The 56,891-nt window shown below is 70.5% G+C and carries 52 protein-coding genes (2 of these 52 only partly in view); 13 read left to right on the forward strand and 39 right to left on the reverse strand.

The window, feature by feature from the left end:
• The 23 genes from nuoL to ACFQUV_RS21240 form a co-directional block, all read right to left on the reverse strand.
• Positions 1–173, reverse strand: partial view of an NADH-quinone oxidoreductase subunit L gene (nuoL, locus tag ACFQUV_RS21130; protein ID WP_129609243.1) — the 5' end (the start) only. It extends 1,927 nt beyond the left edge of the window; the window shows 173 of its 2,100 coding nt (coding positions 1–173); the start codon lies at positions 171–173; the stop codon falls past the left edge of the window.
• A gap of 8 nt (positions 174–181) precedes the next feature.
• Positions 182–490, reverse strand: a complete 309-nt coding sequence (gene nuoK / locus ACFQUV_RS21135) for an NADH-quinone oxidoreductase subunit NuoK (RefSeq protein WP_111383983.1) — start codon at positions 488–490, stop codon at positions 182–184.
• Positions 487–1,116, reverse strand: a complete 630-nt coding sequence (locus ACFQUV_RS21140) for an NADH-quinone oxidoreductase subunit J (protein ID WP_129609244.1) — start codon at positions 1,114–1,116, stop codon at positions 487–489. The genes nuoK and ACFQUV_RS21140 overlap by 4 nt, the downstream gene beginning before the upstream one ends.
• Before the next feature lie 121 nt (positions 1,117–1,237).
• Positions 1,238–1,726 (reverse strand): NADH-quinone oxidoreductase subunit NuoI, encoded by a 489-nt coding sequence (nuoI, locus tag ACFQUV_RS21145; protein WP_111383981.1) that lies wholly within the window; start codon positions 1,724–1,726, stop codon positions 1,238–1,240.
• Between the two features lie 10 nt (positions 1,727–1,736).
• Positions 1,737–2,762 (reverse strand): NADH-quinone oxidoreductase subunit NuoH, encoded by a 1,026-nt coding sequence (gene nuoH, locus ACFQUV_RS21150; RefSeq protein WP_111383980.1) that lies wholly within the window; start codon positions 2,760–2,762, stop codon positions 1,737–1,739.
• 5 nt (positions 2,763–2,767) lie between these two features.
• Positions 2,768–4,849 (reverse strand): NADH-quinone oxidoreductase subunit NuoG, encoded by a 2,082-nt coding sequence (gene nuoG / locus ACFQUV_RS21155; protein WP_129609245.1) that lies wholly within the window; start codon positions 4,847–4,849, stop codon positions 2,768–2,770.
• Between the two features lie 16 nt (positions 4,850–4,865).
• The gene (locus ACFQUV_RS21160) at positions 4,866–5,084 is read right to left on the reverse strand and encodes a hypothetical protein (protein WP_129609246.1); all 219 of its coding nucleotides are present in this window, start codon (positions 5,082–5,084) and stop codon (positions 4,866–4,868) included.
• A 42-nt stretch (positions 5,085–5,126) separates the two neighbouring features.
• Complete coding sequence (gene nuoF / locus ACFQUV_RS21165; protein ID WP_129609261.1) at positions 5,127–6,449, reverse strand: NADH-quinone oxidoreductase subunit NuoF; 1,323 nt, start codon at positions 6,447–6,449, stop codon at positions 5,127–5,129.
• Positions 6,449–7,219: an NADH-quinone oxidoreductase subunit NuoE gene (gene nuoE / locus ACFQUV_RS21170; RefSeq protein ID WP_129609247.1), complete on the reverse strand. Its 771-nt coding sequence runs from the start codon at positions 7,217–7,219 to the stop codon at positions 6,449–6,451. Before nuoE ends, nuoF begins: the two co-directional genes overlap by 1 nt.
• Positions 7,220–7,804: a Uma2 family endonuclease gene (locus ACFQUV_RS21175; protein ID WP_244601588.1), complete on the reverse strand. Its 585-nt coding sequence runs from the start codon at positions 7,802–7,804 to the stop codon at positions 7,220–7,222.
• Positions 7,801–8,991: an NADH-quinone oxidoreductase subunit D gene (locus ACFQUV_RS21180; RefSeq protein WP_111383975.1), complete on the reverse strand. Its 1,191-nt coding sequence runs from the start codon at positions 8,989–8,991 to the stop codon at positions 7,801–7,803. The genes ACFQUV_RS21175 and ACFQUV_RS21180 overlap by 4 nt, the downstream gene beginning before the upstream one ends.
• A gap of 109 nt (positions 8,992–9,100) precedes the next feature.
• A complete protein-coding gene (locus tag ACFQUV_RS21185; protein ID WP_129609248.1) occupies positions 9,101–9,532 on the reverse strand; it encodes a thioesterase family protein in 432 nt (143 codons plus the stop codon).
• Between the two features lie 15 nt (positions 9,533–9,547).
• A complete protein-coding gene (locus tag ACFQUV_RS21190) occupies positions 9,548–10,153 on the reverse strand; it encodes an NADH-quinone oxidoreductase subunit C (protein WP_111383973.1) in 606 nt (201 codons plus the stop codon).
• 13 nt (positions 10,154–10,166) lie between these two features.
• On the reverse strand, positions 10,167–10,742 hold the full coding sequence (locus ACFQUV_RS21195) for an NADH-quinone oxidoreductase subunit B family protein (RefSeq protein WP_111383972.1): 576 nt from the start codon (positions 10,740–10,742) through the stop codon (positions 10,167–10,169).
• Positions 10,733–11,098: an NADH-quinone oxidoreductase subunit A gene (locus ACFQUV_RS21200; protein ID WP_111383971.1), complete on the reverse strand. Its 366-nt coding sequence runs from the start codon at positions 11,096–11,098 to the stop codon at positions 10,733–10,735. Before ACFQUV_RS21200 ends, ACFQUV_RS21195 begins: the two co-directional genes overlap by 10 nt.
• 622 nt (positions 11,099–11,720) lie before the next feature.
• Positions 11,721–14,432, reverse strand: a complete 2,712-nt coding sequence (locus ACFQUV_RS21205) for a bifunctional acetate--CoA ligase family protein/GNAT family N-acetyltransferase (RefSeq protein ID WP_129609249.1) — start codon at positions 14,430–14,432, stop codon at positions 11,721–11,723.
• Between the two features lie 491 nt (positions 14,433–14,923).
• A complete protein-coding gene (ribD, locus tag ACFQUV_RS21210) occupies positions 14,924–16,069 on the reverse strand; it encodes a bifunctional diaminohydroxyphosphoribosylaminopyrimidine deaminase/5-amino-6-(5-phosphoribosylamino)uracil reductase RibD (protein WP_244601589.1) in 1,146 nt (381 codons plus the stop codon).
• Between the two features lie 94 nt (positions 16,070–16,163).
• On the reverse strand, positions 16,164–17,519 hold the full coding sequence (locus tag ACFQUV_RS21215; RefSeq protein ID WP_129609251.1) for a hypothetical protein: 1,356 nt from the start codon (positions 17,517–17,519) through the stop codon (positions 16,164–16,166).
• A gap of 38 nt (positions 17,520–17,557) precedes the next feature.
• A complete protein-coding gene (locus tag ACFQUV_RS21220; RefSeq protein WP_129609252.1) occupies positions 17,558–19,702 on the reverse strand; it encodes a glycosyltransferase family 41 protein in 2,145 nt (714 codons plus the stop codon).
• Between the two features lie 269 nt (positions 19,703–19,971).
• On the reverse strand, positions 19,972–20,454 hold the full coding sequence (gene nrdR, locus ACFQUV_RS21225) for a transcriptional regulator NrdR (protein ID WP_111383967.1): 483 nt from the start codon (positions 20,452–20,454) through the stop codon (positions 19,972–19,974).
• A 35-nt stretch (positions 20,455–20,489) separates the two neighbouring features.
• Entirely contained in the window at positions 20,490–21,794 is a 1,305-nt protein-coding gene (gene glyA, locus ACFQUV_RS21230) for a serine hydroxymethyltransferase (RefSeq protein WP_129609253.1), read from the reverse strand.
• Between the two features lie 220 nt (positions 21,795–22,014).
• The gene (locus ACFQUV_RS21235; protein WP_129609254.1) at positions 22,015–22,221 is read right to left on the reverse strand and encodes a DUF6898 family protein; all 207 of its coding nucleotides are present in this window, start codon (positions 22,219–22,221) and stop codon (positions 22,015–22,017) included.
• A 42-nt stretch (positions 22,222–22,263) separates the two neighbouring features.
• Entirely contained in the window at positions 22,264–23,565 is a 1,302-nt protein-coding gene (locus tag ACFQUV_RS21240; RefSeq protein ID WP_111383964.1) for a murein L,D-transpeptidase, read from the reverse strand.
• A 351-nt stretch (positions 23,566–23,916) separates the two neighbouring features.
• Here ACFQUV_RS21240 and ACFQUV_RS21245 point away from each other — a divergent pair, with 351 nt between their 5' ends.
• A complete protein-coding gene (locus ACFQUV_RS21245; RefSeq protein ID WP_129609255.1) occupies positions 23,917–24,285 on the forward strand; it encodes an argininosuccinate lyase in 369 nt (122 codons plus the stop codon).
• Between the two features lie 192 nt (positions 24,286–24,477).
• Here ACFQUV_RS21245 and ldtR read toward each other — a convergent pair whose 3' ends face one another.
• The 6 genes from ldtR to ACFQUV_RS21275 all read right to left on the reverse strand — a co-directional run bounded on the left by ldtR (position 24,478) and on the right by ACFQUV_RS21275 (position 30,056).
• Entirely contained in the window at positions 24,478–24,990 is a 513-nt protein-coding gene (gene ldtR, locus ACFQUV_RS21250) for a transcriptional regulator LdtR (protein ID WP_111383962.1), read from the reverse strand.
• Between the two features lie 397 nt (positions 24,991–25,387).
• Positions 25,388–26,302, reverse strand: a complete 915-nt coding sequence (locus tag ACFQUV_RS21255; RefSeq protein WP_129609256.1) for a DUF2147 domain-containing protein — start codon at positions 26,300–26,302, stop codon at positions 25,388–25,390.
• A gap of 152 nt (positions 26,303–26,454) precedes the next feature.
• A complete protein-coding gene (locus ACFQUV_RS21260; protein WP_129609257.1) occupies positions 26,455–27,495 on the reverse strand; it encodes a tripartite tricarboxylate transporter substrate binding protein in 1,041 nt (346 codons plus the stop codon).
• A 452-nt stretch (positions 27,496–27,947) separates the two neighbouring features.
• Positions 27,948–28,328 carry a hypothetical protein gene (locus ACFQUV_RS21265; RefSeq protein ID WP_129609258.1) on the reverse strand — a complete coding sequence of 127 codons (381 nt, stop codon included), beginning with the start codon at positions 28,326–28,328 and terminating at the stop codon, positions 27,948–27,950.
• A gap of 237 nt (positions 28,329–28,565) precedes the next feature.
• Positions 28,566–29,480: an SDR family NAD(P)-dependent oxidoreductase gene (locus ACFQUV_RS21270; protein WP_207211475.1), complete on the reverse strand. Its 915-nt coding sequence runs from the start codon at positions 29,478–29,480 to the stop codon at positions 28,566–28,568.
• 45 nt (positions 29,481–29,525) lie between these two features.
• A complete protein-coding gene (locus ACFQUV_RS21275; RefSeq protein ID WP_378395660.1) occupies positions 29,526–30,056 on the reverse strand; it encodes a hypothetical protein in 531 nt (176 codons plus the stop codon).
• Positions 30,057–30,317: 261 nt separating this feature from the next.
• Between ACFQUV_RS21275 and ACFQUV_RS21280 the strand changes: the two genes are divergently transcribed.
• Together ACFQUV_RS21280 and rimO are read left to right on the forward strand one after the other, a co-directional pair.
• Entirely contained in the window at positions 30,318–31,052 is a 735-nt protein-coding gene (locus tag ACFQUV_RS21280; RefSeq protein WP_129609634.1) for a TIGR02206 family membrane protein, read from the forward strand.
• A gap of 128 nt (positions 31,053–31,180) precedes the next feature.
• Positions 31,181–32,536 (forward strand): 30S ribosomal protein S12 methylthiotransferase RimO, encoded by a 1,356-nt coding sequence (gene rimO, locus ACFQUV_RS21285; RefSeq protein WP_129609633.1) that lies wholly within the window; start codon positions 31,181–31,183, stop codon positions 32,534–32,536.
• Here rimO and ACFQUV_RS21290 read toward each other — a convergent pair whose 3' ends face one another.
• Complete coding sequence (locus ACFQUV_RS21290) at positions 32,537–33,451, reverse strand: 2-dehydropantoate 2-reductase (RefSeq protein ID WP_129609632.1); 915 nt, start codon at positions 33,449–33,451, stop codon at positions 32,537–32,539. It abuts the gene before it with no gap.
• Positions 33,448–34,701: an adenosylmethionine--8-amino-7-oxononanoate transaminase gene (locus ACFQUV_RS21295; protein ID WP_129609631.1), complete on the reverse strand. Its 1,254-nt coding sequence runs from the start codon at positions 34,699–34,701 to the stop codon at positions 33,448–33,450. Before ACFQUV_RS21295 ends, ACFQUV_RS21290 begins: the two co-directional genes overlap by 4 nt.
• Positions 34,702–34,968: 267 nt before the next feature.
• On the opposite strand from ACFQUV_RS21295, the gene bioF reads away from it, so the two are divergent.
• The 3 genes from bioF to ACFQUV_RS21310 all read left to right on the forward strand — a co-directional run bounded on the left by bioF (position 34,969) and on the right by ACFQUV_RS21310 (position 37,873).
• Complete coding sequence (gene bioF / locus ACFQUV_RS21300; protein ID WP_129609630.1) at positions 34,969–36,129, forward strand: 8-amino-7-oxononanoate synthase; 1,161 nt, start codon at positions 34,969–34,971, stop codon at positions 36,127–36,129.
• Positions 36,126–36,824, forward strand: a complete 699-nt coding sequence (bioD, locus tag ACFQUV_RS21305) for a dethiobiotin synthase (RefSeq protein WP_129609629.1) — start codon at positions 36,126–36,128, stop codon at positions 36,822–36,824. The genes bioF and bioD overlap by 4 nt, the downstream gene beginning before the upstream one ends.
• A gap of 113 nt (positions 36,825–36,937) precedes the next feature.
• Positions 36,938–37,873: an FkbM family methyltransferase gene (locus tag ACFQUV_RS21310; RefSeq protein ID WP_165363985.1), complete on the forward strand. Its 936-nt coding sequence runs from the start codon at positions 36,938–36,940 to the stop codon at positions 37,871–37,873.
• Between the two features lie 169 nt (positions 37,874–38,042).
• On the opposite strand, the gene ACFQUV_RS21315 is transcribed toward ACFQUV_RS21310, so the two are convergent.
• From ACFQUV_RS21315 to ACFQUV_RS21330, 4 genes are all read right to left on the reverse strand, one after another.
• Positions 38,043–38,771: a CPBP family intramembrane glutamic endopeptidase gene (locus tag ACFQUV_RS21315; protein ID WP_129609627.1), complete on the reverse strand. Its 729-nt coding sequence runs from the start codon at positions 38,769–38,771 to the stop codon at positions 38,043–38,045.
• 17 nt (positions 38,772–38,788) lie between these two features.
• Positions 38,789–39,766, reverse strand: coding sequence for a quinone oxidoreductase (locus ACFQUV_RS21320; RefSeq protein WP_129609626.1), 978 nt, complete (start codon positions 39,764–39,766; stop codon positions 38,789–38,791).
• Positions 39,767–39,967: 201 nt separating this feature from the next.
• Entirely contained in the window at positions 39,968–40,717 is a 750-nt protein-coding gene (locus ACFQUV_RS21325; protein WP_111385276.1) for a TerC family protein, read from the reverse strand.
• 232 nt (positions 40,718–40,949) lie between these two features.
• On the reverse strand, positions 40,950–41,894 hold the full coding sequence (locus tag ACFQUV_RS21330) for a DUF2182 domain-containing protein (RefSeq protein ID WP_129609625.1): 945 nt from the start codon (positions 41,892–41,894) through the stop codon (positions 40,950–40,952).
• A 119-nt stretch (positions 41,895–42,013) separates the two neighbouring features.
• Here ACFQUV_RS21330 and ACFQUV_RS21335 point away from each other — a divergent pair, with 119 nt between their 5' ends.
• Positions 42,014–43,261 (forward strand): UbiH/UbiF family hydroxylase, encoded by a 1,248-nt coding sequence (locus tag ACFQUV_RS21335; protein WP_129609624.1) that lies wholly within the window; start codon positions 42,014–42,016, stop codon positions 43,259–43,261.
• 37 nt (positions 43,262–43,298) lie between these two features.
• Here the strand turns inward: ACFQUV_RS21335 and ACFQUV_RS21340 are convergent, their stop codons facing one another.
• Positions 43,299–44,258, reverse strand: coding sequence for an AEC family transporter (locus tag ACFQUV_RS21340; protein ID WP_129609623.1), 960 nt, complete (start codon positions 44,256–44,258; stop codon positions 43,299–43,301).
• A 225-nt stretch (positions 44,259–44,483) separates the two neighbouring features.
• Between ACFQUV_RS21340 and ACFQUV_RS21345 the strand changes: the two genes are divergently transcribed.
• Positions 44,484–45,527: a CoA ester lyase gene (locus ACFQUV_RS21345; protein WP_111385280.1), complete on the forward strand. Its 1,044-nt coding sequence runs from the start codon at positions 44,484–44,486 to the stop codon at positions 45,525–45,527.
• Positions 45,528–45,586: 59 nt separating this feature from the next.
• On the forward strand, positions 45,587–45,919 hold the full coding sequence (gene hspQ, locus ACFQUV_RS21350; protein WP_111385281.1) for a heat shock protein HspQ: 333 nt from the start codon (positions 45,587–45,589) through the stop codon (positions 45,917–45,919).
• 240 nt (positions 45,920–46,159) lie between these two features.
• Here the strand turns inward: hspQ and ACFQUV_RS21355 are convergent, their stop codons facing one another.
• On the reverse strand, positions 46,160–46,996 hold the full coding sequence (locus ACFQUV_RS21355) for an invasion associated locus B family protein (RefSeq protein WP_129609622.1): 837 nt from the start codon (positions 46,994–46,996) through the stop codon (positions 46,160–46,162).
• Positions 46,997–47,297: 301 nt separating this feature from the next.
• Here ACFQUV_RS21355 and ACFQUV_RS21360 point away from each other — a divergent pair, with 301 nt between their 5' ends.
• From ACFQUV_RS21360 to ACFQUV_RS21375, 4 genes are all read left to right on the forward strand, one after another.
• The gene (locus ACFQUV_RS21360; protein WP_371851715.1) at positions 47,298–49,175 is read left to right on the forward strand and encodes an extracellular solute-binding protein; all 1,878 of its coding nucleotides are present in this window, start codon (positions 47,298–47,300) and stop codon (positions 49,173–49,175) included.
• 67 nt (positions 49,176–49,242) lie between these two features.
• Entirely contained in the window at positions 49,243–50,856 is a 1,614-nt protein-coding gene (locus ACFQUV_RS21365; RefSeq protein WP_129609621.1) for an AMP-binding protein, read from the forward strand.
• Between the two features lie 76 nt (positions 50,857–50,932).
• The gene (locus tag ACFQUV_RS21370) at positions 50,933–52,201 is read left to right on the forward strand and encodes a GGDEF domain-containing protein (RefSeq protein ID WP_129609620.1); all 1,269 of its coding nucleotides are present in this window, start codon (positions 50,933–50,935) and stop codon (positions 52,199–52,201) included.
• Between the two features lie 84 nt (positions 52,202–52,285).
• Positions 52,286–53,002, forward strand: coding sequence for a DsbA family oxidoreductase (locus ACFQUV_RS21375; RefSeq protein WP_129609619.1), 717 nt, complete (start codon positions 52,286–52,288; stop codon positions 53,000–53,002).
• Positions 53,003–53,244: 242 nt separating this feature from the next.
• Here ACFQUV_RS21375 and ACFQUV_RS21380 read toward each other — a convergent pair whose 3' ends face one another.
• Positions 53,245–53,709 (reverse strand): YbaK/EbsC family protein, encoded by a 465-nt coding sequence (locus ACFQUV_RS21380; protein ID WP_129609618.1) that lies wholly within the window; start codon positions 53,707–53,709, stop codon positions 53,245–53,247.
• Between the two features lie 31 nt (positions 53,710–53,740).
• Positions 53,741–56,891 carry the 3' portion of a transcription-repair coupling factor gene (gene mfd / locus ACFQUV_RS21385; RefSeq protein WP_129609617.1) on the reverse strand. 383 nt of this gene lie beyond the right edge of the window, so only the last 3,151 of its 3,534 coding nucleotides appear in the window; the start codon falls outside the window, past its right edge; its stop codon occupies positions 53,741–53,743.

Genomic DNA, 56,891 nt, shown 5'->3' on the forward strand with positions numbered 1-56,891 from the left:
TCGCCGTGCGGTGACGGGGCACCGTGCCGGCTCTCGTCGACGGGTCCGTGCGTATGGTCCTCGGCGCCGGGCTCGGGATAGCCGCCCGGATGCTGCGCGCGGGCGCCGACGATGGCGATCGCGGCGGCGATCAGGAAGCCCAGCAGAGGCAGGAAGACGATGGCCTGGTACATCGCGCCGCTCAGCCCTTCATGATGTTGATGTCCTCGACCGCGATCGAGCCGCGATTGCGGAAGAACACGACCAGGATGGCGAGGCCGATCGCCGCCTCGGCGGCCGCGACCGTGAGGACGATCAGGGCGAACACCTGGCCGACGAGGTCGCCCAGATGGGTCGAGAACGCCACCATGTTGATGTTCACGGCGAGCAGGATCAGCTCCACCGACATCAGGATGATGATGACGTTCTTGCGGTTGAGGAAGATGCCGAAGATCCCGATGGTGAACAGGATCGCGGCGACCGAGAGATAATGGCCGAGCCCGATGGTCATCGCGATTCCCCCTGGACTTCGGCAACGCCCTGCCCCGGCCGCATGGTCTTCAGCTCGATGATGTCCTCCTTGCGGCGGGCGAGCTGGTCGGAGATCACCTGGCGGCGGACATTCGGCTTGTGGCGCAGCGTCAGCACGATGGCGCCGATCATCGCGACCAGCAGCACCAGACCGGCGGCCTGGAAGAAGTAGACGTAGCGGGTGTAGAGCACGCGGCCGAGCGCCTCGGCATTGCTCATGTCGGTCGGGATCGGCAGCGCCACGGTCTTCTGCACGCCGGGACCGATCGCCCAGGCGCCGACCACCAGCAAGAGCTCGACCAGCAGCACGAGGCCGACCAACCCGCCGACCGGCAGGTACTGCAAGGAGCCCCGGCGGAGCTGGACGAAGTCGACGTCCAGCATCATCACCACGAACAGGAACAGCACCGCCACGGCGCCGACATAGACGACCACCAGGATCAGCGCCAGGAACTCCGCCCCCATCAGCACGAACAGGCCCGAAGCGTTGACGAAGGCCAGGATGAGGAACAGCACCGAGTGCACCGGGTTGCGCGAGGCGATCACCATCAGGGCGGAGGCGACGCAGACGCCGGCGAACAGATAGAAGAACAGCGCGGGGATCATGAACACGCCTCCGGCGGGGCGGACGGAACGAGGCACGGCGCCTGCCAGCCTTCTCCCCGCGCGCGGAGAGAGGGCGAAAGGTGCGCGGTGGACGGGACCTGGACGGAGGCTGCCATCGCGATCACCGATACGGCGCGTCGATCGCCATCGACTGGGCGATCTCGCGCTCCCAGCGGTCGCCGTTCGCCAGCAGCCGCGCCTTGTCGTAGTACAGCTCCTCGCGCGTCTCGGTGGCGAACTCGAAGTTCGGCCCCTCGACGATGGCATCCACCGGGCACGCCTCCTGGCAGTAGCCGCAATAGATGCACTTCACCATGTCGATGTCGTAGCGGGTGGTGCGCCTTGTGCCGTCGTTGCGCCGCGGCCCCGCCTCGATGGTGATGGCCTGCGCCGGGCAGATCGCCTCGCACAGCTTGCAGGCGATGCAGCGCTCCTCGCCGTTCGGATAGCGGCGCAACGCATGCTCGCCGCGGAAGCGCGGCGAGATGGGGTTCTTCTCGAACGGATAGTCGATGGTCGGCTTCGGCTTGAAGAAGTACCGCATCGACAGGCCGATCGCCTGCACGAACTCCCACAGGAACAGAGATTTCGCGGCCTGGTCGAGCCTCATCGGGTCATCCTCACTTCGGCGCCAGCCCGGTGTACTGCAACACGCCCGCGACGATCACGACCATCACGAGCGAGATCGGCAGGAACACCTTCCAGCCGAGCCGCATGAGCTGGTCGTAGCGGTAGCGCGGCACGAACGCCTTCACCAAGGCGAACATGAAGAAGACGAACAGCACCTTGAGGGTGAACCAGATCACCCCCGGCACCCAGGTGAACGGCGGGAACGGGATCGGCGACAGCCATCCGCCCAGGAACAGGATGGTGCACATGGCGCACATGGTGGTGATCGCCACGTACTCGCCGAGCATGAACAGCACGTAGGGGGTCGAGCCGTATTCCACCATGAAGCCGGCGACCAGCTCCGACTCCGCCTCGACCAGGTCGAAGGGCGGCCGGTTGGTCTCGGCCAGCGCCGACACGAAGAAGATGATGAACATCGGGAACAGCGGCAGCCAGTACCAGCCGAGCAGCCCCCACGGGGTGTCCTGCGCCTTGACGATCGCCGACAGGTTGAGCGAGCCGACGCACAGCAGCACCGTGATGATGACGAAGCCGATCGAGACCTCGTAGGACACCATCTGGGCGGCCGAGCGCAGCGACGACAGGAAGGCGTATTTCGAGTTCGACGCCCAGCCGGCCATGATGATGCCGTAGACGCTGAGCGACGAGATGGCGAAGATGTAGAGGATGCCGACATTGATGTCGGCCACCGCCCAGCCCTCCGCCACCGGGATCACCGCCCAGGCCGACAGCGCCAGCACGCAGGTGACGATCGGCGCCAGGATGAACAGGCCCTTGTTGGCGCCGTCCGGGATGATCGGCTCCTTGAGGGCGAACTTCAGCATGTCGGCGAAGGATTGCAGCAGCCCCCACGGCCCCACCACGTTGGGGCCGCGGCGGATCTGCACGGCCGCCCAGATCTTGCGGTCGGCGTAGAGGATGTAGGCGATCGCCGTCATCAGGATCAGCAGCAGCGCGAGGCTCTGCACGACGATGATCAGGAGCGGCCAGAGATAGTCGTTCCACAGCTCGGCCATCGGGGTCACTCCGCGGCGCGCAGTGCGCCGGCGCCGTGGGCGAGTGCGGAGCACTCGGCCATCACGGCGGACGCACGGGCGATCGGGTTGGTCAGGTAGAAGTCGGTGACGAGCGGCGCGAAGGCCGCCTCCCCCACGGTGCCGCCGCGCGAGGCGAGGCGGTGGACATCGTCGGCGCTCGCCGGCTCGATGCGGTCGATGCGCTGGAGATGCGGATGCGCCTTGAACAGCATGGTGCGGAGCTGCGCCAGCGAGTCCCACGGCAGGCGGCGGCCGAGCACGTCGGAGAGCGCCCGCAGGATCGCCCAGTCCTCACGCGCATCCCCGGGCGGGAAGCCGGCGCGCAGGCCCATCTGGATCCGGCCTTCGGTGTTCACCCACAGGCCCGACTTCTCGGTGTAGGCGGCGCCGGGCAGGATCACGTCGGCCCGGTGGGCGCCGCGATCGCCGTGGGTGCCGATGTAGACCACGAAGGTCTCGGGCGCGACCTCGACCTCGTCGGCGCCGAGCAGCACCAGCACGTCGAGGGTGCCGAAACCGATCATCTCGGCGGTCTTCAGGCCGCCCTGCCCCGGCACGAAGCCGATGTCGAGGCCGCCGACCCGCGAGGCCGCCGTGTGCAGCACCGCGAAGCCGTTCCAGCCGTCCTCGACGCAGCCGAGCCCGACCGCCGCCTTGGCGGCGAGCGAGGCCACGGCGGCGCCGTCCGGGCGCGCGGTCGCGCCGCTGCCGAGCAGCAGCATGGGACGCTCGGCATTCTTCAGGATCGCCGCGAAATCGCCCGTGCCGGCCGCCAGCTCCGACAGCGTGTCCGGCCCGGCCCCGAGATACTGCACCGGATAGGTGAGATCGAGACGCGGCCCGATCAGTCCGATCGGGAACGGCCCGGCCCGCCAGCGCTTGCGGATGCGGGCGTTGAGCACCGCCGCCTCGCGGCGCGGATCGGCGCCGACGATCAGCAGCGCACCGGCCGTCTCGATACCCGCGATGGTGGGGTTGAACAGATAGGTGCCGCGGCCGAGCGCCGGATCGAGCGCCGAGCCGTCCTGACGGCAGTCGAGGTTCTTCGATCCGAGCCCGCCGAGCAGCTCCTTGAGGGCGAACATCTCCTCGACCGAGGCGAGATCACCCGCGATCGCGCCGATGCGGCCCGGCCCGGTGGTGTCGATCTTGGCGGCGATCGCCCGGAACGCCTCGCTCCACGAGGCCGGGCGCAGCCGGCCGTTCTCGCGCACATAGGGCTGGTCGAGCCGCTGCACCCGCAGACCGTCGACAACGTGGCGGGTCTTGTCGGAGATCCACTCCTCGTTCACGTCCTCGTTGAGACGCGGCAGGATGCGCATCACCTCGCGGCCGCGGGTGTCGACCCGGATCGCCGAGCCGACCGCGTCCATCACGTCGATCGACTGCGTCTTGGCGAGCTCCCAGGGCCGCGCCGTGAAGGCATAGGGCTTGGAGGTCAGCGCGCCGACCGGGCAGAGATCGACCACGTTGCCTTGCAGCTCCGAGGTCAGCGCCTGCTCCAGATAGGTGGTGATCTCCATGTCCTCGCCGCGCCCGATGGCGCCCAGCTCCGGCACGCCGGCCACCTCGGTGGCGAAGCGCACGCAGCGGGTGCACTGGATGCAGCGGTTCATCGAGGTCTTCACCAGCACGCCGAGATACTTGTCCTCGACGGCGCGCTTGTTCTCCTGGAAGCGCGAGGAATCGACCCCGTAGGCCATCGCCTGGTCTTGCAGGTCGCACTCGCCGCCCTGGTCGCAGATCGGGCAGTCGAGCGGATGGTTGATCAGCAGGAACTCCATCACGCCTTCGCGCGCCTTGCGCACCATCGGCGATTTGGTGCTCACCTGTGGCGGCTCGCCGTTCGGCCCCGGCCGGCAGTCGCGCACGCCCCAGGCGCAGCTCGCCACCGGCTTGGGCGAGCCCTTCAGCTCGACCAGACACATGCGGCAGTTGCCGGCGATCGACAGGCGCTCGTGGAAGCAGAAGCGCGGAATCTCGGCGCCCGCCTGTTCGCACGCCTGCAACAGCGTGAACTCCGGCGGGACGTCCACTTCGATGCCGTCGACGACGATCTTGGTCACGCTGGCCCCTTCGGATTCAAGAGCTGCTCGAGCTTGTCGAACAGCGCGTCGATGCGTTCTTCCTGCTCGGTCTGCCGGAATTGCGTTTCGGACGTCTGTCCAGCGAGTAGCGAGCGACCTTCGACATGTCCTCGAGACGCTTCTCCAAGTGGTCGAAGCGCCGCGTGTGATCCGCCAGGATCTGCGACTGCTCGTCCTGCTTCGCCCGAATCTGGCGGAGCAGCACCAAGGTCATGTCCTCGGGTTCCTGTGCCATCGCCGTGTTCCGTTCGCACGCCTACTCCGCCGCCACTGCCACGTCGGCCGGATCGCGCACGCCGAGATCGGCAGCGGCGCGCGCCGAGTACTCGTCGATGCGCCGTTCGATCTCGTGGCGGAAGTGGGTGATGAGGCCCTGGATCGGCCACGCCGCGGCATCACCGAGCGCGCAGATGGTGTGACCCTCCACCTGCTTCGACACCTCCAGCAGCATGTCGATCTCGTGCTTCTGGGCCCGCCCCTCCGCCATCCGGCTCACCACGCGCCACATCCACCCCGTGCCCTCGCGGCACGGCGTGCACTGGCCGCAGCTCTCATGGCGATAGAAGTAGGCGATGCGGGCGATCGCCCGGACGATGTCGGTCGACTTGTCCATGACGATCACGGCGGCGGTGCCGAGGCCCGACTTCAGCTTCATCAGCGAGTCGAAATCCATCGGCAGGTCGTCGCACAGCGAGGCCGGCAGGCAGCGCACCGACGAGCCGCCCGGGATGACGGCGAGCAGATTATCCCAGCCGCCCCGCACGCCGCCGGCATGCCGCTCGATCAGCTCGCGCAGCGGGATGCCCATCTCCTCCTCGACATTGCACGGCTTCTCGACGTGCCCGGAGATGCAGAACAGCTTGGTGCCGGTGTTGTTGGGCCGGCCGATCGACGAGAACCAGGCGGCGCCGCGGCGCAGGATGGTCGGCCCGACCGCGATGCTCTCGACATTGTTGACGGTGGTGGGGCAGCCGTAGAGCCCGACATTGGCCGGGAACGGCGGCTTGAGCCGCGGCATGCCCTTCTTGCCTTCCAGGCTTTCGAGCAGCGCCGTCTCCTCGCCGCAGATATAGGCGCCGGCGCCGTGATGGACGTAGAGATCGAAATCGAAGCCGTGGATGTTGTTCTTGCCGATCAGCCTGGCCTCGTAAGCCTGGTCGATGGCGGCCTGCAAGCGCTCGCGCTCGCGGATGAACTCGCCGCGCACATAGATGTAGCCGGCCTGCGCCCCCATCGCGAAGCCCGCCACCAGGCAGCCCTCGATCAGGAGATGCGGATCATGCCGCAGGATCTCGCGGTCCTTGCAGGTGCCGGGCTCCGACTCGTCGGCATTGACGACGAGGTAGCACGGTCGCCCGTCCGACTGCTTCGGCATGAACGACCATTTCAGGCCGGTCGGGAATCCGGCGCCGCCGCGGCCGCGCAAGCCCGATGCCTTGATCTCGTTGATGATGCCGTCGCGGCCCTTCTCCAGCAGCGCCTTGGTACCGTCCCAGGCGCCGCGTCGGCGTGCGCCCGCGAGGCCCCAATCGTGGTGGCCGTACAGATTGGTGAAGATGCGATCGCGATCGTGCAGCATCATTCCCGCCTGGTGGTTCTGCGGCCCCGGGCACCGACGCCGACCGGCGGCTTGGGCACCCCCTCTTCACGGACATTGGCGGCCTCGCCGGGCCGCTTGGCATCGGCATCGGCGAGTGCCGGCTCCTGTGTGGGCGCCGGTGCACCGACGTCCGGCCGACCATCACCGACATGGCCGGTGAGCGTGATCGGCCCGCCGACCGGCGCCGAGAACTGACGATCGATCTGCGGCCCGGTCTTCACCGGACGTCCCGCCGCCAGATCGTCGAGGAGCTTGGCGAAGTTCTCGGGCGTCAGGTCCTCGTAGTAGTCGTAGTTGATCTGGGCCATGGGGGCGTTGACGCAGGCGCCCAGGCACTCGACCTCGACCCACGAGAAGGTGCCGTCGGGGCTGACATGGTGCTCGTGACCGATCTTGTCGTGGCAGACCTTCTTGAGCGCGTCGGCGCCGCGCAGCACGCACGGCGTGGTGCCGCAGAGCTGGACGTGATGCTTCCCCACCGGCTCGAGGTTGAACATCGTATAGAAGGTGGCGACCTCAAGCACCCGGATGTAGGGCATCGAAAGCACGTCGGCGACATGCTCGATGGCCTTCTGGGGCACCCAGCCGCCGGCCTGCTCCTGCGCCCGCCACAGCAGCGGGATGACGGCCGACGCCTGCCGGCCCTCCGGATACTTGGCGATCTGGCCCTTGGCCCAATCGAGATTCTCGGCCGTGAAGGCGAACTCTTTCGGCTGCTTCTCGGCGGGAGCGAGACGACGGACGGCCATCTAGTGAATCTCCTTGGCGCCGAGGTCGGGCCCGAGCAGGGCCGCCACCGGAACGGTCAGGCCGGGCGGTTCGAGCACGACGTCGCCGTCGTGCAGGATACGGCTCTCGATGGTGCCGTCCTGCTTGCGCCGATGATGCACCACGACGCGCTTTCCCGAGAGGACGATCAGGTAGTGCTCGATGGTCGGGACCGCGAAATAGTCGACGAACTTGTCGTCGGCATCGACGCGCTCGCTCGACGGCGACGTCACCTCGACCACGATGATCGGCGCCGACACGAGCACCGCGTCGGGATCGACGGCAACGCCGCATTGGACGGAAGCATCGGGCTCACGCACCGTTCGGTCGTCGATGGCGATCCCCATGCCGTCGGTGAAAACCGTGCACGGCAAATCGGCCTCACGAACAGCCTGGCGAAGAGCGATCGCGACATCGAGCTTCACGAGATTGTGGCGGGCGCGTTCCGGCGACATCGGCACCACCTTCCCATCGACGAGTTCGTAACGCTCGGTCTCGGGCTGCCGCGCGCTCCACGTCAGGAACTCCGGCACCGTCATGGTGATCGATGGAAGCGGCGCGTTCATCGGTCGACCTCTCCGAACACCAGATCGAGTGAGCCGATGATGGCGGTCATGTCGGCCAGCATGTGCCCCTTGCTGATGAAGTCGATCGAGCTGAGATGGGCGAAGCCGGTCGCGCGGATCTTGCACTTGTACGGCTTGTTGGTGCCGTCCGACACGAGATAGACGCCGAGCTCGCCCTTCGGCGTCTCGGCCGCGGCGTAGACCTCGCCTTCCGGCACCCGGAAGCCCTCGGTGTAGAGCTTGAAGTGATGGATGAGCGCCTCCATGGAGCGCTTCATCTCGCCGCGCCGCGGCGGCGTCACCTTGTTGTCCTCGGCCAGCACCGGCCCCTGCCCGTCCGGGCGCCGCAGCTTGTCGATGCACTGGCGGATGATGCGGATCGACTGCCGCATCTCCTCCATGCGGACGAGGTAGCGGTCGTAGCAGTCGCTGTGCTTGCCGACGGGTATGTCGAACTCCATCTCGTCGTAGCACTCGTAGGGCTGCGAGCGACGCAGGTCCCAGGGCACGCCGGCGGCGCGCACCAGCGGTCCCGAATAGCCCCAGCCCCACAGGTCCTTCAGCGGCATCACGCCGATATCGACCATGCGTTGCTTGAAGATGCGGTTCCCGGTCAGCAGCGCGTCGAGGTCCTCGATCATTCCGAGACAGGGATCACAGAACGCCTCGATGTCGTCGATCAGCTTGGGCGGCACGTCCTGGTGCACGCCGCCCGGCCGGAAGTAGTTGGCGTGCATGCGGGCTCCCGAGGCGCGCTCGTAGAAGCCCATGATCTGCTCGCGGAACTCGAAGCCCCACAGCGGCGGCGTCAGCGCACCGATGTCGAGCGCGCCGGTGGTGATGTTGAGGATGTGGTTCTTGATGCGGGTCAGCTCGAGGAACAGGACGCGCAGCAGCTGGCCGCGGCGCGGCACCGTCACGCCGAGCAGCTTCTCGATCGCCATGCAGAAGACGTGCTCCTGGCTCATCGGCGACGAGTAGTCGAGGCGATCGAAATACGGGATCGCCTGCATGTAGGTCTTGTACTCGATCAGCTTCTCGGTGCCGCGATGCAAGAGCCCCACATGCGCATCGGCACGCTCGACCACCTCGCCGTCGAGATCGAGCAGCAGGCGGAGCACGCCGTGCGCGGACGGGTGCTGCGGCCCGAAATTGATGGTGAAGCTGCGGACGGACGTTTCGGCCATGGCTTATTCCGCTGCCTGTTCGAGGCGAGTATCGAGTTCGAGGCGAGTATCGAGTGGCGACTGGCGTTTGGCGCGTGACGGCTGCCGGCTGGTGCTCATGTCCGATCCTTCATCCCGCCACGCTGACGGCCGCCGCCTTCGCGCCCACCCGCGCATTGAACTTGTCCCAGGCGACCACCATCCGCTCGTGACGCCCCTCGCCGATCGGATCGACGCCGTCGTGCGCCCGCACCCGGAACGCCACCTTGCGGCCGTCGACAGCGACGCACTCGGCCTCCACCGCGACCGTGAAGCCGGGCGGGGTCGCCGCCGTGTGGCTCACGTCGATATGGACCCCGAGGCTACCCTCGCCGGCGTCGAGATGCGGCGCCAAGAGCTGCACGCAAGCCCACTCCATCAGCCCGACCATGAACCCGGTGGCGAACACCTGCGGCATCGCCTGGAACTCGGGCGCCTCCGGATAGAGGCACGGTACCGTCTTGGTCTCCGGCACCGTGAAGGAGAACCGATGGGTCAGCCCGGGCTCGAGGGTGGACTTCATGCCGCGCTCCGCCGCTCAGCCCGCCTTCGCCTTCTCGTCGCCGGGGAGCGCGTAGTCCGGCCCCTCCCAGGGCGACAGGAAGTCGAAGTTGCGGAACTCCTGGCCGAGCTGCACCTTCTCGTAGACGACACGCTTCTGCTCGTCGTCCCAGCGCACCTCAAGGAAGCCGGTGAGCGGGAAGTCCTTGCGCAGCGGGTGGCCCTCGAAGCCGTAGTCGGTGAGGATGCGGCGCAGGTCCGGATGCCCGGCGAACACCACGCCGTAGAGATCGAACACCTCGCGCTCGAACCAGTCGGCGCCCGGAAACACCGAGATGATCGAGGGCACCGGCGTCGCCTCGTCGGTCTCGATCTTGATGCGGATACGCCGGTTCTTGTACGGCGACAGCAGGTGATACACGACGTCGAAGCGCCGGCTGCGCTGCGGCCAGTCGACCGCCGTGACATCCACGAAGGCGACGAACTGAAACTCCGGATCGTCGCGCAGCCGGGTGGTGACCGCGACGATCTCGCGCGCCGCCGCCGTCACGGTCAGCTCGCCGACAGCCACCGTGTAGCCCGTCACCGCGCCCGGCAGGGCGCGCAGGATGGCCTGTCCGAGCTCGTCGAGCCTGTCGTCCATGGGGGGTCCTCGGCTAGCGTTCGATGGTGCCGGTGCGGCGGATCTTCTTCTGGAGCAGCAGCACGCCGTACAGCAGCGCCTCGGCGCTCGGCGGACAGCCGGGCACGTAGACGTCGACCGGCACGATGCGGTCACAGCCGCGCACCACCGAGTACGAGTAGTAGTAGTACCCGCCGCCGTTGGCGCACGACCCCATCGAGATGACGTAGCGCGGCTCCGGCATCTGGTCGTAGACCTTGCGCATGGCCGGCGCCATCTTGTTGGTCAGCGTGCCGGCGACGATCATCACGTCGGACTGTCGCGGCGAGGCGCGCGGCGCGAAGCCGAATCGCTCGAGGTCGTAGCGCGGCATGGCCGCGTGGATCATCTCGATGGCGCAGCAGGCCAGGCCGAACTGCATCCACATCAGCGAGCCGGTGCGCGCCCAGTTGATGATCTCGTCGGTCGCGGTGACGATGAAGCCCTTGTCGGCCAGCTCGTCGTTGACCCCGGCGAAGAACGGATCGTCGGCACCGACCGGCTTGCCGGTGCGCGGGTCGAGAACGCCGGTCGCGGCGGGCGCCACCAGGGTCCGATCGGTCAGTCCCATTCGAGGGCTCCCTTCTTCCATTCGTAGACGAAGCCGATGGTCAGGACGCCGAGGAAGACCATCATCGACCAGAAACCGAACGTGCCGATTTCGCCGAACGCCGCCGCCCAGGGAAAAAGGAAGGAGACCTCGAGATCGAAAATGATGAACAGGATGGAGATGAGATAGAATCGGACGTCGAATTTCATTCGGGCGTCGTCGAAGGCGTTGAACCCGCATTCGTAGGCCGACAGCTTCTCGGCATCGGGATTCTTGTAGGCCAGCAGGAACGGCGCCACCATCAGGCCGAGCACGATCACCAGCGACAGGCCGATGAACACCACGATCGGCAGGTAGTCGAGCAGCAAGGCGTTCATTCGAGACCCTCTGATCGCGACCGACGCGCCGTCGGGAGGGGGTCCCCGGCCGCCGACTGTTCTCGTATCCGGGGTTCCGGGACGATTCCGGTCGACCCTTCGGCCGACGGCTCCGCTCCCGGGTATCCCGCTGCGCCCGCGCCCGCCGTTAGGACCCCTCGTCGAGGCGGCCCCCGGCGGCGTCGCGAGACGCTTACCGCAGTGCCCCTACGGCCGCAAGCCGGCCGTTGCTACGGGAAACTGTAGCGGAGCCGCCATGCTCCACCGTGCGATGCAGCGAAATGCGATGCAGCGACCCGCGATGCAGCAAATCCCGGAGCGGCCGCGTCCCGTCGGACCGAGCGGGAGATAGGCATGCGAGGCCGCGCGCGCACCTCCCGGCGATGGCCGGGCGGCGCATGAGCCTCTGCCACCACCGCATGACGGGGCCGAGCCGGTATCGCGGTGCAGCGTCGGCCCGTCGGGGTCCTGATCAGCCGTGTGGTCTTCCGCGAATCAGCGCAGCCGCGCCCCAGCGACGTGACGGTCGGACGAGCGCCGCCACCTGGACGGCTGCAAACCCGGAGCAAAACGACAATGGGGCCGGCGGTGGCCGGCGGTGGGGCGAAGCACCGCCTCGGTGTCACTCGGCGGCACTCGCCACCTGTCCCTGGGCCTGGACATCGAGCACCACCTTGCACAGGCCGGGGTCGTCCGGGTCGTGCTCGATCCGGAAGCCGAGATCCGTGCACATGCGCAGCATCGTGGTGTTGTCGCGCAGAACCTGGCCCTCGACCTGCTGGAGGCCCTCGGCGCGGGCGTACTCGATCATGCGCCGCATCAGAATCCAGCCGAGCCCCCGCCCCTTGAGATCGGAGCGCACCAGCACGGCGTACTCGCCCTTCTCGTAATTGGCGTCGGAGTGGATGCGGACGCCGCCCAGCATCTGGCCGGTGCGCTCGTCGACCGCCACGAACACCATGGCCCGGGCGTAGTCGATCTGCGTCATGCGGGCGATGAAGGTGTGGCTGAACTCCTTGACCGGGGCAAAGAACCGCAGGCGCAGGTCGTTCTCGCTAACGTGCTTGAAGAAGTCGAGGTACAGCCCCTCGTCCTCCGGACGCACCGGCCGCAGCAGCACCCGCAGGTCCTCCCACGCCTCGATGCGGCTCTCCCACTCCTTCGGGTAGGGCCGCACCGCGAAGCGGCTGCGCTTCGCCTGCGCGACCGGCGCGATGGTGATCCGGGCATCGACCGCGATGACGCCGCTCTCGTCGGCCAGCACGGGATTGAGATCGATCTCGCGCAGCTCCGGCACGTCGGCGAGGAGCTGGGAGATCTTCACCAGCATCAGCTCCAGCGCCTGGCGGTCGGCCGGCGGCACGTTGCGATAGCCGCCGAGCAGCGGCGCCGCGCCGGTGCGATCGACCAGCTCGCGGGCGAGCTTCATGTCGAGCGGCGGCAGCGCCAGGGCGGTGTCGTTCAGCACCTCCACGGCGGTGCCGCCACGGCCGAACACGATGACCGGACCGAAGGTCGGATCGTCGGTCGCGCCGACGATCAGCTCGCGCGCCTTCGGGCGCACATACATCGGGTGGACGGTGACGCCGATCAACCGGGCGTCCGGCTGCGCTGCGCGCGCCCGCGCCAGGATGTCCTCGGTCTCGCGCCGCACCGCCTCCTCGCTGAGGACATTCAGGCGCACCCCGTCGATCTCGGACTTGTGAACGATGTCGGGGGACAGAATCTTGAGGACGACCGCCTGCCCCTTGGCGAGATACGGCCGGGCCGCCATCACGGCCTCGAAGCCGTTGCGGGCGAGCGTCGCCGGCGCGATCGGGATGCCGTAGGCGGTCAGCAGTCGCTCGATCTCCAGGGGGTCGAGCCATGTCTTGCCGTCGGCGATCGCATCCGCCACCACGCGGCGGGCCGTCTCGGTGTCGGAGACGAACTGGGTGGGAACGCTCGGCGGCGTCTCCATCAGCGAATCGTTGGCCTCGCGGAAGCGCACCAGGTGCATGAAGCCGCGGATCGCTTCGGATTCGGTCTCGTAATGCGGGATGCCGGCCTGGTCGAAGATGCGGGTCGCCTCGCCGCGATCGCCGACCCAGACGGTGAGCACCGGCTTGCGGCTCATGCTGCGCGCCCGCGCCCGCTGGATGGTCTCCACCACGGCGGCGGCCGACTCGGCCGGCGAGGCCAGCGCGGTCGGGCAGTTCATCACCAGCACGGCGTCGTTGTCGCGGTCAGCGAGGAGTTGCTCCAGCGCGGCCCGATAGCGCTTGGCGTCGGCGTCGCCGACGATGTCGACCGGGTTCGATCGCGACCAGCCGCGCGGCAGCACGGCGTCCAGCTCGGCGATGCGCTGCTCCGAGAGGGTCGCCAGCGTGCCGCCGACATCGACCAGACGGTCCACCGCCAGCACCCCGATGCCGCCGCCATTGGTGAGGATGGCGAGCCGCTTGCCCTCGAACGGGCTGAGATGGCCGAGCGTCTCGGCCGCCGCGAACAGCTCGTCGAGATCGAGCACGCGCAGCAGGCCGGCGCGGCGGAACGCCGCGTCGTACACCGCGTCGGTGCCGGCGAGCGCTCCGGTATGGGTCGCCGCCGCCCGGGCGCCGAGCGGGTTGCGGCCCGACTTGACCACGATCACCGGCTTGACGCGGGCGGCACCACGGGCCGCCGACATGAACTTGCGGGTGTCGGTGATCGACTCGACATACATCAGGATCGCGCGAGTCTTGCGGTCGAGCGCGAAGTAGTCGAGCAGATCGCCGAAGTCGACGTCGACCGCGTCCCCCATGGAGGCCACCGCCGAGAAGCCGATCGAGCGGCTGGACGCCCACTCGACGAGGCTCGATGCGATGGCGCCCGACTGCGAGATGAGGGCGAGGTCGCCGACCTTGGCGCCACGGGTGGCGAAGCTGGCATTGAGCCCGATGCTGGGGACCAGGAGGCCGAGGCAGTTCGGCCCGAGGACACGCAGGCCGTGCGGCCGGGCGGCCCGCGACACCGCCTCGGCCAGCGAGCCCGGCCCGTGCCCGAGCCCGGAGGTGATCACCACGGCGGCCGGCACGCCGCGGCCTGCTGCGTCGGCGATCAGGCCCGGCACCTCGGCGGGCGGCGCCGTGATCACCAGCAGGTCGGGCACCCCGTCGAGCTTGTCGAGGCCACTCACGGCCGGAACGCCGTCGATCTCGGTATAGCGGGGGTTGACGAGCTGGACCTTGCCCTTGAAGCCCCCCTCGCGGATGTTGCGCAGGACGATGCGCCCCAGCGACAGGTCGCGCGGGCTCGCCCCGGCGAGCGCCAGCGACTTGGGGGCGAAGAGCGACTGGAGTCGATAGGTGCTCATGCGTTCGCCTCGTTGGCGGGCGGCATGATCCGGTCATGCGCCCGGCTGCGGGGACTTGGGGTTTCGGCCGTCCGAGACCCCTTCGAAACGGCACCTCACCACCGCATATTTGCGGCGCAAAAACAATGTTGCAGCGCAAGATCGTGCGGAACGGACGGTGGAACGGAGACCGCGCGGAAGCATTGTTGCGGAGTGCGAAACAAGATCCACTCGTTCCGGCTCCGGTCGGGCCGATGAAGCAGCACGCGAGCAGAACAGCACCCGAGCAGAACAGCCGGGCGGCGGGTTGCCACCGCGGGACCACCGGGGAAGGACCGCTGCCGGCCGCATCCTCTAGACGTTCTTGTGTGATCGCATTTTCGACGGCGAACCGGCGTCCACTTCGCCGGAAAATGCTCTAGACCGACTCGTCGCGACGCCGCGTGCGCAGTTTCACGGAGCCTCCGGTGCGACATCCGGCCTCGCCGGGCCGGCATAGCCGTGATGGTCGCTCAGGGGCTCGGATCGGCGCCGTGGCGCTCGTAGCGCACCAGCCGATCGGGGCCGAGTATCTCACTGCCGTGCTGCACCAGGGCGGGCGACGCCGTGAGGGCGGCGAGCGGCAGGTCGGCGAGCGGATCGATGCCGTCCGCCCCGATGGTGACGGCGCCGTGGATCAGCACGGCGGTATCGACCAGATCGGCCCGCACCAGGCCCGCCGCGACCCGCGGACCGCCCTCCACCATCAACCGGGTGATGCCGCACCCAGCGAGCACCGCGAGCACCGCCGCGAGGTCGAGGCCGGGCGGCGTCGGCGCGGCCGGCACCCGCAGCACCTCGGCCCCGGCGGCGCGCAGCCGCGTCTCCGCGGTGCCCGGCGCATCGGTGCCGGCGAACACCCACAAGGGCACCTCGGCGGCGCTGCGCACCAGCCGCGACGTCGCGGGCAGCCGCAAGGCCGGGTCGAGCACCACCCGCACCGGCGACCGCGCCGCGAGGCCGGGCAGCCGGCAGGTCAGCAGCGGATCGTCGGCGAGCGCGGTGCCGATGCCGATCAGGATGGCGTCGTGCATGGCCCGCATCAGATGAACCCGGGCGTTGGCGGCCGCGGCCGTGATGGCGACCGGCCGGCGACCGGCGAGCGCCACCTTGCCGTCGGTCGAGAGTGCCAGCTTCAGGGTGACATGGGGGCGGCCGTCGCGCACCCGGCGGATGTGGCCCGCATGGGCGGCGGCCGCGTCGGCGGCGCCGACGCCGACATCGACCGCGATCCCAGCGGCGCGCAGGCGGGCGTGGCCCCGCCCCGCCACCCGCGGGTCCGCGTCCTCGATCGCGGCCACCACCCGGGCGATGCCGGCCGCCACCACGGCGTCGGCGCAGGGCGGCGTCTTGCCGTGATGCGAGCACGGCTCCAGCGTGACGTAGAGGGTCGCGCCGCGGGCGAGATCGCCGGCGCGACGCAGCGCCTCGGTCTCGGCATGCGGCCGGCCGCCCGGCTGCGTCCAGCCGCGCCCGACGATGCGCGGCCCCCCCTCCTCGGCACGCACCACCACGGCGCCGACCGCCGGGTTGGGCCAGGTGTTGCCGAGCCCGCGCCGCCCGAGGGCCAGCGCCAGCGCCATAAAGCGCTCATCAAGGGCAGGATCGGGTGCGGTCACGGGACGACGAGGGCGATCTGTTCGAGACCTATGCGGCGGCCGCCGCGGCGGCCCGCACCTTGCCGGCTGGCCGCCCCGACCGCAAGCCGCGGCCTCAGGCCGGCGGCATCGTCGCGCTGCCGCGCGCCCAGGCGGCCAGGCCCCGCACCACGATCACCAGCGGCACGACGGCGAGCAGATAGAGAGCCGGAAACACCGGCACCGCGTAGCGGGTGGCCGTGAAGAACGGGATGTGGGCCACCACCAGGAAGACCAGCAGCAGGCTCGCCAGCCGCACCACATGGCGGCGATCGGGCGGGCCGGCGAAGCGGACCAGCGGCGTCCACACCGCCACGGCCGCGAGGCCGGCGAGCAACAGAACGACCAGGTGTGCGGCCTCGTAGATGTCGTGCACGGCACGGAACACGAGATCGCTGCGGAACGGCGTTCGCTCCACCGCGTAGACGAACACGTCGCCGACGCCGTCGACATTCGACCATTGCAGCAGGAAGGCGGGCTTTTCCAGGAGATACCACGCGATCATCCCGGCCGGATCGGCGGCGATGCGGTCGCGGACCTGCGGCCAGGCAAGGCCGAGGCTCTTGCGCGCCGCCTCGAAGTTCGGGTCGGCGAAGCGGGGATACGGAAACGTCTTCGGATCGCCGTTGTAGCGATAGCCGCGATACGAGCCGTCCAGCACCGTGGTGGCGACGAGATCGGCATCACCGCTCCCGGCCGGCACCGACACGGCGTTGCGGATCAGCCACGGCGAGACCACGCCGGCGGCACCGAGGCTGATGAAGAGCATGGCCCACAGCACCTGCCGCCGCCCCAGAAAGGCGAGCCCAGCCACCGGCGCGAACGCGAGAAAAATCGGGCGGAACAAGGCGAGCAGCCCGATCAGCGCCCCGAGAGCGAGGAAGAACAGCATCCGCCGCCACGGGCCGCCACCCGGCACCCCGAGCGCCGCGACGACGAGCACCAGGGCGACCAGGAACGCCGCCGGCGTCTCGGTCAGCATGTAGACCGAGAAGGCGACGAGATGGGGCGATGCCGCGACCGCGAGCCCCACCGCCGTGGCGGCGGTGAGCGGCAGCACGGCGGCCGCGGCCGCGAAGGTCGCCATCGCGGTGCCGGCCCCGAGCGCCACATTCACGGCCTGGACGCGGCCCAGGATGCCGTCGTGATCGGGCCACATCGCCATGAAGGGCGCGATCATCAACGGCAGCCCGGGTGGACGGTAACCGTCCGGCACCACCGGGCGCGGCGGGTTCGCCAGGCTGCCGGGCGACCGGCTGTAGATGCCGAGATGCACCAGATTGTAGGCGCTCAGATAGTACTCGACCGCATCGGCGCGGATGGCGGGCCGCGCCGGCTCGGTCTCGGCGACCGTGGTGGCGCGGAACCAGCCGGCCACCAGGCCGATCACGATGGCCAGGCCCACCTTCACCAACCACCCCGGGCTGCGCATCGTCCTCCCCTCCCTCGGCCGTGCCGGCTCGCGCGGCGTCAGCATGGCGTGGTGGCAGTCACGGTGATGGTGCGCGGCGGCTCGCCGGCGCGATGCAGCGCCCACATCTCGTCGTAGGCGGCTTCGATGGCGCCGCGCAGCCGGTCGACGTCGAACGGTACGAGCTTGTGACGGTCTCCGGCGAGGCGTGCCCGGCACGCCGCGAGCCGCTCCGGATCGGTGGCGAGCCGCAGAGCCAATGCCTCGTAGTCGGCCAGGGACGCCGCAACCAGCTCCGGGAAGCCGGCCGAGATCAGCAGGCTCGCCGCCACCCGGCTCACGAAGGAGCGGCCCGGACAGGTGACCACCGGCAGCCCCGTCCACAGCGCGTCGCAGGCGGTCGTGTGGGCATTGACCGGCGTCGTGTCGAGAAACAGGTCGGCGAGCCGGTGACGGGCCAGATGAACCTCGGGCGGAACCCGCGCCGCGAACACCAGGCGGTCGGCCTCCACACCATGCGGCGCGGCCTCCCGGCGCAGGTTTTCGACCGCGGCCGGCGTATCGCCGAGCAACCACAGCACGCTACCCGGCACCGCCACCAAAAGACGCATCCAGACCTCGAACACCGGCCGGGTGATCTTGTAGGTGTTGTTGAGGCAGCAGAACACGAAGCCCTGCTCGGGCAGCCCGGCGGCCTGGCGCGACGGCGTGTCGGTCACCGATACCGCACCGGGATCGTAGGCCGCGTAGTATCCCGGCAGACGAACCAGCGCCTCGCTGTAGAACGGCTCGCAGCCGGGCGGCAGGATGATCTCGTCGGCGATCAGATAGTCGACGAAGTCGGCGCCGGACGTTCCCGGATAACCGAGATAGTTCACCTGCACGGGCGCCGGCCGGTGTGCCAGCACGCCGGGCCGCCCGCCGAGCGCGTGCCCGTTCAGGTCGACCAGAATGTCCACCTTTTGCGCATGGATCTGGCGGGCGATCGCCGCATCGGTCAGGCCGGCGGCGTCGACGAAGCTGTCGGCGGCGGCGCGGATGCGCTGACGCTCGGCGCTGCCGTCGTCGGCGCCGGTCGACATCGCGACCACCTCGAAGCGGGCACGGTCGTGTCGCTCCATCAGGCCGGCGATCAGCGGCACGGTGGCGTGGCGGCGGAAGTCGGCGGACAGGTAGGCGATCCGCAGCCGGTCGCGATCGGCACCGCCCGACGCCGCGGCCCGGGCGGTGGCGACGAGCGGCGCCGGTACCGGCGGCACGGTCGTGGCGATGGAGGCGCGGGCGCCGACGAGCTGGAGGGCCGGATCGTCGACGGCGGAGAGCAGCGTGAACGGCTGCACCATGACGCGACCCTGTCGCACCATGTCGGCGAGAGCGGCGGCGGCGCGCTCGGCGCGGGGGAAGTCGCAGATCGCCATGGCGGCCCAGGCCAGTGGGCTGGGAGCCAGCGGGTGGCCCGGCTCGATCGAAACCGCCCGCTCGTAGGACGCGATCGCCTCGGGAAACCGCTTGAGGTCGCTCAGCATGTGGCCGCGATTGACCAGCGCCAAAACCTGGCGTGGGTCGGCCGCCAGCACGCGGTCGAGCGCCGCCACCGCCTCGTCGAGCCGCCCCAGGGCCCGCAGAGCATTGGCGCGATTGATCGCCGGCAGCGGCCGCCCGGGAGCGAGCGCCAGCGCACGGTCGTAGCTCGATACCGCCTCGTCGAAGCGACCGACCGACGTCAGCAGATTACCGCGATTGTAGTGCGCATCGGCAAAGCCCGGCTCGAGCGCCACCGCGCGGTCGTAACTCGCCAGCGCCTCGTCGGGCCGGTTCAGCCGCGCCAGGCTGTGACCGCGATGGTTCCAGGCGACGGCGTAGCCGGGCGACAGGCGGATCGCCTCGTCATAGGCGGCGAGCGCCTCGGCATGCCGATCGGCGAGCACCAGCGCGTAGCCGAGATTGGTGCGCGCATCCGCCGAGCGCGGCGCCGCCCGGACCGCGCGTTCGAACAGGCCGATGGCGGCGGCGACGTCGCCCCGCTGCGCCGCCAGCACGCCGAGATGCTGGAGGGCGTCCGGCTGCTGCGGATCGCGATCGAGGGCGCGGCGAAGCAACCGCTCGGCCTCGGCGACGGCGCCGCACCGCAGATGCTCGACCGCCTCGGCGACCAGTGTGGCCGCCTTGCCCCGCTTTCCTTCGGAGGCCGACCCATTGCGCATGAAATCTCCGTCGACGTCGCCGCCAAACGCGGCCGACGCAGTATCCACACGGCAGCCGTCACCCGCCGATCACGATCGCGTCGGGTCCGGCTCGTCCCTGCTCTCGCCGGTAATCCCGGCCAGCATCTGCTCGAAGTCCTCGGCCTCGCGGAAATTGCGAAGCACCGAGGTGCACTACCCATCTGCAACACTGTCGCGGCGGCGCCGATCGGCCGTCACGGTCTCATCGACAATCTCGGCCGACCGTCACGCCGACCGTCACGCACCAATCAGGGCCGGGTCGGACCCGGCTCGTCCTCGTCCTCGCCGGCCAGCTCGGCCAGCGCCTGCTCGAAATCCTTGGCCTCGCGGAAATTGCGATAGACCGAGGCGAACCGCACATAGGCAACGTCGTCGAGATCGCGCAGATGCGCCATCACGGTCTCGCCGATGGTCTCGGCCGTCACCTCGTTCTCGCCGATGCTCTCCAGCTCGCGGACGATGCGCGAGATGGTCTGCTCGACCCGGTCGGGATCGACGTTGCGCTTGCGCAACGCGATCTCGATGGAGCGGGCGAGCTTGTCGCGATCGAACGGCACCCGGCGGCCGTTGCGCTTGATCACCGTCAGCTCGCGCAGCTGCACCCGCTCGAAGGTGGTGAAGCGGAAGCCGCAGGCGAGGCACAGGCGGCGCCGGCGAATGGCCGACGAATCCTCGGTCGGACGCGAGTCCTTGACCTGGGTGTCGAGGCTGCCACAGCTCGGACAGCGCATGCCGCGTCCCTCGCCCTCGCCCTTCCCCCCGTGGCTCAGCCCTGGTAGATCGGGAAGCGATCCACCAGCCGCTTGACCTTCTCGCGCACCGCGCCCTCGACCAGCGCGTCCTCGTCGCTGTTCTTCTGCGACAGCACGTCGAGCACCTCGGAGATCATCTCGCCGACCTCCTTGAACTCGGCGACGCCGAAGCCCCGCGTGGTGCCGGCCGGCGTGCCGAGCCGGACGCCCGAGGTCACCATCGGCTTCTCGGGATCGAACGGAATGCCGTTCTTGTTGCAGGTGATGTGGGCGCGCCCGAGCGCCGCCTCGGCGACCTTGCCGGTCAGCCGCTTCGGCCGCAAGTCGACCAGCATCAGATGCGTGTCGGTGCCGCCCGACACGATGGCGAAGCCGCGCTGCTCCAGGGTCGCGGCCAGCGCCCGCGCGTTCTCCACGATCGCCTTGGCGTAGAGCTTGAACGACGGCCGCAGCGCCTCGCCGAACGCCACCGCCTTGGCGGCGATGACGTGCATCAACGGGCCGCCCTGGGTGCCCGGGAAGACCGCCGAGTTGAACTTCTTGGCGAGCGCCTCGTCGTTCGACAGGATGATGCCGCCGCGCGGCCCGCGCAGCGTCTTGTGGGTGGTGGTGGTAACGACGTGGGCGTGCGGGAACGGGCTCGGATGCGCACCACCGGCGACCAGGCCGGCGAAGTGCGCCATGTCGACCATCAGATAGGCCCCGACCTCGTCGGCGATCTCGCGGAAGGCGGGGAAGTCGAACACCCGCGGATAGGCGGAGCCGCCGGCGACGATCACCTTCGGCTTGTTGGCGCGGGCGAGCTGACGGACCTCGTCCATGTCGACGCGGTGATCGTCGGGCCGCACCGTGTAGGGCACCACCTTGAACCACTTGCCCGAGATGTTGACGGGCGAGCCGTGGGTAAGATGGCCGCCAGCCGACAAGTTGAGGCCCATGAAGGTGTCGCCCGGATTCATCAGGGCGAAGAACACCGCGTTGTTGGCCTGCGCGCCGGAGTGCGGCTGCACATTGGCGAAGTTGCAACCGAACAGGCGGGTGACCCGATCGATGGCGAGCCGCTCCACCACGTCGACGTGCTGGCAGCCGCCGTAATAGCGCTTGCCCGGCAGACCCTCGGCGTACTTGTTGGTCAGCACTGACCCCTGCGCCTCCATCACGGCGCGGCTGACATAGTTCTCGGAGGCGATCAGCTCGATCTCGTCACGCTGACGGCCCAGCTCGGCGCGGATCGCCTCGGCGATGTCGGGGTCGCTGTCGCGGACGTTGGCGGAAAAGAACGATTCGGCCTCGACCGAGGCCGCGTGGGTCACCGACATGATGGTCTCCTGGCGCCACGGGAACGAGCGCGGCGCCGTGCGTCAGGGTGGTCAGGGGTTTGGGCCGTCGCCTTAGCACATTGACCGACCACCGCCAAGCTATTGGGCCGGAGTGCGCCGGAGGGGCTCTATATCTTGGGTTTCGAAGGTGTTCCGGTCACGAGCGACACGCGCCTCGTGCGGGCGGCACAACCGCGGCGCGCCCCCCGGCTCCGGCCGGTCAGGCGCCGCCGGTCCCTCCTTCGCGGGCGAGACGGCGTTCGAGCTTCTGGGCGGCGAGGCGCTGGAGCGCCGCGCGGGGCGCCGTCGTCGGCCCCATGATCGTGACCTCGATGCCGGTCGCGGCGTCGATCGCCACCACGCGGACGGCGCCGCCGACCGCGGTCAGCTCGAACAGGATCTCGCGGGATGCCTCCCGGTCCGGCATCGGCCCCTCCCCGGCACGGCGCCTGCGCGCCGGCGCTCCGCGTCAGCCGCGGGCCCCGGCGGTGCTCGCGGCGAGCCCGTCGCGCGAGTAGATGTCATCACGGAACTGGACGACACCGTCGGGCGTCGCCCAGGCCGTCACATAGACCCAGTAGAGCGGCACTGCGGTCGCCAGCCGCGCATCCTTGCGCTCGCCCGACTTGATCACCGCGTCGATCTCGGCGCGCGACCAGCCGGGCGTGTCGGAGAGCAGCCAGACCACCAGCTCGCGCACGTTCTGGACCCGCATGCAGCCCGACGAGTGGAAGCGGAAGTCCTCCCCGAACATGGTCTTGGACGGGGTGTCGTGCATGTACACGCCGTGCTGGCTGGGAAAGTTGATGCGCATCGAGCCGAGCGAGTTGAAATCGCCCGGGTCCTGCTTGAAGCGATAGCCGACCGCCTCGTTCGAGTGCCAGTTGATCTGCCCGGGCGGCACCTCGTTGCCGCGCGCGTCGAACACGCGGATGCGGTTCTTGGTCAGATAGTCCGGCTCCTCCTGCATGCGCGGGATCAGATCCTTGCGCACGATCGACGCCGGCACGGTCCAGTACGGGTTGAAGTTAACCTCGACAATGCGGGTCTGGAGATCCGGCGAGGCCCGGTCCGGCTTGCCGGCCACCGCGACGTGGCGCGACACCACCACGCCGTTCTCGATGGCTTCGATCTGGGCGGCCGGGATGTTGGCGACCACCAGCTTGGTGCCGAGATTGTTGCTCAGCGTGCGTAGTCGCACCACGTTGATGCGGAGCTGGGCGAGGCGCACCTGGGCCGGAACGTTGAGGGCCTTGAGGGTCTGCCGGCGCACCACGCCGTCGACCGTGAGGCCGTGGCGCGCCTGGAACCGCCGCACCGCCGCCTCGACATAGGAATCGTAGACGTCGCCCGAGCCCGCCACCACGGCGTCGAGATCGCCCGAGATGGCGAGGCGCTGACGCAGCAGCGGCACCGCCGGATGGCGATTGCCGAGCCGCAGCCGCTCGACCGTCGGCACCTCGGGCCAGCCGCCGCGGCCGACGATCTCCTCGTAGCGCGGGATCACCTGCTCGGTGGTCTGGGCGGTCGACGGGTCGAGCGTCGGCAGCGTCGCCTTCGGCATCAGGATGGTGCGCGAGGCCGAATCGAAGCCCTGGCCGAAGTTGCGGCCCTGGCTCTGCTGCATGAGCTGCTCCAGCACCTCGTCCTCGGCGCGGGCGGAGCCGAGCGCCGCGATGGTTGCGACCGTGGCGGCGAGGCCGCGGACGACCGCTCGCCGATCCAGCCCCGGCCGATCGCCCCCGCCACGCTCCCGTGCTGACCTGCTCATTCCCTGCTCCGCCGGCGCGCGCCGCCCTGCGACGGCCCTGCCCGCCCGGGTCCACCGCCATGCCCCGGCGTTCATTCCGATGATGGGCCGCGAATCCGTCGCGGCGACCTGTCGCCGCGACGGTGCGTTAAGGGCGGCAACCGGCGAATTTATGTCAAGGCTCCCGTGGCGGCCGCGGTCGCACGCCCGTCGAGACCTCGCCAACCGCGCGAGTGATGCCGGGCGGCGGCACACATTGACGGTATCTAGGGGTGTTCCTAATCTCGCCGCCGTGAGACCGCGCGAGGCCGGCCGCTGTCGTCGCGGCCTGGTGCGTGCTCGCCCCCCGGAACCGCACTGGAGCCCCCATTCATGAAGATGACTGCCTTGGCCGCCGCGGCCCTCGTCTCGATGGCCGCCACGACGGCGTTCGCCCAGGGAAGCCGCCAGGACTTCACCCTCGTCAACCGCACCGGCTACGACATCAGCGAGGTCTACGTCTCCCCGAGCAAGGAGGACGATTGGGAGGAGGACATTCTCGGCGACGACAGCCTGTCCGACGGCGACAGCGCCCGCATCACGTTCAAGCGCGCCGGAAAGACCTGCCTATGGGATCTCAAGGTCGTCTACAGCGACGACGATTCCTCGGCGGTCTGGCACGACATCAACCTGTGCCAGGTCGCACGGGTCACCATTCGGTACAACAGCAAGACCGACACCACCTCGGCGACGTTCGATTAGAGCATTGTCCGGCGAAGCGGACACCGGTTCGCCGTCGAAAATGCGATCATGCAAGGACTTCTGGAGCGGAACACGATCCAGTTGGATCGGATTCCGCTCCAGGCTCGTCCCCGAACGTGAAAAAACCCCGGTCCGCGGACGGACCGGGGCAGATCGGATCGCACAGGAGACCCGGCGCGACGGTTCGGGCGATCAGAGCCGATAGAGGATCTGGTCGGTCCAGAACCGCTCCAGCCGGTGCAGCGCCTTGTTGAGGGTGGCGAACTCCTCGGCGTTGACGCCGCCCACCTGCTCCACCGTGCGGACGTGCTTCTGGTAGAGCGCCTCGATGATGTTGCGGATCTCGCGACCCTTGTCGGTCAGCTTGATGCGCACCGAGCGGCGGTCGACCCGCGACCGCTGGTGGTCGAGAAAGCCCATCTCCACCAGCTTCTTCAGGTTGTAGGAGACGTTCGAGCCGAGATAGTAGCCGCGGGTGCGCAGCTCGCCCGCGGTCAGCTCCTTGTCGCCGATATTGTAGAGCAGCAGCGCCTGCACCGAGTTGATGTCGGCGCGGCCACGGCGGTCGAACTCGTCCTTGATGACGTCGAGAAGCCGGCGGTGCAGCCGCTCGACGAGCGTCAGCGATTCGAGATAGAGCGGCCGGATGTGGTCGAAGCGGACATCCCTCTCGGCGGGTTCCGCCGGCCTTGCGACTGCTTTCATGACGACGCCTATTGGTTGTTTGTACGACGAGGCCCTGTTTTCCTCGCTCGCCCCCATTACTAGGCGACACGCTCTAAAATCGGTTTAAGCAACAGAATAAAGAACCAGTTTATTTTCCGCGGTAAACCAAAGACTAAGGATGGAATCCGGAGGGAGTTTTTTACGCCGGGTTTACCGCTTTTCGGCCGGGCTGGGGACGGGCTCGGCGAAATGCCACGCCCCCCACCCGCGCGGGTGGACGGACGGAGCGCCACGCGGCAGAGAACGACGCGGCGGATAACCACGCGGCAGAGAAGACGTCTCGCCCGCCCGGCAGGCCGCCGCCGGACGCCCGGCACCGGCCGCAAAGGTTGCGCGACGTAGTTTCGCAACCTGCTTTGGCGGGCCTGCTCCGGCCTCAGTTCACCCGCGTCCAGGTCTGGCCGCCGCAGAACATGCCGCCGAAGGCGCAGCCCTGCACCCGCATCGTGTCCGGCCCCTTCATGGCGAGGGTCGAGTCGTAGATGCCGCCGCCCCCGTTGCGGGTATCCTTGATGCGGCCCGACCAGGTGTTGCCGGACGGCTTCATGTCGATCAGTACCTTTTCGCCGTTGCGGCCCGTCTTGGCATCGACCGCGTAACCGCACAGGTTGGAGCCGCACGGCTCGACCCGCACCATGCCTTCCTTCTTCTCGGTCATCCACAGGCCGACCGGCCCGGTCGGGGCGGCGGCGGGCGCCGGTGCCGGAGACGGCGGCAGCGCGGCGACGCGCGGCTCGGGCGCCGGAGCGACCGCCGGCGGCGTGGTCGCCACGGGAGCCGGATCGCTGCGTCCGGCCGTCACCGGCGGCGGTGCCGGAGGCGGCGGCGGAACGAGGTCGGCGGTCGGCGCCGTCACCGGGGCGGGCGTCACGGCCGGGCCGGTGGTGGGTGCCGTCGGGGCGGGCGCAGGAGTCGGCGCAGGACGCGCCGTCTGCGGCTGCGACGGACGGTTGCGCCACTGCGGCGCCGGCACCTCGCCGGTCTCGGTGTCGCCCTTGTCGTCGCGGCCGATGCCGAGGCCGCCCGGCAGCTTGCCGCGGGCGATCCCTTCGAGGTCCTTCCAGCCGATCGCCGGCAGCGGATACTCCTTAGCGTCGCGGGCGCCGGGCTCACGCCAGGAGACCGAGCCGCACAGCCGGTCGCGGCAGCTCTCGTCGATGTCGATGCGGAGCGTGCCGCCCTCGACCGGGATGGAGACCGACCCGGCTTCGGCGGCGGTACCGAGCAGCGCGATGGCGGCCGCGAGCCCAAACGTCCTCAGCGGGATCGTGCGCAGGAAATCGGTACGCATGGGGTCCTCCCGTCCAGGGGGCCGTCCCGGCCCATCGTCGGGATGATCATGTCAGCCGATCCGTGCGGCAACCGTGAGGCGGGTCACACAACTGGACGCTGAACTCCGGGGACGCCCAGGGTGACGCCCTGCCCGGCCGGCGACCGGCCGGCTCAGAGACCGCTGGCCGGCTGGGTGGGCCGCGTCGCCTGTGCGGGGGGCTGGACCTGCTCGACGCCGACGCCGGCGCGGCCGACCAGCTCGGCCCAGTGCGGCAGGTCGATGTCGAGGAACGCCGCGAAGGCGTCGGCCGGGGCGCGCACCGGCTCGGCCCCGCTGGCCAGCAGGTTCTCCTTGAACAGCCGGGAGTCGATCGCCCGCTTCACCGCGTTGGCGAGCTCGCCCTGAATCTCGGTCGGGATGCCACGCGGCGCCATCAGGCCGAACCACAGGCCGACATCGATGCCGGTGACGCCGGCCTCGGCGAGCGTCGGGATCTGGGGCGCCGCCGGGCTGCGCCGCGCCCCGACGATCGCCAGGGTGAGGATGCGCCGCTCCGCCTGGAGCCCGGCCACCGTCGGCAGCGGCGCGAACAGCACCGAGAGGCGCCCGGCGACGAGATCCGCGGCCGCATCATGCGAGCCCGCGTAGGACACATGCACCATGTCGACGCCGGTGGTCGCCTTGAACAGCTCGGCGGCGATCTGCGGTCCGGTGCCGACACCGGCGCTGCCGTAGTGCAGCACGCCCGGCCGCGCCTTGGCGAGCGCGATCAGCTCCGCCACCGAAGACACGCCGAGGCTGCGATTGACCACGAGGACGACCGGCGACCGCCCCAGCATGGCGATCGGCGCGAACGCCTGCGGGAATGCGAAGGGCTGCTCGGGCAGGATCGCCGCATGGGCCGACTGGGCGTTGCCGGCGAGGAAGAGCGTGTAGCCGTCGGGCTCGGCGCGGGCCGCGACCGCGGCCGCGTCGTTGCTGGCGCCGCCGACGATGTTGTCGATCAGGAAGCGCTGATTGAAGTACTCGGTCAGCTTGTCGGCATAGATGCGGGCGAGGACGTCGCTGGCGGAGCCGGCCGGGAAGCCGACCACGATGCGAACCGGGCGGGTCGGATAGATCTGGGCTTCACACTCCGTCACGACCGCGCCAACGAGGAGCGCGAGGGTGACCAGGACCATGGAGACCGCAGCCAAGGACCGGCGCAGCACGACTCCCTCCCGTGGCGGGCCCCTGCCTGGCAGGCCCCGCGGCGAGGCGCACGCCTCCGCCACGCATGTCCGGGGGTGAGAAGCAGACCCGCGAGAGGGCCTGCGACGTGCGGGAACGGCGCGTGTCGCCGTCTGGTGGTGAATCTAGTGGGTCCGCGAGAGTCTTGAATCGGGCGGATCACGTAGGGCGCATGCGTCCCGGCAGGCACTGACGCGCGTCCGTCGCCGGGCTCCGCGCTGGCTCCTTCACGGATCGTCAACCCGGACGTGCAGATCGAGTCGCGGGCCGCCGACCACGGCCGGCATGTCCCTCGGGTCCGCCCGCGGGCGGATGCCGGTCCCATCGCCACCCGAGCACCGGACAAAAGGAAAGCGGCCGGGAGGGCATTTCCCGGCCGCTCGTCACACTCCGCGGCAGCGTCGTGTGCCTTGCAAACGATAGGAGGGGCGGATCAGCCCCGGCGCTCGGCCGTCCAGGTGCCGGCGCAGGCGCCTCCGGCCCACTGGCCGGTGCCGCTCGCACCCGACAGGCGCCCCTGCCCGGTCGCGCTCTTGCCGCCGTAGCTCAGCCGGACCACCAGCTTGCCGTTGGGGGAGACCTTGCCGGAAATGTCGAACGACGTGCTGCCGGCATTGATCAGGCTGCCGTCGTCGTTGATGCGGATCGGATAGCGATAGGCGCGATCGCAGTCGCCCTTCTCGGTGACCACCACCACGCTCCAGGTGCCGTCGAAACTGGTCTTGGCAATGGCTGGTGCCGAGGCGGCGACGGCCGCTCCGATCGACACCACGGCGAGCGCCCCGACGGCGCAGCGGACGAACGCTGTCTTCATTTGTCGATGTCTCCCCTCGCGACGGTCGGGTGCGCAGCGTCGCGCATCATCGGTGAAGACCAGGTTTCGTTTCACCGACCACGCCCCCGCTCTGTCGACCCGATCAACCGTGAGGTTCAACGAAAGTTCCCTCTTTGGCTGCAATTTTAACGATTGGCGGCCCGGCCCCATGCCGGCGGGAGGGCCAGGGCGGTGAGCGCAGAGCGAGATCACGATCACGTGATCGTGATGGCGTGATCAGACGGCGGCGAGGCCGGCCAGGTCCAAGCTTCTGTCCCACAGGCGGGACGCCATCACACCATCACGCGCCGCCGCCGACGGCTCGGTGATGCGTCCACGCACCACATAGGCGCCGCTCGCCTCGGCAAAGGCCGGGTCGGTCGCCACCAGCACCGAGGTCTTGGCGCCTTCGGCGAGCGGCAGCGCGAACCGCTTGGCGATGCGGATGCCGAGCCCGTAGAGGCCGCCATTGTTGTCGCCGAAGCTGGTGGCGACGAAGCCCGGATGCAGGGCATTGACGGTGACGCCGGTGCCGGCCAGCCGGCGCGCCAGCTCGCGGGTGAACAGGATGTTGCACAGCTTGGAGCGCTGATAGACGGGCCAGCCGCCGTAACGACGACATGCCTGCAAGTCGTCGATGTCCAGCCGGGCGCCGCGATGCGCCTCCGACGCGACATTGACGATGCGGGCCGGCGCCGAGGCGATCAGCGTGTCGCGCAGGAGCAGGCTCAGCACCACATAGGCCATGTGATTGAGCGCGAAGGTGCGCTCCAGGCCGTCCGCGGTCTCCTCGCGGCGCGCGAACATGCCGCCGGCATTGTTGATCAGCACATCGATACGGGGAAGATCACGGCGCAGCGCGGCGGCGATCTCACGCAGGCCGTCGAGGCGAGAGAGATCCGCGACGCGGACCTCCGCCGAGACATCGGGCGCGATCCGGCGCAGCCGCAGGAGCGCCGCCTCGCCGCGCGCCCGATCGCGGCCGATCAGCACCAGCCGGGCGCCGCGGCCGGCGAGTGCCGCCGCGGTCTCCAGCCCGATGCCGCCGGTGCCGCCGGTGATCACCACGGTCTTGCCGGCCATGTCGCCCCGCACGGCGGCGGGGTCACCGGCCGACTCGGTGCGTCGCGCCGCGAGACTGTCGTCGGTCATCTCCCCCACCCCCGCGATCGACGGCGTCGCCGATCGCGGACCCGATCAGCGCCGTGCCGTCTTCCGGGCGCGCCGCGACGAGCCCATCAGGCCCTGCATGGAGCGCCAGTCGATGGCGCTCATCATCCCCATCATCGATCCCATGTCCATTCCACCCATTCCCATGCCGCCCATTCCCATGCCGCCCATTCCCATGCCGCCCATTCCCATGCCACCCATTCCCATCCCGCCCCCCATGCCGCCGAAGCTCGTGGTGCCGAATCCGCCACCTCCGAATCCGCCGCCGCCGAGCCCGCCAAATCCGCCTCCGCCCGAGTCCATCATGTTGGCCATCATCGGCCCGAAGGTCTGCATGAGCTGCGCATAGCGGCGCTTGCCCATGCGCTGCTTCATCATCTCCATCATGGGCGCCATCTGGGTCATCATCTGGTCCTGGCCGAAGCCGGCCATCTGGGCCTTGGCGGGCGCCGGCAGCGCGACGGTGAGAACCACCGCGGCGAGCATCGCGGTGCCGAGAACCGCGGCCGGCATCGTCGAGCGGGTCGCCATCGAGCAAGCTGTGATCGAGCAGGTCATGCGAAGTCCTCCTCGGACGGCGCGGGCCGTCGCGTGCGGCGTGATCCCTCCGGAGTCCCCTCCGACGATCGGTGACTCGGGCCGTCCGCCCGGTTCACCGGCGGCGGTCCCGCCGGGCGTTCGGACGGTACGCACGCACGGCGGACGGCCGGACCCGACTGTGCCTTAATGGTGCAATCCGGCGTCCGCACATTGCGGTGAGGAAAAACGCGAATCGGGCCGCCCGTCCGGGCCGGCACCGCACCGGGAGGGAGGATCGGCATGGACGTCGCACTCGGCGGTCTCGACGTGTTCACCCCCTATGGCGGCCTGCACGCCCTCTCAGTCCTGGCCTGTGGGTTGGCGATCGCCGCCGTGGTCCGGCTCGGTCGCCGCCTGCCGGCCGAGGCCGAGCGCCGGCTGCGGACCACCCTGGTGGTGTTCGCCGGCGCCGTCTGGGTGATCTACAACATCGCCTGGAACTGGAACGGCATCGACATCGCGGCCGGGCTGCCGCTGCATGTCTGCGACGTCGGCGGGCTCGTCGCGCCCCTCGCCCTGCTGACGCAACGTCGCTGGCTGCGGGCGACCCTGTATTTCTGGGCCTTCGCGCTGACCACCCAGGCATTCGTCCAGCCGACCCTGACCCACGGGCCGACCTCGATCCTGTTCTGGGGCTTCTGGCTCGCCCACACGATCATTCTGGGCTTCGCCGTCTACGACCTGGCGGTGCTCGGCTTCCGGCCCAACTGGGCGGATTTCCGCCGTGCGGCCGTCGTCACCCTCGCCTATGTGGCGGTGGTGTTCGTGGTGAATATCGGGCTCGGCTCGAACTACGCCTATGTGGGTAACCCAGCCGACCCGAAGCTGGTGCCGCTCTTCGTCGCCCTGCTGGGGCCGTGGCCGGCCCGAGTGCCGGTGATGGCGGCGCTCGCCGGCCTCGCCTTCGTGCTGGTGCTGCTGCCCTGGCGGCTGCGAGGAAAGCCGGTCCCGCCGGAGGCGGAGCCGGCGCGATGAGCCGCGGCGGCCCCCCATGTGGCCCCGGAAGTCCTTGGGTGATCGCATTTTCGACGGCGAACCGGATTTCACTTCGCCGGAAAATGCTCTAGGACACGGCCCTTCCCCAACCGAAGAGCCGCCGCCCGATGCAGACCCCGCCCTCCTCCGACGCGGCCACCGCCCCGTCGGCTCCGCGCAAAGTGAGCTTCGTGTCGCTCGGCTGCCCCAAGGCGCTGGTCGATTCCGAGCGCATCGTCACCCGGCTGCGGGCCGAGGGCTACGAGCTGACCCGCACCCACGCCGGCGCCGACCTGGTACTGGTCAACACCTGCGGGTTCCTCGACAGCGCCAAGGCGGAGTCGCTCGCCGCCATCGGCGAGGCGCTGGCCGAGAACGGCAAGGTGGTGGTGACCGGCTGCATGGGGGCGGAGCCGGAGGCGATCACCGAGAAGTTCCCGAACGTGCTCGCCGTCACCGGGCCGCAGCAGTACGAGAGCGTGATGGAGGCGGTGCATCGCGCCGTGCCGCCGCCGCACGACCCGTTTCTCGATCTGGTGCCGCCGCAGGGCGTGAAGCTGACGCCGCGTCACTACGCTTATCTGAAGATCTCGGAAGGCTGCAACAATCGCTGCACGTTCTGCATCATCCCGAAGCTGCGCGGCGATCTCGTCTCGCGCCCGGCCGCCGATGTGCTGCGCGAGGCCGAGAAGCTGGTCGCCGCCGGCGTCAAGGAGCTGCTCATCATCTCGCAGGACACCTCGGCCTACGGGGTCGACCTGAAATACGCTGCCAGCGTCTGGCGCGACCGCGAGGTGCGGGCGAAGTTCCTCGATCTCGCAGCGGCGCTCGGCGAGCTCGGCGCCTGGGTGCGGCTGCATTACGTCTATCCCTATCCGCATGTCGACGAGGTGATCCCGCTGATGGCGGAGGGCCGCGTGCTGCCCTATCTCGACATCCCGTTCCAGCACGGCGTGCCGAGCGTGCTCACCCGCATGCGGCGCCCGGCCGCGCAGGAGAAGACGCTTCAGCGCATCGCCCGCTGGCGCGAGATGTGCCCCGAGCTGACATTGCGCTCGACCTTCATCGTCGGCTTCCCGGGTGAGACCGAGGAGGAGTTTTCGGCGCTGCTCGACTGGCTCGACGAGGCGTCGCTCGATCGGGTCGGCTGCTTCAAGTACGAGCCCGTCAAGGGCGCCCCCGCCAACGATCTCGGCGACGCCGTGCCGGAGGACGTCAAGGAGGAGCGCTGGCACCGCTTCATGCAGCGCCAGCAGACCATCTCGGCACGCCGCCTGAAGCGCAAGATCGGCACCCGCCAGCAGGTGATCATCGACGAGGCGAGCCCGGGCTTCGCCAAGGGCCGCAGCAAGGCCGATGCGCCGGAGATCGATGGCGTCGTGCGCATCACGTCACGCCGGCCGCTGCGCGTCGGCGAGCTCGCCACCGTGAAGATCGACCGCGCCGGCGCCTATGATCTGCACGGCACCGCGGTCGGCTTCTGATCAGCTCGCGCCAGCCGCGTCACGCCCCGCATCGAGCGCCCGCAGCAGCGTCAGGATCGCCTGGTTGAACGGCACTGGAATGCCGTGGCGGGCCGCGGTGCGCACCACCGCGCCGGTGATGTGCTCGTGCTCCATCGGTCGCCCGGCGAGCCGGTCGTAGTACATCGAGGTGCCGGTCGTCGGATTGTAGCGGCGGTGCAGCGCCAGCGTCCGCTCGACGTCGCCGTCGTCGACCGCCGCGCCCTCGGCGCGAGCCACCGCCACCGCCTCGCGCAGCAGCGCGGCGCCGAGCTCGCGAATGTCCGGCTCCTGGAACACGCCGATGCGGCGCATCGTCAGGGTGGTGAGCGGGTTCGCGGCGACGTTGCTCAGCACCTTGCGCCACAGCGCCGTGAGAAAGTCCTGCTCCTGCGTCACGTCGATGCCGGTGCCCGCCATCAGGGCCGCGAAGGCGGCCCCTGCGGCGCCTGCCGGCACCGTCATCCGTCCCTCGGTGTGCAGCCGGATGCGGCCCGCCGCCAGGCGCTCGACGCCCGAGTAGATCAGCGCGGGCAGCACGGTGGCGTCGCCGACGAACGGCGCGACGCGCTCGGCGTGGCCGATGCCGTTCTGAACGACGACGACCGTCGAGTCCGGCCCCGCGAGCGCCCGCAGCCATGGGGCCGCCGACGCGGTGTCCTGCGCCTTGACGGCGACCAGCACCCACGGCACCGGCGCGAGCCCGTCCGGCCGCGCCACGATGGCGGCATCGATCACGGCGACCTCCTCGCCGCGCTCGACGATCAGGTGATCGAACGGCGTGCGGACGCATACCGTCACGTCGCGGCCGGCCCCGGCGAGATGCGCCGCCAGGAGCCCGCCGATGGCGCCGCCGCCGATCACGGCGACCCGCGTCGCTGCAACCGCGGCGGTCATGGCTCGCTCAGCACCGCGACGATCGCGTCGGTGAGGCGGGCGAGATCGTCGGCCTCGATGGTCAAGGCCGGCGTCAGATAGACGATGCGGCCGAACGGGCGGATGTAGACGCCCTGCTCGACGAAGCGCGCCTTGAGGGCCGCGATGTCGATGCGATCCAGCTCGACCACCCCGATGGCGCCGCGCACCCGCACATCGACGACGCCCGGCAGGCCGCGGCAAGACGCCAGCCCGGCGCCGAGCTGGGTCTCGATGGCGCGCACCTGATCGAGCCGCGGCTCGCGCGCGAACAGATCGATGGACGCGAGCGCCGCCGCGCAGGCGAGCGGATTGCCCATGTAGGTCGGTCCGTGCATCAGCGCATGCATCGGATCGTCCGACCAGAACGCACCGAAGACGCGCCGTGACGCGACCGTGGCGGCGAGCGGCAACGTGCCGCCGGTGAGCGCCTTGCCGACCGTGACGATATCGGGAACGACGTCGGCCGCCTCGCAGGCGAACAGCGTTCCGGTGCGCCCGAAGCCGACGAAGATCTCGTCGAAGATCAGGAGCACGTCGTGACGATCGGCGAGCCGGCGCAGGGTGCGCAGCACCTCGGCGTCGTGGAACAGCATGCCGCCGGCGCCCTGCACCAGCGGCTCGACCAGAATGCCGGCGATCTCGTCGGCGCGTGCCGCCAACAGCCGGTCGAGCGCCTCGGTGCGAGCCTCATCGACCGGCAGATCGACGATCAGATGCTCGGGCAGCAGCCCCCTGAACAGGCTGTGCATGCCCTCGTCGGGATCGCACACCGCCATGGTGCCGGTGGTGTCGCCGTGATAGCCGCCGCGGAAGGCGACGAAGCGCGTGCGACCACGGACGCCGCGGTTGATCCACGACTGCACCGCCATCTTCATCGCGACCTCGACGGCGACCGAGCCCGAGTCGGAGAAGAACACGTGATCGAGATCGCCCGGCAGTAGCGTCGCCAGCCGGGTCGCCAGGCGCGCGGCCGGCTCGTGCAGCAGGCCGCCGAGCATGACGTGCGGCATGGTGTCGAGCTGAGCCGCCACCGCGGCACGGATGTGCGGGTGATTGTAGCCGTGGCAGGCCGTCCACCACGAAGCGACGCCGTCCACCAGCTCGCGACCATCGGCGAGTAGGATGCGGCTGCCGCGTGTGCCGACCACCGGCAGCGGCGGCGCCGCAGTCTTCATCTGCGAATACGGGAGCCAGGCATGCGCTCGACCTTCGTCGTACCAGCCCGGCATTCCGTTCCCGATGGCGGCATGGTAGGACGCGGCCGTCGGACGCAGACTGATCTCCGCGGCCATTGCTTCGGCATGCCGCTGGTCGGCAGCATGCGAACCATGCATGGCGAAACCCCCGCCATCGTCGGTTGCTCTTGTCATCGCGTCCCGTCACCCTGACATCGGTCGGGCGGCAGATCGACCGTCCCGACCGGGGTCAAGTACCGCATCGCCCGGCGCGACGAAACCCGTCCGGGCGGAATGTCGCTTGCGACCGATTGTGGATCGATGGATTCGCTCGACGCTTTTGCCACTGCCAAGCTGGAGGCCCTCGCCGGGGCGAGCCTGCGCCGCGATCTCGTGCATACCGATCGTCACGCCGGTGTCGTGATCGAGCGCGGCGGTCGACGGCTGCTGTCGTTCTCCTGCAACGACTACCTCAACCTGACCCATCACCCGGCCGTGATCGCCGCCGCGCATGCCGCACTCGACCGCCATGGCGCCGGCTCCGGCGCCTCCCGCCTGGTGACCGGCAACCACCCGCTCTACACGGAGCTGGAGCAGCGCCTCGCCGCCCTCAAGGGCGCCGAAGCCTGCTGCGTGTTCGGCTCCGGCTATCTCGCCAACACCGGCATCATCCCGGCCCTGGTCGGGCCGGAGGACCTGATCGTCATCGACGCACTGGCGCACGCCTGCCTGTTCGCCGGCTCCCAGATGAGTCGGGCGCGACTGTGCGTGTTCCGACACAACGAGGTCGATCACGCCGAGGAGCTGCTGGCGCAGCATCGCGCCCGCTATCGGCACGCCCTGCTGGTCACCGACGGCGTCTTCTCGATGGACGGCGATCTCGCTCCGTTGCCGGCGCTCGGCCGTCTCGCCCGCGCCCACGACGCCTGGCTGATGGCCGACGACGCCCATGGCGTCGGTGTCATCGGCGGCGGCCGCGGCTCGACCCATGCGCATCCTGAGCCGGCCGACGTGCCGTTGCAGATGGGCACGCTGTCGAAGGCGATCGGCGGCTATGGCGGCTATCTGTGCGCCTCGCGCCCGGTGATCGAGCTGATGAAGAGCCGCGCCCGCACCCTGGTCTACTCGACCGGGCTGCCGCCCGCCGTGGTGGCGGGCGCGATCGCGGCCGTCGACCTGATCGCGAGCGACCCCGCCCTGTGCGCGGGTCCGCTCGCCAAGGCGCGATTGTTCACCCGGCGGGTCGGGCTCCCGGACCCCGAGAGCCCGATCGTGCCGGTGGTGGTCGGCGACACGGAGGCGGCGCTCGCCGCCTCGCGGATGCTCGCCGACGAAGGCTTCCTGGTGGTGGCGATCAGACCGCCCACCGTGCCGCCCGGGACGGCACGGTTGCGGCTGACCTTCACGCCGGCCCATCCGGACCAGGAGATCGAGCGGCTCGCCGACCTCGTCCGCGACCGCGTACCGAGGAACCCGTCATGACTGTCGTCTTCGTCAGCGCCACCGGCACCGAGGTGGGCAAGACGTTCGTGTCCCGTGGGCTGGTCCGTGCACTCAAAAGCCGCGGCCGTATCGTCGAGGTGCTGAAGCCGGTGCAGAGCGGCTTCGATCCCCGGGAGGCCGAAGGCAGCGATGCCGGCCTGCTGATCGCCGCCAATGGCGAGGAGCCGACCCTCGAGCGCATCGCGGCGGCGGCACCGTTCCGCTTCGAGGCCCCGCTCGCCCCGCATCTCGCGGCCCGCCGCGAGGGCAAGTCGATCGACGCCGCCGCGGTGGTCGCGTTCTGCCGGGAGCGCATCGCTCATCGCAAGGACGTCATGGTGATCGAGGGCGTCGGCGGCATCATGGCGCCGCTCGACGACAGCCGGACCGTGGTCGACCTGATCGTCGCGCTCGGCGTTCCGGTCGTGCTGGTGACGGGCTCGTATCTCGGCACGCTCAGCCACACGCTGACGGCGCTCGACGTGGCGCATCGCCGTGGCCTGACGATCGCGGCCGTGGTGGTGAGCCAGACGCCCGGCGGCACGGTCGCGCTGGACGAGACCCTCACCACCATGCAGACCTTCGCCAAGGGCGTGCCGGTGCTGGCGCTGCCGCGCCTGCCCGCCGAGGTCGGGCCGGAGCACGCGGTCTTCGACGAGCTGGCCGAGCTGGTCTGCCCGGCCGCGGCAGCCTGACCGACGGCAGCGCGCAGCCGAGAGCCGCGCGCCCTGCCCGCAGTCCACGCCGGCGGGTGGCGGAGACGGTCGTGACGTGATCCACTGCCCCGTCGACACGACGGGGCAGCCTGGTGGATCTCTCCTACACGCAGAACCTCGAAGACTATCACCTGTGGCTCGCCTTCGCGGGCCAGGCGACTGGCACCTACATCGACATCGGGGCCGGCCATCCGGTCGCCGACAATGTCTCGTTCTGGTTCTACGAGCGCGGCTGGCAGGGGCTGGTGGTCGAGCCGCAGGCCGACCTGCTAGCGCTGTACGAGCGGCTGCGCCCGCGCGACCGCCGCGTCTGCGCGCTCGTCGGCGCGCAGGACGGCGAGGCCGCGTTCCATCGGGTCGACCGCCTGCACGGATTCTCCACCACCGTCGCCGACCACGCCCGCCGGGCGGCGGCGTTCGGAGCGGCGGTGTCGGTGGAGCGTCGGCCGATGACGACGCTCGCGTCGCTGTGCGCGGCCGAGGGAATCACCGCGATCGATTTCCTCAAGATCGACGTGGAAGGTGGCGAGGCCGACGTGCTGGCCGGCAACGACTGGACCCGGCTGCGGCCGAAGGTGGTGCTGGTCGAGGCGGTGGCCCCGGTCACCGGGGAGCCGACGTGGGCCGACTGGGAGCCGGCGCTGATCGCCGCCGGCTATCGCTTCGCCCTGTTCGACACCCTCAACCGCTTTTATGTCGCCGAGGAGCATCCGGACGTGTTCGCGCGCCTGCCGCGCGAGCGGGCCGACTGGCACGCGGTCCGCCACATGTACGAGATCGGCCGCGCACCCGAGAACCCGGTGCATCCCGATCATGCGCTGGCGCGGACGCTCGCGCGCGGCTTCTTCGCCGCCCTGCCCTGGTTCGACGACGACGTGCTGTCCGCCATCCTGGCCCGCGGGCTCGCCGGCCGCTCCGACGCCGACGCGATCCTGGCCGCCATGCCCGACCGCGGCAGCGAGGCGTTCCGCTTCGCCCTCGGCCGCATCGCCTGCGGCTACGACGGCGGCCAGATCCACGACGACTGATCCTGTTTCCGGGTGATCGGTCCGCGGTCTTTCCGGGGCGCGGCGAAGCCGCGAACCCGGAACCCAGCGGCAAATTTCGAACTCTCGGTTGGATTCCGGATAGCCGCTTCGCGGCTTCCGGAATGACCACCCAATCGATCAGTCGGTTCGCGACTGAAGCGGACGCGCCTCACGCCACCAGCATGGTCTCGATCAGCCCTTCGGCATTGAGCCCCATGTGCAGCAGGATGGTCAGCGAGGTCGAGCCCGAGCGCCAGCGCAGCCAGCCGAACAGCACGCCGATCGTGAAGATCAGCGCGATGCCGAAGGCGTCGTACTGAACATGCAGCGCCGCGAACACGGCAGCCGTCGCCGCGATGGTGATGCGGGCGCTGCGCGGCGTCCGGGCGCAGCCGGCGAACAGGAAGCCACGGAACAAGAGCTCCTCGCCGATCGGCGCGACGATCACCAGGGCGATCAGCAGCGGCAGCACCATTCCCTGATCCACGGCGCTGCGCCACACCGCGATCTGCACGGGCGGCACGAGATCACGGCCGAGCGCGAGTGTGAGGACATTGGCGACGATCACCAGGGCGACCAGGCAGGCGGCGCCGAACACCAGGCTGCCGCGGCCCGGCCGATCGAGGCCGAGATAGCGGGCCGGCGGCGCCCGCCCCATGGCGAGCGCCAGCAGGACGGCCGTCTGCACCAGATTGGCGACCAGCACGGCCCACACCACCACGGTGGCGTCGGCCGGCAGGGCCAGCCGGCCGAGCCCTTCCTGCCCGAGCCCGGCCGAGACAGCCACCGCGGCGGCCGCCTGGCCGAGCCCGAAGGCGACGACCGCGAGCAGGATCGTCGCCAGCGGACCGAACGGCGGTCGCCAGGCCGGCCCGTCGGCGGATGCGATCGGGTCCACCGCCACGGCTCGCCGGCTCAGGGCACGAGAATCGAGGAGCCGGTCGTCGCCCGCGACTCGAGATCCACATGGGCCTGGCGGGCCTCCTTCAGGGCGTAGCGATGCTGCACTGGGATCTTCACCGCCCCGCTCTTCACCACCGCGAACAGCTCGCCGGCCAGCCCCTCGTAGTCGGCCCGGGTCGCCGCGTAGTGGTTGAGGGTCGGTCGCGTCGCGAACAGCGAGCCCTTGGTCTGGAGGATGTTGATGTTGAACGCCTCGACCTGGCCGGAGGCACTGCCGAACGAGACGAACAGGCCGAGCGGCCGCAGGCAGTCGAGTGAGGCCGGGAAGGTCGTCTTGCCGACGCCGTCATAGACCACGTCGCACAGGGCGCCGCCGGTGATTTCCTTCACCCGGGCCGGGAAGTCCTCGTCGCGGTAGTAGATGACATGGTCGCAACCGTTCGCCTTGGCCAGCTCGCCCTTCTCCTTGGAGCCGACCGTGCCGATCACCGTCGCGCCGAGCTGCCTCGCCCACTGGCAGAGGATGAGGCCGACGCCGCCCGCCGCCGCATGGATCAGGATGGTGTGCCCCTCGGCGACCTTGAAGGTGCGGCGGAGCAGGTAGCAGGCCGTCATGCCCTTGAGCATCATGCCGCCGGCCTCGGCGAGATCGACGCCGTCCGGCACCTTGATGGCGCGCCCGGCCGGCAGGATGCGCTCGGCCGCGTAGCCGCCCAGCGTGATCACGTAGGCGACGCGGTCGCCGACCTTGAAGTCCGAGACGCCGGAGCCGACCGCGGTCACCTCGCCGGCCCCCTCGTTGCCGGCCACGAAGGGAAGCCCGACCGGCGACGGATACATGCCCTGCCGGAAGTAGGTGTCGATGAAGTTGATGCCGCAGGCCACCTGCCGGATGCGGAGCTCGCCCGGCCCCGGCGCCGGAACGTCGATCTCCTCGTAGGTCAGCACGTCGGGTCCGCCGACCTTGTGCACGCGCACGGCAGCCACCATGGCAGTCTCCTTCGGGAATGGGTCCGGGACGGCGCGCCCCGGCATGGGCGAGCCCCGAACGGCAGAGGCCGCCCGGGGGAGCGCCGATCATAGGAAGCCGAGCCGGCCGCGCAAGCGAGGCGAGCCGCCCCGGATGGCCGGGCCGCCGTCAGGGGTAGGCGCCACGCCGGGACGGCGGAGCCGCCCCGCAGGTCGCCCGGCTCAGCGCGGCTCGGGCATCCGGCGCCGGCGCCGCCGCTTGCGCAGCGCGATGATGTTGAACGCCTCGACGGCCCCCGCGAACGCCATGGCGAAGTAGATGTAGCCGCGCGGGATGTGGACCTCGAAGCCGTCGGCGACGAGCGCCACACCGATCAGCACCAGGAAGGCGAGCGCCAGCATCTTGGTGGTCGGATGCGCCGCCACGAAGCGGGCGACGGGGCCGGACGCCGCGTACATCACGGCGACGGCGATCAGCACTGCGGCGACCATGATGCGGATGTCCTGCGCCATGCCGATGGCGGTGACGATCGAGTCGATCGAGAACACCAGGTCGATGACGATGATCTGGCTGATGATCAGCGCGAAGGAGGCGTGCACCATGGTGGCGGTGCCGGTCTCCTGCTCCTCGTCCACCGCCTCCATCTCGCTGTGCATCTCGTGGGTCGCCTTGGCGATCAGGAACAGGCCGCCGGCGATCAGGATGATGTCGTGCCACGAGAAGGCGCGACCGAGCGCCGAGAACAGCGGCTCCGACAGGCTCATCAGCCAGGTCAGGGTGAACAGCAGCAGAATGCGGAACACGAGCGCGAGCCCGAGCCCGAGCTGGCGGGCGCGGTCGGCGATCTTGGGGTCGAGCCGTGACACCAGGATCGAGATGAACACCACGTTGTCAATGCCGAGGACGATCTCGAGCGCGCTCAGGGTCACCAGGGCGGCCCAGGCGTGCGGGTCGGTCAACAAGTCGAGCATGGGGGCGTGGCTTTCTCGGATCGGGTGGGCGTCCGCCGGCGCACCGGCAGGGGACTAATCCAGAACGGCAGGGCCGGGTTCGCCGGCCGCGGAGCGACCGACGATCGCGGGGTGACGGCAGAGTGGCGGCCGGCCCCGCGACGGCCGACCAACGCTTCGGGAGGCATCGGGTTCCGGCCGCGACGAGGCGGTGGCGCGACAGGCGCTGCTCTGCCGGCGCCGCGACGCCGGCTCATGCGGGCCGCGCGGCCGGCCACTGGGCCACCACCGCGTCGCCGATCAGCCACGCCCCGATCAGCAGGAACACGACGCCGATCGCCTTGCTGAACCGGGTGGTCACGGCGATCTTTTCGGCCCCCATGACGAGGCCGAGGATTGCCATCCACACCACGTTCATGGCGCCGACCGCGAACATGACCAGCATCATGGCCCAGCAGCAGCCCAGGCAGAACAGCCCCTGCCGGGCGCCGAGCCGGACCACCGTCACGGGGTCGCTCGACCACCGCACCAGGAAGAACGGCACCGGCCGCTGGCAGCGCGTCACGCAGGCGTATTTCAGCGCCGAGAACTGGTAGACGCCGGCCCCGATGAACACCGCGCCGGAGAACAGCGGGCTCGCCGACGCCATTGCCGGATCGAGCAGCGCCAGCCGGACGAGGCCGGCCTGGAGGAGCGCGGCGACCACCGCGAAGCCGAGCCAAACTCCGGTATAGCCGGCGATCAGCGCCACCGGCGAGGCGACCCGCTCGCCGCGGCGGCGCGCGACGGCCGCCAGATCCGCATAGGCCAGCACCATCGGGCCGGCGGTCGGCAGCATCATGGCGACCGCCATGGCGGCCCACATCAGGACCAGCGTGAGGAGAGCGCCCGGCCCGGCGGCGGCATGGTGGCCGAAGCTCGGGCCGCAGATCGCTTCGGCCAGCGCCTTGAGAAGACCGTCCGGCAGCTCGCCGCCGAACAAGAGGTCGAACACCCCCATGCCGGGGCCGAGCGCCGCCGCCCCGCCGTGGCCGCCCAGCATGCCGGCGACCATCAGGCCGAGATAGACCCAGCCCAGCCCCGTCATCAGGCCGAGGCTGATCACCGCGACCAGGAGCGGGCGCGACCACAGGGGCGCCGGGGCTTCGGGGCCGTCCGGCGGGACCGCGATCTCGGGCCGATGGGGGGTGTCGGTCATCGCGACGCCCGTTCTAGCGCATCCCGGCGACCGGCGAAATCGGCGACTGCGACGGTTCGGCCCGGTTTGTCCCCTCCGTCCCGTCCGGATAGAACCGGAGGATGAATCGAGGATGCGACATGACGGCGACCGGGACGGCGACGGTGGACACGGCGACAGACACGACCGCCGAGGTGGTCGTGGTGGGCGGCGGGCCGGCCGGCCTGACCGCCGCCGTGGCGATCGCCTCGACGGGGGCCGCCACCGTGCTGGTGGCGGGCCGCCCCGCGCCGCGCGACAACCGCACCACGGCGCTGCTCGCCGGCTCGGTCGACGCCCTGCGGGCGCTGGGCGTGTGGGAGAGCTGCCGGGGCCAGGCCGCGCCGCTGCGGTCGCTGCGCATCGTCGACGACACCGGCCGGCTGTGGCGCGCCCCCGAGGTGCGCTTCGAGGCGACCGAGATCGGCCTCGACGCCTTCGGCTGGAACATCGCCAACCGCGACCTCGTCGCCGCCCTGGAGGCGCGCGCCGCCGCGATGCCGAACCTGACGGTGCTGGCCGAGGATGCCGCCGGGGTCGCGTTCGCGCGGGAGAGCGAGCGTGCCACCGTCACGCTGACGTCGGGTGGCTCGGTGACGGCGCGTCTGGTGGTCGGGGCGGACGGCCGCCGATCGCCCTGCCGGGAGGCCGCCGGGATCGCCACCCGGGGCTGGACCTATCCCCAGACGGCCCTCACCTTCAATCTCAGCCACTCCCGAGAACACGAGGATACTTCTACGGAATTCAACTCCGCCCAAGGGCCGTTCACGGTCGTGCCCCTGCCCGGCCGCCGGGTCAGCGTCGTCTGCGTCGTGGCGCCCGCCGAGGCGGCCTGGCTGCAATCGCTGACACCCGACGCCCTGAACGCCGAGGTCGAGCGGCGCTGCCACGCGATCCTCGGCCGGGTCACGGTCGAGCCGGGCCGCGGCGTGTTCCCGCTCGCGGTCGAGACCGCCCGCAGCTTCGCGGCCGAGCGGCTGGTGCTGGTCGGCGAGGCAGCCCATGTGGTGCCGCCGATCGGCGCCCAGGGCCTCAATCTCGGTTTCCGCGATGCCGCCACCGTGGCCGAGCTGGTCGCCGACGCGATCCGGGCCGGCGACGACCCCGGCGGGCCGGCCGTCACGGCCGCCTACGAGCGCCGGCGGCGTGCCGACGTCACCACCCGCACGCTGGCCGTGGACCTCCTCAACCGCAGCCTGCTCAGCGATCTCCTGCCGGTCCAGGGGGTGCGCGGCCTCGGCCTGTGGCTGCTCGGCCGGGTCGGGCCGCTGCGCCGCGCCGTGATGCGCGAGGGGGTGGTGCCGGCCTTCGCCGAGCCGAAGCTGCTGCGCGGCGAGCCGCTGGCCTGACACGGCGCCGCGGCGCCCCGCCGGCCTCCGCCCGCCCTCACCCGAGCAGCGGCAGCCGGCCCGACTTGATCAGCCACAGCACGCCGGTGACGGTGAACACCGAGGCGACGATCCCGTACATCACCAGGCTCGACGTCTCGGCCACGAAGGTGTCGTACTGGCGCGCCAGCACGAACACGCTCAGCGCCGTCGGCAGGGCCGCCAGCAGCACCGCGGTGTGCACCCAGGTCTCAGCGAACGGGCCGAGCAGCCACAGCAGCACCAGCACGATCACCGGGTGGACCAGCAGCTTGACCGCGATGGCCACCGGCATCTCGACCGTCACCGCATCGACCGGCCGACACGCCACGGTGACGCCGAGCGCGAACAGGGCGCAGGGCGCGGCGGCGTTCTGAAGGAACTGGAGCAGCCGGTCCAGCGCCACCGGCGGCTGGAACCCGACCGCCGCCGACGCCACCCCGAGGGCGCTCGCCACGATGAACGGATGCAGCAGGATGCGCCGCATCACCAGCCCGGCGGTGGCGAGCCGGCTGTGCCCGCTGCCCCGCCCGGCGAGCGTCATCAGGAACGGCGCCAGCGAGAACACCAGCAGCGTGTCGAAGCAGAAGATCAAGGCGACCGGCGCCGCCGCCCCGGCGCCGAGCGCCGACACCGCGAGGCCCGGCCCCATGTAGCCGACATTGCCGTAGGCCCCCGCGAGACCGACGATGGTGGCGACCCTGAGCCGCCCGCGCTCCAGGGCGAGCGCCAGCCCGAAGGTCACCACGAAGGCCGCGAAGGTGGCGAGCGTGGTCGCCAGGATGAACGAGACCTGGGTCAGCTCGGCCGCCGGGGTCTGCGACAGCACCCGGTAGAACAGCGCCGGCAGCGCCACGTAGATGACGAAGAAGTCCATCCAGGCGAGCCCGGCATCCGGGATGCGGGCGAAGCGGCCGCACGCCATGCCGAGGAAGATCAGGCCGAAGAACGGCAGGGCGAGATTGAGGACGTCGATCATGGGCGCGGGCGGCTAAAGTTGCAGCGGGGAGCCGAGCCGCCCGGCTTGGCGGACGGCGGCGCTTCCTCTAGGTTGGGCGGAGACCAAGCGATCCTACTTAGATCATTCCACGGCGGCCGGCGCAGCCCCGCGCGCGCAGGACGCATGCAAAATCGCGGCGCGTCCGGATTCTGGGCATCGCGCGCGCCAGTGTCGTCGGGTTGGCCCAGCGGCGGAACACGGTCGATGAAGCTGCCACGCAATTTCTACAAGCCGCTCGCCATCGGGGCGCCCGCCCCCTGCCGCGAGCTTCCGGTGCGGCTGGAGCGGATGATCCACTTCGTCCCTCCGCACATCGAGAAGCTGCGCGCCAAGGTGCGCGAGCTGACCGGCCAGGTCGACGTCGTGCTCGGCAACCTGGAGGACGCCATCCCGGCCGACGCCAAGGAGGAGGCCCGCCGCGGCTTCATCGAGATGGCCAAGGCGAACGACTTCGGCGCCACCGGCCTGTGGGTGCGCATCAACGCCCTCAACTCCCCCTGGGTGCTCGACGACCTGATGGAGATCGTCGAGGCGGTCGGCTACAAGCTCGACGTGGTGATGATCCCGAAGGTCGAGGGGCCGTGGGACATCCACTATCTCGACCAGCTCCTGGCCCAGCTCGAAGCCCGCCACGGACTGCGCAAGCCGATCTTCATCCACGCCATCCTGGAGACTCCGGAAGGCGTCAACAATGTCGAGCGCATCGCCACCGCGTCGCCGCGGATGCACGGCATGAGCCTCGGCCCGGCCGACCTCGCCGCCTCGCGCGCCATGAAGACCACGCGGGTCGGCGGCGGGCATCCGGAGTACAAGGTGCTGGCCGACGCCACGCCCGGCGGAGAAGCCCGCGCCGCCTTCCAGCAGGACCTGTGGCACTACACCCTCGCCCGCATGGTGGACGCCTGCGCGGCGGCCGGCATCAAGGCGTTCTACGGCCCGTTCGGCGACTTCTCCGATCCGGACGCCTGCGAGGCGCAGTTCCGCAACGCCTTCCTGCTCGGCTGCGCCGGCGCCTGGTCGCTGCATCCCTCACAGATCGACATCGCCAAGCGGGTGTTCTCGCCCGACCCCGACGAGGTCAAGCTCGCCCACAAGATCATCACCGCCATGCCGGACGGCACCGGCGCCGTGATGATCGACGGCAAGATGCAGGACGACGCCACCTGGAAGCAGGCCAAGGTGGTGGCGGACCTCGCCCGGCTGGTCGCCGCCAAGGACCCGGAGATGGCAGCCCGCTACGGATTGTGAACCCTGGGCTGCGGGCCGGAGACTGTTCGGCGCGATGAAGCTGCGCTATTTTCCCGCGCATGAGGAAGGCGCGCGTCGGAAAATATGCCATCGGCCAGGTGGTGCGGCACCGGATCTATCCGTTCCGGGGCGTCATCTTCGACGTCGATCCGGTGTTCGCCAACACCGACGAGTGGTACGAGGCGATTCCGCCCGACGTGCGGCCCCACAAGGACCAGCCGTTCTACCACCTGTTCGCCGAGAACGCCGAGACCGAGTACATCGCCTACGTGTCGGAGCAGAATCTGCTGCCCGACGACTCCGGCGAGCCGGTCCGCCATCCGCAGGTGTCGGAGGTGTTCGAGCGCGACGAGGACGGCTCCTATCGCCGCCGCTTCGGGGCGCTGAACTAGGGCATTCCACCCCGCTCGGTCCCGCGCAAGCGGGACTCCAGCCTCTTCGCAACAATCGCTTTGCAGCGTGGCCCCTGGCCCCGCCTTCGCGGGGACGAGCGGAGCAAGCATCCCCGGATGTCGCGGCGCTCCATCCGGGCTACGGCCGGCCACGCTCCGAAGCCGGCCCCGCCCCCGTCCCGCAAGCAACAAAAAAGCACGCCCAGAGGCGCGCTTTTCCGACTGTCTTGATGTGTCGCCTCAGCGACCCGGAGTGGCGGCCGCGCCGGCGCCGCCCTGCTGCTCCAGCTTCTTGCGCGCCTCCTCGGCCCGCTTCTGGAGCTCCTCCTGGAGCTTCTTCTGCTGCTCCTCGAACACCTTCGGGTCGGTGGGTGGCCCCTCGTTGGCCTTCTTGAAGTCGCCGAGCGGCACCGGGAAGCTGATCGCCGCCCCGGCCAGATTGATGGCCTGGATGGTCAGGAGCTGGCCGCCCTTGAGCTTCGTGATCATGTCGGCGGTCGCTTCGTAGTCGGCCATGCAGCCGTTGGCGAAGCAGGTGAAGAACGGCGCCGTCATCGGCTGCTGCTGATCGACGATCAGCCGGGTGCCGTACTGGAGCTGGAGGGGCGACGGCAGGGTGATGCGGAACAGCTTCTTGGGCTCGCCCTCGGGCTCGATCAGGGCGGCCGCGATCACCGGCTGGCCAGCCTCGGTGCGGGCGTCCTTGCCGGTGAAGCACACCTGCTTGGCATTGGCGTCCTGGCCCTTGCCGCAGAACTTCGCCCACGGCGAGTAGATGAGCTGCGGCATCTGGGGCTGGCCGCCCTGCTGGGCCTGGCCGGCCGGAGCCTGGCCCTGGGCGGGCGCCGGAGCCGGCTGGGCGGCCGCCGGCGGACGGGCGGGCTGCGCCGGCTGTGCCGGGCGAGCCGGCTGCGCCTGGGCCGGACGGGCGGGCTGCGCCGGCTGGGCCGGCGCCGGCTGCTGGGCGTGCACCACGCCGGCCGCGGTCACCGCGGAGATCGACACGAGCGCCGCCGTTGCCTTCAAGAACGATCGCCGCACCGGGCGCCCCGGTGCGAGTGGGCTCAGACGGGTCATCGATATCCTCTTCAGTTGCCGTATCGCGGCAGGTGCCGTGGCATAAGACTCGGCGGACGGCGACGCGCATCCCCTGGCGAGGCTGTAACACCGTCTAAATGAGGCAGTAAAGTGACCCGGCGGGTCGCCGGAGGCGCTCCGGCCGCGGTTTCCGGCGACGTTCGACGGCCGTCCCGGCGCAATGGTGCCGGACGGCCGGGGATCGCCGTCCTCCGGCACACGATACCGCTCCGCGCCGGCCCCGCGCCAGCGCGCCGTGCTAGCGTTGTGCCCCGCACCGCCCGAATCGGGGTTCTCGCGCGTGAGAAGGCCGCTCCGCTCCGCTCTGTCCCGCCGCGCCGTGCTGGCCGGCGCCGCCGCCCTGGTGGTGCCGCGCGGCACGGGAGCCGGTGCCGCCGCGGCCGACACCACCGCCGCATCTCCGTTGCCCGGACCTCCGTCGCCCGGACATCCGCCGCCTCACGCCATCGCGATGCACGGCGAGCCGGCGCTGCCGCCCGGCTTCGCCGCCTTCCGCTATGTCGACCCCGCCGCCCCCCGGGGCGGGCAGCTCACCCAGGGGCTGCTCGGCACCTTCGACAGCCTCAACCCGTTCGTGGTGCGCGGCATCGCGGTCTCGGCGATCCGCGGCTACGTGATCGAGAGCCTGCTGACGCGCAGCTACGACGAGCCGTTCACGCTGTACGGCCTGCTGGCGAGCGGCGTCGAGACCGACCCGGCCCGCACCGTCGTGACCTTCACGATCGATCCCGATGCCGCGTTCGCGGATGGCCGTCCGGTCACCGCCGAGGACGTGCTGTTCTCCTGGCAGCTCCTGCGCGACCGGGGACGGCCGAACTTCCGCACCTATTACACCAAGGTGGCGGAGGCGACGGCGCTCGATCCCCGCACGGTGCGGTTCGACTTCGCCGGCAGCCAGGACCGCGAGCTGCCGCTGATCCTCGGCCTGATGCCGGTGCTGCCGCGTCATGCGGTCGATCCCGAGCGGTTCGAGGAGACGACGCTTACGCCGCCGCTCGGCAGCGGCCCCTACCGGGTCGAGACGGTCGATGCCGGCCGCAGCGTGACGCTGGTCCGCAACCCGCGCTACTGGGGCCGCGACCGGCCGGTCAATCGCGGCCTGTGGAACTTCGACACCATCCGGCTCGACTGGTACCGCGACGACAACGCCTGGTTCGAGGCGTTCCGCAAGGGCCTCTACGACGTCCACGCCGAGACCGACCCGGGCCGCTGGGAGACCGCCTACGACTTCCCGGCGGCGCGCGACGGCCGCGTCGTCCGCGAGGAGTTCCCGACCGGGCTGCCGCGCGGCATGGCGGCCTTCGTGTTCAATACCCGCCGGCCGGTGTTCGCCGACATCCGGGTGCGCGAGGCGATCGTCCGCCTGTTCGATTTCGAGTGGATCAACCGCAACCTGTTCTTCGGCCGCTATCGCCGCACCGCGAGCTTCTTCGAGGGCAGCGAGCTGTCGTGCCGCGGCCGCCCGGCCGACGCCGCCGAGCGCGCCCTGCTCGCCCCCTTCCCGGATGCGGTGCGGGCCGACGTGATGAACGGCACCTTCGCGCCACCCGTCAGCGACGGCTCGGGGCGCGACCGCGCCGCCCTCAAGGCCGCCCTGGCGCTGCTGGAGGATGCCGGCTGGGTGTTCGAGGGCCAGACGCTGCGCCACGGCCGCACCGGCGCCCCCCTCGCCTTCGAGATCCTGGTCACCAGCAAGGACCACGAGCGCCTGGCGCTCGCCTTCGTGCGCACACTGCGGGCCGCCGGGGTGGTGCCGTCGATCCGGGTGGTCGACGCCGTCCAGTTCGAGCAGCGCCGCATCCAGTTCGACTTCGACATGATCCCGAACCGCTGGGAGCAATCGCTGTCGCCCGGCAACGAGCAGGCGTTCTACTGGGGCTCGGCCGCCGCCGACACGCCCGGCAGCCGCAACTACATGGGGGTTCGCTCGCCCGCCATCAACGCCATGATCGCGGCACTCCTCGCGGCGACGTCGCGGGAGGCGCTGGTCGCCGCCGTGCGGGCGCTCGACCGGGTGCTGGTCTCGGGCCACTACGTCGTGCCGCTGCACCACCTGCCGGCCCAGTGGGTGGCGCGGTGGACGACCATGGAGCACCCGGCCGCGACCTCGCTCTACGGCTGGCTGCCGGAAACCTGGTGGCGCGCGCCGGGCCGCTAGATACTCTGTGGTCATCTCGATTCGCGGCGCGGATTCGGTCCGCCCGCCCGACCGGAGACCCTGGCCCATGATCCTCGGCGACTCCTCGCCCGACGGGTTGGTGCTCGCCCAGCATGCCGGTCGGGTGACCCTCGACGACCTGATCGCCCGGGCGGTCGGCCGGACCCCCGACGCGCCCGCCCTCGTCGACGGCCCGAACCGCGAGGCGACGCTCGGCGGCCCGCCGCTGCGGCGGAGCTTCGCCGAGGTCGACCGCATCGTCTCCGCCATCGCGCTGCGGCTGCGGTCGCTCGGCCTCCAGACCGATCATGTCGTGGCGATTCAGCTTCCCCACAGCGCCGAGGCGGTGCTGACCCTGCTCGGGGTGCTGCGCGCCGGCCTGATCGCGGCGCCCATCCCGCTGCTGTGGCGCCGCGCCGAGCTGGCCCCGGCGCTCGCCCGGGTCGGCGCCAAGGCGATCGTAGCCGGCGGCCGGGTCGGCGACACCGATCTCGCCGCGCTCGCCATGGCGGCCGCCGCCGAGACCTTCACGGTGCGCGCCGTCTGCGGCTTCGGCTTCGGGCATGATCTGCCGGACGGCATGGTGCCGCTCGATCCACTGCTCGACGTCGCCGCCGCTCCGGCCTTCCCGCCGGTCGAGCGGCCCGTCAACCCGGCCGCCCATGTGGCGGTCGTCACCTTCGACAGCGACGCCGGCGGCGTGCCGCTGCCGGTCGGCCGCAGCCATGTCGAGCTTCTGGCCGCCGGCCTGTCAGTCGCGCTCGAATGCCGGATGGAGCACGGCAGCGCCATCGTCTCGACCCTCCAGCCGGCCTCGCTGGCCGGCCTCGCCACCGGGCTGGTGCCGTGGCTGCTGCTCGGCGGCACGCTGGCGCTGCATCCGCCATTCGATGCCGCCGCTCTCGGCGGCCAGCTCGACGCGCTCGACGCCCGCGTGGTCGCGGTGCCGGGGCCGCTGGCGGTGCGGCTGCACGAGGCCGGCGTGCTGGCGCGGGCGCCCCATCTCCAGAGCGTCGTCGCGGTGTGGCGGGCGGCCGAGCGGCTGCCCGGCGCCGCCGAATGGACGCGGCCCGACTGCGCGCTGGTCGATGTCCAGTCGTTCGGCGAGATCGGCCTGATCGCCGCCCGACGCGGTCCCGATGGCCGGCCGGCCGCCATCGCGGCCGGCGCCGTCACGGCGCCGCGCACCACCCCGGGAGCGACGCTGGTCGCCGAGATCGCCCGCACCGAGCACGGCACCCTGGCGATCCGCGGCTCGATGGTGCCGCGCTTCCCGTTCCCGCCCGGCGCCGAGCGCAGCTCCGGGCCGTTCCTCGCGATCGCGCCGGATCTCTATGTCGACACCCGCCAGCCCTGCCGGATCGAGAAGGACAGCCGCGCCCTGGTGGTGACGGCGCCGCCCGCCGGCTTCGTCGGCATCGGCGGCTACCGGGTGGCGCTCGGCGAGATCGAGCGGCTGACCGACGCGATCGTGCCCGGCACCACGCTGCTGACATCCTCATGGGCCAGCGGCTGTTCGGCCATGCGGGCCATGGCGACGCGACCCGGGCGGCGCTCGCCGAGCGCGGCGTCTCGCCGCTCGTGGTCGCCGCCTTCCGGGACCGCCTCGGCCCCGATGCGACGGGCGATGCCACGGCTGAGACCGCCGCCGCCTGAGCCTGCGTCGGACGCACCCGCATAGCCCGCCGGGACGAGCATTGACTCGCCATTAACAGCATCCCTTTAGGCTTTCCGACATTCGGGGAGGGGGTATGCCGATGTCGTTGCAGGGTCCGGTCGTGGTCATCGCCGAGGATGTCGATCCGATCCTCGTGCAGGCGCTCGAATCGACCGGCGCGGCCCCCGTGGTCGAGACCCGGTGGGCCGATGCCGCCGACGTGGTGGCCGCCACCGAGCCGGCCGGCATCGTCGTGCCGCAGGCGCCCGCCGCCGTGCCGCCCGCCGCGATCGATCGGCTGGCCGACGTGCTCGCCGAGTTCCAGGTCTACACGCCGCTGCTGGCGGTCCCCGCCGACGATCTCGCCGACATCATGCCGGAGGCGTTGCCGCTGTCCGCCGATGCAAGCTGCGACGGCATCGCGGCCCGTCTGGCCGCGGCCCAGCGGGTGCGGACCCTGCACGCCACCGTGGCGCGGCGCGCCGCGCTCCTGACCGAGCACGACATCGATCCGGCCTCGTGGCCGACCCACGACCCGCTCGACGACGCCACCGTGATGGTGGTCGGCCGCGGCCGCAGCTATCCGGCGCTCGGCACCGCGGTCGGCGAGCGGCTCGGCCTGATCGGCGCCCTCGGCATCGAGACGGCGGCGCGCCATCTCAACGCCCGCGACGTCGACGGCATCGTCATCGGTGACGGCTTCGGGCCGCGCACCCTCGAAGCCTTCCTGACCGCGCTCTCCGAGGACCCTCGCTTCCGCGACCTGCCGGTGGCGCTGGTGCCGGAGCTGCCGGCGACCTTCGACCAGGCCCGGCTGCCCAATCTCGAATGCCTGCCGGGCGCGCCCGCCGCCGTGGTCGCCGCCATCCTGCCGCTGGTGCGCCAGCACGCCTTCGAGGCGCGGCTGCGCCGCCAGCTCGCCGCGCTCGACGCCCAGGGCCTCGTCGACGCCCACACGGGCCTGTTCACCATCGCGGGCTTCCTGCGCGATCTCGCCCGCGCCGTCGAGGATGCGCAGGCGCGCGGGCTGGCGCTGTCGCTGGCGCGGTTCTCGTTCCCGTCCGGCCTCGACCAGCGGGCGAGCCTCGACGCCGCCCGCCTGGCTGGTCGCCTCGTGCGCAACGTCGACTTCGCCTGCCGGGCGAGCGACGGCTCGCTGCTGGTGGCGTTCTCGGCCACCCCGCTCGACAAGGCGCACGCGGTGGCGCGCCGCATCGCCAGCGTGCTGCGTCACACCATGCTGGCACCCGCCGACGATCAGGCCGGCCGCATCGACGCCGCCGTGACGCTGGCGACGCTCAAGTCCACCGACACGGTGGAGTCGCTGCTCGCCCGCGTCTCCGACCCGGCGCCCGTCGTCGCCGCATAGCCCCGCACCGTCGACGGCGAGCCGAGTCCACTTCGCCGGAAAATGCTCTAGGCTCCGGGCGTTCTTCCGCGCCGGAGCCCCCGCATGTCCGACCCCACCGCCCTGCCCGCGATGCCCGTCGACGTCGTCTCGGACGTCGTCTGTCCCTGGTGCTACATCGGCAAGCGCCGCCTGGAGCGCGCCCTGGCGACGACGCCCGATTTGCCGTCGGTGGTGCGCTGGCGCGCCTATTTCCTCAATCCGTGGGTGCCGCGCGCCGGCATCTCACGGACCGAGTATCTGACCACCAAGTTCGGCTCGGTCGACCGCTACATGGCGAACGTGCCGCGGATCGCCGCGGCGGCCGCCGACGAGGGCCTGCGCTACGACGCCGAGGCGATCGCCCGCCAGCCCAACACGATCGACTGCCACCGGCTGATCCGCTGGGCGGACGCCGCCGCCGGCCCGGACGGGGCCGCCCGCATGAAGCAGCGACTGATGGACTTGTACTTCGCCGAGGGCGCCGATCTGACGCGCCGCGACGTGCTGGCGGAGGCGGCCGCGAGCGTCGGCCTCGATCGCGACGCCGTCGCGGCGCGGCTCGCCACCGATGCGGACGAGGCCGCCGTGACCGAGGAGGCGGAAGCGGCGCAGCGGGCCGGCGTCCAGGGCGTGCCGTGCTTCGTGCTCGGTGGCGTGCTGGCGATCTCGGGCGCCCAATCGCCGGACTATCTCGCCGAGGCGCTGAGCCGCGCCCACGTGGCGTTCCGGGACAAGCTGGCGACCGGCGAGATCGCCGATCCGACCGCGCGGCCGTATTGATCGACGGCGCGGCAACACTCTCATGTCTTCCTTACGTCTCCCCGCCTGCGGGGAGAGGTCGACGCGCCGAGCCCGGCGAGGCGTGTCGGGTGAGGGGCGAGTTCTCCGGCGATGCACGGCGTGATCAGGCGCCGAGACCGAGCACATATCGCGCCCCCCTCACCTCACCCGCCGCGCTCGTGCGAGCACTCGCGCGGCACCCTCTCCCCGCAGGCGGGGAGAGGGTTGGTCGTGGCCAGCCCTCACTCCGTCTTGCAGACGTCGACCCATTCGGCGCCGGTGATCGCCGCGAGCCGCGCCGGCGCGATGCGGATCGCCGCGTGCGTCGAGCCCGCCGCCGGCAGCACCTCGTCGAACGCCGTCAGCGACACGTCGCAGTAGATCGGCAGCGGCGTCGCCAGACCGAACGGGCAGACGCCACCGATCGGGTGGCCGGTGATCGCCACCACCTCGTCGGCGCCCAGCATGCTGACCTTGCCGCCGAACACCGCCTTGGCCTTCTTGTTGTCGAGCCGTGCGTCGCCGCGGGCGACGACGAGAAAGACGCGCTCGCCGACGCGCAACGACAGCGTCTTGGCGATCTGTCCCGGCGCGACGCCATGGCCCGCCGCGGCGAGCTCCACCGTGGCGGTCGAGGTCGGCAGCACGAGGACGTCGATGTCGGGGGCCTTCTCGGCCAGGAAGGCGCGGACGGTGTCGAGACTCATGTGACGATCGCTATGAGGATGGCGCGGCGGCTCACGCCGCCTTCTTGGTGGCGATGGCGGCGAGGTCGCGCAGGATCGCGGTCGCCCCTTTCAGGCGGTCGATCGGCTCCTCCCAGTCGTCGAAGAACACCACCTTCATGTCGGGCCGCACCTTCGCCATCACGCCCTGCTTGCGGATGTAGTGGACGAGGCCGGCCGGATCGGCGAACGAGTCGTCGCGGAAGGAGATCACGGCGCCCTTCGGGCCGGCGTCGATCTTGGCCACGTTGGCGCGCCGGCACAGCGCCTTCAGCACCACGGTCTTCAAGAGATAGTCGACCTCGACCGGCATGGCGCCGAAGCGGTCGACCAGCTCGGCCGCGAAGCTGTCGATCTCGCGCTCGTCGTCGAGATCGGCGAGCCGCCGATAGAGCGCGAGCCGCACCGACAGATCCGGCACGTAGTCCTCCGGGATCAGCACCGGCATGCCGATGGTGATCTGCGGCGACCAGCGATCCTCGACCGGGCCGACATCGCCGGACTTGAGGCTCTCGACCGCCTCCTCCAGCATCTGCTGGTAGAGCTCGAAGCCGACCTCCTTGATGTGGCCGGACTGCTCGTCGCCGAGCAGGTTGCCGGCACCGCGGATGTCGAGATCGTGCGAGGCGAGCTGAAAGCCGGCGCCGAGCGTGTCGAGCGATTGCAGCACCTTCAGGCGGCGCTCGGCGGTCGGCGTGATCTTGCGGCCGGCCGGGATCGTGAACAGCGCATAGGCGCGCGTCTTGGAGCGGCCGACGCGGCCGCGGAGCTGATAGAGCTGGGCGAGGCCGAACATGTCGGCGCGATGGACGATCAGCGTGTTGGCGGTCGGAATGTCGAGGCCGGACTCGACGATGGTGGTCGACAGCAGCACGTCGTACTTGCCGTCGTAGAAGGCGGACATCACATCCTCCAGCACCGCCGGCGCCATCTGCCCGTGCGCCGTGATGACGCGGGCCTCCGGCACGTTCTTCTCCAGGAACTCCTTGGCCTCGGCCAGATCCTCGATGCGCGGGCAGACATAGAACGCCTGGCCGCCGCGATAGCGCTCGCGCAGCAGCGCCTCGCGCACGATCAGCGGATCGAACGGTGTCACGAAGGTGCGCACCGCCAGACGGTCGACCGGCGGGGTCGCGATGATCGACAGTTCGCGCACACCCGTGAGAGCGAGCTGGAGGGTGCGCGGGATCGGCGTCGCGGTCAGCGTGAGGACGTGGACCTCGGCCCGCAGCTTCTTCAGCTTCTCCTTGTGGGCGACGCCGAAATGCTGCTCCTCGTCGACGATGACGAGGCCGAGATCCTTGAACTTGATGGTCTTGCCGAGCAGCGCGTGGGTGCCGACCACGATGTCGACCTGGCCTTCGGCGAGGCCCTTCTTGGTCGCCGTCAGCTCCTTCGAGGTGGCCAGCCGTGACGCCTGCGCGACATTGACGGGGAAGCCGCGGAACCGCTGCGCGAAGGTGCGGAAGTGCTGGCGGGCCAGCAGCGTCGTCGGCACCACCACGGCGACCTGCTTGCCGTTCATCACGGTGGCGAGGGCGGCGCGCAGCGCCACCTCGGTCTTGCCGAAGCCGACATCGCCGCAGACGAGGCGATCCATCGGCCGCCCCGCCGCGAGATCGTCCAGCACCGCGTTGATGGCGTTGTTCTGGTCCTCGGTCTCGTCGTACGGGAAGCCGGCACAGAACTCGTCGTAGAGTCCCTGCCCGATCGCCAGCCGCGGCGCCTCGCGCAACTGCCGCTCCGCCGCGATCCTGATCAGCTCGCCGGCGATCTCGCGGATGCGCTGCTTCATCCGCGCCTTGCGGGTCTGCCAGCCGGCACCGCCGAGGCGGTCCAGCTCGACCGCGGTGTCCTCCGAGCCGTAGCGCGACAGAAGCTCGATGTTCTCGACCGGCAGATAGAGCTTGTCGTCGCCGGCGTAGTGCAGCTCCAGGCAGTCGTGCGGCGCGCCCGCCGCCTCGATAGTCTTGAGGCCGACGAACCGCCCGATGCCGTGGTCGACATGGACGACGAGGTCGCCCGCCGACAGGCTCGTTACCTCGGCGATGAAGTTCTCGGCCTTCTTGGAGACGCGGCGCTGGCGCACCAGCCGGTCGCCCAGGATGTCCTGCTCGCCGATGACGGCGAGATCGTCGGTCTCGAAGCCCGACTCGATGCCGAGCACCGCCAGCGACACCTCGACGGCCGGGCGCGCCGCCGCCTCCGGCCAGCTCGCGACATTGCGCAGATTGACGAGCTTGTGGTCAGTGAGCACGTTGCTCATGCGGTCGCGGGCGCCCTCGCTCCACAGCGCGATCACCACCCGCTTGCCGGCGCCCTGCAACGTCTCGACGTGGCGCTTCACCGCCTCGAACACGTTGCCGTCCTGCTGGGCCCGCTCGGCTGCGAAGCTGTGGCCGGCGCGGGTGCCGACATCGACCAGGGTGCCGGCCGCAGCGGCCCCGGCCTCCGGGCTCGCGAACGGCGTGAGGCGGACGAGCGCGGCGTCGGCGAGCGTCTCGCGCCATTCCGCCTCGGTGACATAGAGCCGATCGGGCGGCAGCGGCTTGTAGGGCGGGCCGGCGCCGTCGAGCGTCAGCGCCTGCTTGCGGGCGTCGTGATAGTCGGCGATCTGGGCGAGACGCTCGTGCGCGGCCTCCTCGGCCAGGGGCTCCAGCGCCACCGGCGTGCCCGGCACGTAGTCGAACAGCGTGTCGAGGCGGTCGTGGAACAGCGGCAGCCAGTGCTCCATGCCGGGATAGCGCCGGCCCTCGCTCACCGCGGTGTAGAGCTGATCGTCCGGGCCGGCGGTGCCGAAAGCCGCGAGATAGCCCTGGCGGAACTTTCGGATCGTCTCGGTGATCAGCTGGAACTCAGCGACCGGGACGAGATCGAGGGCGCGCAGCGTGTCCTGGGTGCGCTGGTTGTCGGGATCGAAGGTGCGGATCGATTCGAGCGTGTCGCCGAAGAAGTCGAGCCGCACCGGATCGGAGAGGCCGGGCGGGAACAGGTCGATGATGCCGCCGCGCACCGCGTACTCGCCGGGCTCGCGCACCGTCGCGGTGCGCAGATAGCCGTTGAGCTCGAGCCAGCTCGTGATGCTGTCCATGGCGAGGCGGTTGCCGGGCGCCGCCGAGAGCGCCTGACCGCCGACGAGCCGGCGGGCCGGCACCCGCTGGACG

Source organism: Rhodoplanes sp. P11 (assembly GCF_964266735.1).
GTDB lineage: Bacteria > Pseudomonadota > Alphaproteobacteria > Rhizobiales > Xanthobacteraceae > Rhodoplanes > Rhodoplanes serenus.

Coding starts and splice junctions, on each gene's coding strand:
- ACFQUV_RS21365 (WP_129609621.1), top strand. CDS start 49,243: ATGATCCTCGGCGACTCCTCGCCCGACGGGTTGGTGCTCGCCCAGCAT.
- ACFQUV_RS21255 (WP_129609256.1), bottom strand. CDS start 26,302: ATGCGTACCGATTTCCTGCGCACGATCCCGCTGAGGACGTTTGGGCTC.
- ACFQUV_RS21355 (WP_129609622.1), bottom strand. CDS start 46,996: ATGACCCGTCTGAGCCCACTCGCACCGGGGCGCCCGGTGCGGCGATCG.
- ACFQUV_RS21345 (WP_111385280.1), top strand. CDS start 44,484: ATGAAGCTGCCACGCAATTTCTACAAGCCGCTCGCCATCGGGGCGCCC.
- ACFQUV_RS21200 (WP_111383971.1), bottom strand. CDS start 11,098: ATGAACGCCTTGCTGCTCGACTACCTGCCGATCGTGGTGTTCATCGGC.
- rimO (WP_129609633.1), top strand. CDS start 31,181: ATGCAGACCCCGCCCTCCTCCGACGCGGCCACCGCCCCGTCGGCTCCG.
- glyA (WP_129609253.1), bottom strand. CDS start 21,794: ATGTCGGTGACCCACGCGGCCTCGGTCGAGGCCGAATCGTTCTTTTCC.
- ACFQUV_RS21270 (WP_207211475.1), bottom strand. CDS start 29,480: ATGACCGACGACAGTCTCGCGGCGCGACGCACCGAGTCGGCCGGTGAC.
- ACFQUV_RS21380 (WP_129609618.1), bottom strand. CDS start 53,709: ATGAGTCTCGACACCGTCCGCGCCTTCCTGGCCGAGAAGGCCCCCGAC.
- bioD (WP_129609629.1), top strand. CDS start 36,126: ATGACTGTCGTCTTCGTCAGCGCCACCGGCACCGAGGTGGGCAAGACG.
- ACFQUV_RS21175 (WP_244601588.1), bottom strand. CDS start 7,804: ATGAACGCGCCGCTTCCATCGATCACCATGACGGTGCCGGAGTTCCTG.
- nuoF (WP_129609261.1), bottom strand. CDS start 6,449: ATGCTGCACGATCGCGATCGCATCTTCACCAATCTGTACGGCCACCAC.
- hspQ (WP_111385281.1), top strand. CDS start 45,587: ATGAGGAAGGCGCGCGTCGGAAAATATGCCATCGGCCAGGTGGTGCGG.
- ACFQUV_RS21240 (WP_111383964.1), bottom strand. CDS start 23,565: ATGAGCAGGTCAGCACGGGAGCGTGGCGGGGGCGATCGGCCGGGGCTG.
- ACFQUV_RS21190 (WP_111383973.1), bottom strand. CDS start 10,153: ATGGACGACAGGCTCGACGAGCTCGGACAGGCCATCCTGCGCGCCCTG.
- ACFQUV_RS21215 (WP_129609251.1), bottom strand. CDS start 17,519: ATGCGCAGCCCGGGGTGGTTGGTGAAGGTGGGCCTGGCCATCGTGATC.
- ACFQUV_RS21235 (WP_129609254.1), bottom strand. CDS start 22,221: ATGCCGGACCGGGAGGCATCCCGCGAGATCCTGTTCGAGCTGACCGCG.
- ACFQUV_RS21245 (WP_129609255.1), top strand. CDS start 23,917: ATGAAGATGACTGCCTTGGCCGCCGCGGCCCTCGTCTCGATGGCCGCC.
- ACFQUV_RS21280 (WP_129609634.1), top strand. CDS start 30,318: ATGGACGTCGCACTCGGCGGTCTCGACGTGTTCACCCCCTATGGCGGC.
- nuoK (WP_111383983.1), bottom strand. CDS start 490: ATGACCATCGGGCTCGGCCATTATCTCTCGGTCGCCGCGATCCTGTTC.
- ACFQUV_RS21220 (WP_129609252.1), bottom strand. CDS start 19,702: ATGCGCAATGGGTCGGCCTCCGAAGGAAAGCGGGGCAAGGCGGCCACA.
- ACFQUV_RS21295 (WP_129609631.1), bottom strand. CDS start 34,701: ATGCCGGGCTGGTACGACGAAGGTCGAGCGCATGCCTGGCTCCCGTAT.
- ACFQUV_RS21195 (WP_111383972.1), bottom strand. CDS start 10,742: ATGGGACTGACCGATCGGACCCTGGTGGCGCCCGCCGCGACCGGCGTT.
- ACFQUV_RS21205 (WP_129609249.1), bottom strand. CDS start 14,432: ATGAGCACCTATCGACTCCAGTCGCTCTTCGCCCCCAAGTCGCTGGCG.
- ACFQUV_RS21160 (WP_129609246.1), bottom strand. CDS start 5,084: ATGACCTTGGTGCTGCTCCGCCAGATTCGGGCGAAGCAGGACGAGCAG.
- ACFQUV_RS21340 (WP_129609623.1), bottom strand. CDS start 44,258: ATGATCGACGTCCTCAATCTCGCCCTGCCGTTCTTCGGCCTGATCTTC.
- ACFQUV_RS21375 (WP_129609619.1), top strand. CDS start 52,286: ATGTCCGACCCCACCGCCCTGCCCGCGATGCCCGTCGACGTCGTCTCG.
- nuoE (WP_129609247.1), bottom strand. CDS start 7,219: ATGGCCGTCCGTCGTCTCGCTCCCGCCGAGAAGCAGCCGAAAGAGTTC.
- ldtR (WP_111383962.1), bottom strand. CDS start 24,990: ATGAAAGCAGTCGCAAGGCCGGCGGAACCCGCCGAGAGGGATGTCCGC.
- ACFQUV_RS21320 (WP_129609626.1), bottom strand. CDS start 39,766: ATGGTGGCTGCCGTGCGCGTGCACAAGGTCGGCGGACCCGACGTGCTG.
- ACFQUV_RS21180 (WP_111383975.1), bottom strand. CDS start 8,991: ATGGCCGAAACGTCCGTCCGCAGCTTCACCATCAATTTCGGGCCGCAG.
- ACFQUV_RS21265 (WP_129609258.1), bottom strand. CDS start 28,328: ATGAAGACAGCGTTCGTCCGCTGCGCCGTCGGGGCGCTCGCCGTGGTG.
- ACFQUV_RS21325 (WP_111385276.1), bottom strand. CDS start 40,717: ATGCTCGACTTGTTGACCGACCCGCACGCCTGGGCCGCCCTGGTGACC.
- ACFQUV_RS21140 (WP_129609244.1), bottom strand. CDS start 1,116: ATGATCCCCGCGCTGTTCTTCTATCTGTTCGCCGGCGTCTGCGTCGCC.
- bioF (WP_129609630.1), top strand. CDS start 34,969: ATGGATTCGCTCGACGCTTTTGCCACTGCCAAGCTGGAGGCCCTCGCC.
- ACFQUV_RS21335 (WP_129609624.1), top strand. CDS start 42,014: ATGACGGCGACCGGGACGGCGACGGTGGACACGGCGACAGACACGACC.
- ACFQUV_RS21185 (WP_129609248.1), bottom strand. CDS start 9,532: ATGAAGTCCACCCTCGAGCCCGGGCTGACCCATCGGTTCTCCTTCACG.
- nuoI (WP_111383981.1), bottom strand. CDS start 1,726: ATGAGGCTCGACCAGGCCGCGAAATCTCTGTTCCTGTGGGAGTTCGTG.
- nrdR (WP_111383967.1), bottom strand. CDS start 20,454: ATGCGCTGTCCGAGCTGTGGCAGCCTCGACACCCAGGTCAAGGACTCG.
- ACFQUV_RS21370 (WP_129609620.1), top strand. CDS start 50,933: ATGTCGTTGCAGGGTCCGGTCGTGGTCATCGCCGAGGATGTCGATCCG.
- ACFQUV_RS21275 (WP_378395660.1), bottom strand. CDS start 30,056: ATGACCTGCTCGATCACAGCTTGCTCGATGGCGACCCGCTCGACGATG.
- ACFQUV_RS21290 (WP_129609632.1), bottom strand. CDS start 33,451: ATGACCGCCGCGGTTGCAGCGACGCGGGTCGCCGTGATCGGCGGCGGC.
- nuoH (WP_111383980.1), bottom strand. CDS start 2,762: ATGGCCGAGCTGTGGAACGACTATCTCTGGCCGCTCCTGATCATCGTC.
- ACFQUV_RS21330 (WP_129609625.1), bottom strand. CDS start 41,894: ATGACCGACACCCCCCATCGGCCCGAGATCGCGGTCCCGCCGGACGGC.